This is a genomic window from Klebsiella sp. 10982, from assembly GCF_048589245.1.
GTDB lineage: Bacteria > Pseudomonadota > Gammaproteobacteria > Enterobacterales > Enterobacteriaceae > Klebsiella > Klebsiella quasivariicola.
The window spans coordinates 1-48,237 of the sequence record NZ_JBMAXV010000038.1 but is presented as its reverse complement, the minus strand read 5'-3'; the positions used below and the strand labels follow the sequence as shown (position 1 = coordinate 48,237).

43 protein-coding genes and 1 pseudogene are annotated in these 48,237 nt (G+C 55.9%); 21 read left to right on the top strand and 23 right to left on the bottom strand.

Annotation, left to right across the window (positions count from 1 at the left end; genetic code table 11):
• Window positions 1–128: 128 nt before the first annotated feature.
• The 4 genes from ACKLKD_RS22295 to ACKLKD_RS22280 all read right to left on the bottom strand — a co-directional run bounded on the left by ACKLKD_RS22295 (window position 129) and on the right by ACKLKD_RS22280 (window position 6,572).
• Window positions 129–1,508 (bottom strand): glycoside hydrolase, encoded by a 1,380-nt coding sequence (locus ACKLKD_RS22295; RefSeq protein WP_025713943.1) that lies wholly within the window; start codon window positions 1,506–1,508, stop codon window positions 129–131.
• 12 nt (window positions 1,509–1,520) lie between these two features.
• Complete coding sequence (locus ACKLKD_RS22290) at window positions 1,521–3,080, bottom strand: PTS transporter subunit EIIC (RefSeq protein WP_025713942.1); 1,560 nt, start codon at window positions 3,078–3,080, stop codon at window positions 1,521–1,523.
• A 252-nt stretch (window positions 3,081–3,332) separates the two neighbouring features.
• On the bottom strand, window positions 3,333–5,030 hold the full coding sequence (locus tag ACKLKD_RS22285; RefSeq protein ID WP_080897627.1) for an AsmA family protein: 1,698 nt from the start codon (window positions 5,028–5,030) through the stop codon (window positions 3,333–3,335).
• A 150-nt stretch (window positions 5,031–5,180) separates the two neighbouring features.
• Window positions 5,181–6,572: a nucleobase:cation symporter-2 family protein gene (locus ACKLKD_RS22280; protein WP_080897626.1), complete on the bottom strand. Its 1,392-nt coding sequence runs from the start codon at window positions 6,570–6,572 to the stop codon at window positions 5,181–5,183.
• Between the two features lie 284 nt (window positions 6,573–6,856).
• Here ACKLKD_RS22280 and gltS point away from each other — a divergent pair, with 284 nt between their 5' ends.
• Complete coding sequence (gene gltS, locus ACKLKD_RS22275) at window positions 6,857–8,059, top strand: sodium/glutamate symporter (protein ID WP_025713939.1); 1,203 nt, start codon at window positions 6,857–6,859, stop codon at window positions 8,057–8,059.
• A gap of 114 nt (window positions 8,060–8,173) precedes the next feature.
• Here gltS and glpK read toward each other — a convergent pair whose 3' ends face one another.
• Entirely contained in the window at window positions 8,174–9,685 is a 1,512-nt protein-coding gene (gene glpK / locus ACKLKD_RS22270) for a glycerol kinase GlpK (protein WP_087804731.1), read from the bottom strand.
• A gap of 21 nt (window positions 9,686–9,706) precedes the next feature.
• Window positions 9,707–10,558, bottom strand: coding sequence for an MIP/aquaporin family protein (locus ACKLKD_RS22265; protein ID WP_025713937.1), 852 nt, complete (start codon window positions 10,556–10,558; stop codon window positions 9,707–9,709).
• A 442-nt stretch (window positions 10,559–11,000) separates the two neighbouring features.
• Here ACKLKD_RS22265 and zapB point away from each other — a divergent pair, with 442 nt between their 5' ends.
• From zapB to ACKLKD_RS22245, 4 genes are all read left to right on the top strand, one after another.
• Window positions 11,001–11,246, top strand: a complete 246-nt coding sequence (gene zapB, locus ACKLKD_RS22260) for a septal ring assembly protein ZapB (protein ID WP_004150222.1) — start codon at window positions 11,001–11,003, stop codon at window positions 11,244–11,246.
• Window positions 11,247–11,397: 151 nt separating this feature from the next.
• Window positions 11,398–12,387: a sulfate ABC transporter substrate-binding protein gene (locus ACKLKD_RS22255; RefSeq protein WP_002922936.1), complete on the top strand. Its 990-nt coding sequence runs from the start codon at window positions 11,398–11,400 to the stop codon at window positions 12,385–12,387.
• Window positions 12,388–12,714: 327 nt separating this feature from the next.
• A complete protein-coding gene (locus tag ACKLKD_RS22250) occupies window positions 12,715–13,485 on the top strand; it encodes a CDP-diacylglycerol diphosphatase (protein ID WP_025713936.1) in 771 nt (256 codons plus the stop codon).
• A gap of 64 nt (window positions 13,486–13,549) precedes the next feature.
• Window positions 13,550–14,854, top strand: a complete 1,305-nt coding sequence (locus ACKLKD_RS22245) for an SLC13 family permease (RefSeq protein ID WP_025713935.1) — start codon at window positions 13,550–13,552, stop codon at window positions 14,852–14,854.
• 92 nt (window positions 14,855–14,946) lie between these two features.
• On the opposite strand, the gene tpiA is transcribed toward ACKLKD_RS22245, so the two are convergent.
• Together tpiA and ACKLKD_RS22235 are read right to left on the bottom strand one after the other, a co-directional pair.
• Entirely contained in the window at window positions 14,947–15,714 is a 768-nt protein-coding gene (gene tpiA / locus ACKLKD_RS22240; protein ID WP_002922909.1) for a triose-phosphate isomerase, read from the bottom strand.
• A gap of 109 nt (window positions 15,715–15,823) precedes the next feature.
• On the bottom strand, window positions 15,824–16,426 hold the full coding sequence (locus ACKLKD_RS22235) for a YiiQ family protein (protein ID WP_002922908.1): 603 nt from the start codon (window positions 16,424–16,426) through the stop codon (window positions 15,824–15,826).
• Window positions 16,427–16,538: 112 nt separating this feature from the next.
• Here ACKLKD_RS22235 and ACKLKD_RS22230 point away from each other — a divergent pair, with 112 nt between their 5' ends.
• Complete coding sequence (locus tag ACKLKD_RS22230; protein ID WP_002922907.1) at window positions 16,539–16,967, top strand: DUF805 domain-containing protein; 429 nt, start codon at window positions 16,539–16,541, stop codon at window positions 16,965–16,967.
• On the opposite strand, the gene fpr is transcribed toward ACKLKD_RS22230, so the two are convergent.
• From fpr to gmk, 7 genes are all read right to left on the bottom strand, one after another.
• Entirely contained in the window at window positions 16,968–17,714 is a 747-nt protein-coding gene (gene fpr, locus ACKLKD_RS22225; protein WP_004173895.1) for a ferredoxin--NADP(+) reductase, read from the bottom strand.
• A gap of 150 nt (window positions 17,715–17,864) precedes the next feature.
• Window positions 17,865–18,875: a class II fructose-bisphosphatase gene (glpX, locus tag ACKLKD_RS22220; protein ID WP_002922903.1), complete on the bottom strand. Its 1,011-nt coding sequence runs from the start codon at window positions 18,873–18,875 to the stop codon at window positions 17,865–17,867.
• Window positions 18,876–18,923: 48 nt separating this feature from the next.
• Window positions 18,924–21,005: an ATP-dependent DNA helicase RecG gene (gene recG / locus ACKLKD_RS22215; protein ID WP_025713933.1), complete on the bottom strand. Its 2,082-nt coding sequence runs from the start codon at window positions 21,003–21,005 to the stop codon at window positions 18,924–18,926.
• Between the two features lie 5 nt (window positions 21,006–21,010).
• Entirely contained in the window at window positions 21,011–21,700 is a 690-nt protein-coding gene (gene trmH / locus ACKLKD_RS22210) for a tRNA (guanosine(18)-2'-O)-methyltransferase TrmH (RefSeq protein WP_025713932.1), read from the bottom strand.
• Window positions 21,701–21,704: 4 nt separating this feature from the next.
• Window positions 21,705–23,825, bottom strand: coding sequence for a bifunctional GTP diphosphokinase/guanosine-3',5'-bis pyrophosphate 3'-pyrophosphohydrolase (gene spoT / locus ACKLKD_RS22205; RefSeq protein WP_025713931.1), 2,121 nt, complete (start codon window positions 23,823–23,825; stop codon window positions 21,705–21,707).
• Between the two features lie 18 nt (window positions 23,826–23,843).
• Complete coding sequence (gene rpoZ / locus ACKLKD_RS22200; protein ID WP_000135058.1) at window positions 23,844–24,119, bottom strand: DNA-directed RNA polymerase subunit omega; 276 nt, start codon at window positions 24,117–24,119, stop codon at window positions 23,844–23,846.
• A 54-nt stretch (window positions 24,120–24,173) separates the two neighbouring features.
• A complete protein-coding gene (gene gmk / locus ACKLKD_RS22195) occupies window positions 24,174–24,797 on the bottom strand; it encodes a guanylate kinase (protein ID WP_002922664.1) in 624 nt (207 codons plus the stop codon).
• 257 nt (window positions 24,798–25,054) lie between these two features.
• Between gmk and ligB the strand changes: the two genes are divergently transcribed.
• Window positions 25,055–26,734 carry an NAD-dependent DNA ligase LigB gene (ligB, locus tag ACKLKD_RS22190; RefSeq protein WP_025713930.1) on the top strand — a complete coding sequence of 560 codons (1,680 nt, stop codon included), beginning with the start codon at window positions 25,055–25,057 and terminating at the stop codon, window positions 26,732–26,734.
• A gap of 5 nt (window positions 26,735–26,739) precedes the next feature.
• Here ligB and ACKLKD_RS22185 read toward each other — a convergent pair whose 3' ends face one another.
• Window positions 26,740–27,357, bottom strand: a complete 618-nt coding sequence (locus tag ACKLKD_RS22185) for a trimeric intracellular cation channel family protein (protein WP_012540300.1) — start codon at window positions 27,355–27,357, stop codon at window positions 26,740–26,742.
• A gap of 275 nt (window positions 27,358–27,632) precedes the next feature.
• Between ACKLKD_RS22185 and ACKLKD_RS22180 the strand changes: the two genes are divergently transcribed.
• Window positions 27,633–28,907, top strand: coding sequence for a chloride channel protein (locus ACKLKD_RS22180; RefSeq protein ID WP_025713929.1), 1,275 nt, complete (start codon window positions 27,633–27,635; stop codon window positions 28,905–28,907).
• A gap of 33 nt (window positions 28,908–28,940) precedes the next feature.
• On the opposite strand, the gene ACKLKD_RS22175 is transcribed toward ACKLKD_RS22180, so the two are convergent.
• From ACKLKD_RS22175 to ACKLKD_RS22165, 3 genes are all read right to left on the bottom strand, one after another.
• Entirely contained in the window at window positions 28,941–29,999 is a 1,059-nt protein-coding gene (locus ACKLKD_RS22175; RefSeq protein ID WP_025713928.1) for a bifunctional transcriptional activator/DNA repair enzyme AdaA, read from the bottom strand.
• Complete coding sequence (locus ACKLKD_RS22170; RefSeq protein WP_025713927.1) at window positions 29,996–30,748, bottom strand: isocitrate lyase/PEP mutase family protein; 753 nt, start codon at window positions 30,746–30,748, stop codon at window positions 29,996–29,998. Before ACKLKD_RS22170 ends, ACKLKD_RS22175 begins: the two co-directional genes overlap by 4 nt.
• A gap of 182 nt (window positions 30,749–30,930) precedes the next feature.
• On the bottom strand, window positions 30,931–31,794 hold the full coding sequence (locus tag ACKLKD_RS22165) for a YicC/YloC family endoribonuclease (RefSeq protein ID WP_025713926.1): 864 nt from the start codon (window positions 31,792–31,794) through the stop codon (window positions 30,931–30,933).
• A gap of 617 nt (window positions 31,795–32,411) precedes the next feature.
• On the opposite strand from ACKLKD_RS22165, the gene ACKLKD_RS22160 reads away from it, so the two are divergent.
• The 6 genes from ACKLKD_RS22160 (at window position 32,412) to pyrE (ending at window position 38,766) form a co-directional block, all read left to right on the top strand.
• On the top strand, window positions 32,412–34,112 hold the full coding sequence (locus ACKLKD_RS22160; protein ID WP_025712208.1) for a lysophospholipid acyltransferase family protein: 1,701 nt from the start codon (window positions 32,412–32,414) through the stop codon (window positions 34,110–34,112).
• 87 nt (window positions 34,113–34,199) lie between these two features.
• Entirely contained in the window at window positions 34,200–35,165 is a 966-nt protein-coding gene (locus ACKLKD_RS22155) for an HlyD family secretion protein (protein ID WP_080897624.1), read from the top strand.
• The gene (locus ACKLKD_RS22150; protein WP_025712205.1) at window positions 35,158–36,075 is read left to right on the top strand and encodes an ABC transporter ATP-binding protein; all 918 of its coding nucleotides are present in this window, start codon (window positions 35,158–35,160) and stop codon (window positions 36,073–36,075) included. The genes ACKLKD_RS22155 and ACKLKD_RS22150 overlap by 8 nt, the downstream gene beginning before the upstream one ends.
• The gene (locus ACKLKD_RS22145; protein ID WP_042929284.1) at window positions 36,062–37,201 is read left to right on the top strand and encodes an ABC transporter permease; all 1,140 of its coding nucleotides are present in this window, start codon (window positions 36,062–36,064) and stop codon (window positions 37,199–37,201) included. Before ACKLKD_RS22150 ends, ACKLKD_RS22145 begins: the two co-directional genes overlap by 14 nt.
• A gap of 96 nt (window positions 37,202–37,297) precedes the next feature.
• A complete protein-coding gene (gene rph, locus ACKLKD_RS22140) occupies window positions 37,298–38,014 on the top strand; it encodes a ribonuclease PH (protein ID WP_002922602.1) in 717 nt (238 codons plus the stop codon).
• Between the two features lie 110 nt (window positions 38,015–38,124).
• Complete coding sequence (gene pyrE, locus ACKLKD_RS22135; RefSeq protein ID WP_025712203.1) at window positions 38,125–38,766, top strand: orotate phosphoribosyltransferase; 642 nt, start codon at window positions 38,125–38,127, stop codon at window positions 38,764–38,766.
• Between the two features lie 37 nt (window positions 38,767–38,803).
• On the opposite strand, the gene ACKLKD_RS22130 is transcribed toward pyrE, so the two are convergent.
• The 4 genes from ACKLKD_RS22130 to coaBC form a co-directional block, all read right to left on the bottom strand.
• Window positions 38,804–39,820 carry an SMP-30/gluconolactonase/LRE family protein gene (locus tag ACKLKD_RS22130; protein WP_025712202.1) on the bottom strand — a complete coding sequence of 339 codons (1,017 nt, stop codon included), beginning with the start codon at window positions 39,818–39,820 and terminating at the stop codon, window positions 38,804–38,806.
• A gap of 175 nt (window positions 39,821–39,995) precedes the next feature.
• Window positions 39,996–40,592: a nucleoid occlusion factor SlmA gene (gene slmA, locus ACKLKD_RS22125; RefSeq protein ID WP_015369151.1), complete on the bottom strand. Its 597-nt coding sequence runs from the start codon at window positions 40,590–40,592 to the stop codon at window positions 39,996–39,998.
• Between the two features lie 124 nt (window positions 40,593–40,716).
• Window positions 40,717–41,175, bottom strand: coding sequence for a dUTP diphosphatase (gene dut, locus ACKLKD_RS22120; RefSeq protein WP_017900056.1), 459 nt, complete (start codon window positions 41,173–41,175; stop codon window positions 40,717–40,719).
• A complete protein-coding gene (gene coaBC, locus ACKLKD_RS22115; RefSeq protein WP_025712199.1) occupies window positions 41,153–42,367 on the bottom strand; it encodes a bifunctional phosphopantothenoylcysteine decarboxylase/phosphopantothenate--cysteine ligase CoaBC in 1,215 nt (404 codons plus the stop codon). Before coaBC ends, dut begins: the two co-directional genes overlap by 23 nt.
• Window positions 42,368–42,539: 172 nt before the next feature.
• Here coaBC and radC point away from each other — a divergent pair, with 172 nt between their 5' ends.
• The 7 genes and pseudogenes from radC to ACKLKD_RS22080 form a co-directional block, all read left to right on the top strand.
• Complete coding sequence (radC, locus tag ACKLKD_RS22110) at window positions 42,540–43,205, top strand: RadC family protein (protein WP_025712198.1); 666 nt, start codon at window positions 42,540–42,542, stop codon at window positions 43,203–43,205.
• 216 nt (window positions 43,206–43,421) lie between these two features.
• The gene (rpmB, locus tag ACKLKD_RS22105) at window positions 43,422–43,658 is read left to right on the top strand and encodes a 50S ribosomal protein L28 (protein WP_002436699.1); all 237 of its coding nucleotides are present in this window, start codon (window positions 43,422–43,424) and stop codon (window positions 43,656–43,658) included.
• Window positions 43,659–43,678: 20 nt separating this feature from the next.
• Complete coding sequence (rpmG, locus tag ACKLKD_RS22100) at window positions 43,679–43,846, top strand: 50S ribosomal protein L33 (protein ID WP_002922510.1); 168 nt, start codon at window positions 43,679–43,681, stop codon at window positions 43,844–43,846.
• 206 nt (window positions 43,847–44,052) lie between these two features.
• The gene (locus tag ACKLKD_RS22095; RefSeq protein ID WP_025712196.1) at window positions 44,053–44,730 is read left to right on the top strand and encodes a vWA domain-containing protein; all 678 of its coding nucleotides are present in this window, start codon (window positions 44,053–44,055) and stop codon (window positions 44,728–44,730) included.
• Window positions 44,731–44,734: 4 nt separating this feature from the next.
• The gene (locus ACKLKD_RS22090) at window positions 44,735–45,460 is read left to right on the top strand and encodes a PP2C family serine/threonine-protein phosphatase (RefSeq protein WP_025712195.1); all 726 of its coding nucleotides are present in this window, start codon (window positions 44,735–44,737) and stop codon (window positions 45,458–45,460) included.
• Window positions 45,450–46,823 carry a DNA-binding protein gene (locus tag ACKLKD_RS22085; protein WP_025712194.1) on the top strand — a complete coding sequence of 458 codons (1,374 nt, stop codon included), beginning with the start codon at window positions 45,450–45,452 and terminating at the stop codon, window positions 46,821–46,823. The genes ACKLKD_RS22090 and ACKLKD_RS22085 overlap by 11 nt, the downstream gene beginning before the upstream one ends.
• Window positions 46,824–48,237: pseudogene (locus tag ACKLKD_RS22080) on the top strand (energy transducer TonB); the annotation flags it as partial.

The window sequence follows — 48,237 nt, the reverse complement described above, 5'->3', positions numbered from 1 at the left end:
ATAAAACAGTATCTACATAAAATACAAACCGCTCCGTTCGTAGCCCCGCTAAGCGTAGCGCGAGCGGGGGATAGTTCCCGGATAGCGGCTGGCGCTTTATCAGGGCTACTCAATCAAGCGTGGACTCGCTACCGCCAGGCGGCGAACTGTTCATCGTCGAGGTAGGCCTCGACCAGGGTTTTTGCCAGCGAATATGAACCGATCAGCGGGTGCGCCATCAGCGCCCGCACCGCCAGCGATTTATCCTGCTGCAGGATCGCCGCCACCGCCAGCCGCTCATATTCTTTCACACAGGAAATCATATTCTTCTGCGCCACCGGCACCTTGACTGGCGTTACCGGCTTGAGGCCGTCCCGGCTCAGGTCGCAGCTGATCTCGATCACGTCGTCCGGGCGTAAAAAATCGAGCGTGCCATTATTCTGGATCGATACCACGATCCGCTTGGTGGTGGTGCTGTTCACCGCTTCCAGAATATCCAGCGCCACCCCGGCATAGCCGCCGGTGTCCGGCTCTTCGATAAACTGGCGCAGCGTCAGCGGTTCGCGGGTGTGGAATTTCTCCTGCTGCGACTCGTTTTGCATATAGCTGTTTTCCCGGCGCAGGTAATGCTGCATCCAGATGGTGAAGGCGGCTTCCGGCTGCGTTCTGGCATCCACGGTGCGCAGCGCCTCGCGCATCTCATGATTGATGCGGGCGATCTGCTCTCCGCGCGTCTCGCCGGCCTCCTGAATCGCCTTCAGCGCTACCTCTCGGTAGTAGTAATAATAGAGATATTCATTGAGCAGTTGATTATCGCAAAGCCGTACCAGCTCGGGTGAGAAGTACTGCATCGCCGTCTTCTGATACAGTTCCGGGCTGGCAATCAGCCGTTCAGTCACCTCTTCTCCGCGTACGGTGAAATGGGTAAACCATGAGAAATGGTTCAGCCCATAGCATTCCACGCTGAGGTCGCGCTCCTCACAGCCAAGGATCGCGGGCAGTTCACGAATTAGCTCGGAGGGAGCGTCGCAGATCCCATAGACCCGGCGCTTAAAGCCGGACTTGACGATCGCTTCTGTCACCAGGCCGGACGGGTTGGTAAAGTTAAACAGAATGGCGTCTTCGGCGGCATGTTCTTCGATCAGCCGGCAATAGCGAAGGATCGCCGGGATCGAGCGCATGGCCATGGCGAAACCGCCGGCGCCGGTGGTCTCCTGGCCGAGAGTGTTATGGGCAAGCGCAATGCGCTCGTCGCGAATGCGGCTTTCGTCACCGCCAACCCGCAGAGTGGTAATGATATAATTGGCGTTCTGCAGCGCCGCGACCGGGTCGGTGGTGGTACTAAACTGAATATCCGGGCGAATGGTATTAAATACATAGCGGGCAATTTCGCCAAATACCGCCAGATTATCAGCAGAGTTATCGAGAAAAACCACTTCCGTTAAACCAATGCGGTGAGCGTTATAGGCCAGAGATTTCGCTAAAAATGCAGAGCGAACGCCGCCCCCGCCTAATACGGTTAATTTCATACAAACTCCTCATTAATTTTCTGCTAACCAGTTATCAACCCGGGAACGTACCTGTCCCACTTTGACGCCATAAATAACCTGAACTTCATTACGATTGCGTACCACGCCATTAGCGCCGGTCTTTTTTAATTGCGCGTCATCAACCCGCGCCATATCGTGCACAGCCACACGCAGACGAGTAAAACAATTATCAACGGAGACAATATTCTCCTTGCCCCCGAGACCGCGAATAATGTCATCAGTGACCGACTGCGGTTGTGCGACCTTCTGGCGGTACTCTGCTTTGCTGTAGAGCTTCACGTTTTCGTCATCTTCCCGACCCGGCGTTTTCAGGTTCAGCTTCACCACCAGGGTGCGGAAAATCACGTAGTAGACGGCAAACTGGCCGATACCGATCAGGACATATCCCGGCCAGCGGGTTAAAGAGACCGGCAGCGGCAGGTTATAGATCAGAAACTCAATCAGGCCCGATGCCCCCCAGGGACGCACGGTGAAGATGTCGCAAATCGCCTGCGAGGCGGCGGTTAACGTCGCGTGGATCACCCACAGCAGCGGCGAGACAAACAAGAAAGTAAACTCAATCGGTTCGGTGATGCCGGTCAGCATCGAGGTGATGATCGCCGGCAGAAGAATCGCCTTCGCCAGCGCTTTTTTCTCCGGCTTCGCGGTGTGGTAGAACGCCAGCGAGGCGCCGGCCAGGCCGAAAATAGTGGTCATCCCCTGCTGCGAGAAGCGTAAGGCTTCATTCATCACCGGGGTCAGATCTGGATGGCGCATATAGGCAAGGAAAATGGCCTGGGTGCCGGAGACGACCTGGCCGTCCACGTTCAGCGTGCCGCCAATCTGGGTGAGCTGGAACGGGGACCAGACGAAATGGTGCAGACCGGTCGGGATAAGAAATTTTTCAAAGAAACCATAGACGAAGACCCCGGCGACCCCGGCATTTTTCATAAAGCCGGTGAGGGCGGAGATGCCATGGGTCATAAAAGGCCAAATCCAGGTAAAGGCGATAGCATAGAAGATAACCACCGGCGTCATTGCCACCAGCGTCAGCTTGGCGCCACCGTACATCGACAGCGCGCCGGGCAGCTCAATGGCAGAGACTTTATTGTGCACCCACGCAATGGTGCAGCCGAGAATAATGCCAAGGAAAACACCCATATCCACCACCACAAAGCCCAATAGTTGGGTTTGTCCGGTGCCATAATATTCACCGTTAATTTTTTCGGCGAGTCCGTGAGTATGTTCCAGCCAGGAGTGGTTGGCGCCAAGAAACATAATAAAGCACATCACCGAAACCAGCGCGACTTCAGTTTTTTTATCTTTTGCCAGGCCATAGCTAATGCCAACGCAAAACAATAAACCAAGGTTGCCAAATAAGGGCCAAAAGGTGTCGCCGAGCATCTGCCCAAGCTGGTGTAAGAAACTGGTTTCTGCAATTAATGTCGGATTAGTTAATACTGAACTGAGGGCCAGAATTAAGCCAATGACCGGCAAGAACAATACGGCGCCGATCATGGCCCGGGAGAATTTTTGCATATTCTCCATAATACGCTGACGTATTTCAGGCATGATTGATCCTTTTATATTTGTAAGTACAGGGAGCAGCTTATTTTTATCGACTTCCAGTATTTTGGTTATAGCAACTCTGATATTTGAAAGGAACCTGTGGCGGTAAATAGGTACAAATAGCCGCGTATTGCACACAGGTTTCAGGATCTTCACCCTATCCCTTTCCCTGAAAGGGAGAGGGGTAGCCAGAGCGGAGTGTTGCAGGGAAGTGTTCCCTCTCCCCGCAAGGGAGAGGGCCAGGGTGAGGGGACTTTACTGCGGCGCGGCGGGGGCGGTGTTGACCTCGCCGTTGCGCATGGTTTGCGCGACCTGCTGTTTCTCCATATTCACGGCGCTGAGCTGTCCGTTAACCGTCGGCTTGAGCGGGGCATCGGCCTGCACGCTGCCGCTGGCGGTCAGCTGGAGATTACCATCTCCGCTAATGGGCAGAGCGGGCCAGCCCCAGGCCTGCAGAATACCCAGCGGCACGCCGCGGCCGTTCAGGCTGAGATTGACCTGGCGCTGGGGCAGCTGCGACACCGCTGCGGTGGCCTGCAGAATGCCGCGCTCGGTGAAGGCGCTGAGCTCGGTAATATTGACCGTCGACACCGTGGCGCTCAGCTTAAGTGACGGGCGGCGCACGTCAACTCGGTTAAAGGTCGCCGCCGCGGCGTTCAGCGTCGCGCTGCCGTTCCATACCCCCCAGTTGCCGTTTTTCACCAGCTGCAGCTCGCCGCCATAGCCGTCGAGAGCGGTTATTTGCCACGGGAAGGCAGGATCCACATCGATGATCAGGTTGCGGCTGGCGCTAAATTTTTTCAGCGTCAGGCTTTGCAGCCAGGCTGGCAGCGGTGCCATCCACAGCTGTTTCCAGTTCGCCGGCAGCGTGTACTCCAGCCCGGCAAAGGCGGTATCGTCGAGCACCAGGGCGTTCCCGGCGCGCAGCCAGTTGCCGGAGGTGCGCACCATGCCGCCCTCCCAGCGTGAGGTAAATTGGCGCAGCGCAATGCCCTGCGGAGAGAATTCGGCGTTGAGGATCGGGTCGAAGAAGTGCAGCGAGCCGTAGATAAATTCGCTGGCGTTCATCGACAGCGTGCCGTCCTCGCTCTGCCAGCCGCCGTGGCTAAGCGTCAGGTTGCGCAGGCTCAGGTCGAGGTCGGTTACCGCCCAGTCCGGCCCCTGCAGGCGGGCGTCGGTGATATCCAGGCGGCCAATCTGCAGAGAAGGGACGGTGGTCAGCGGGGCGAAAAAGTCGGCCAGCGAGGCGGCGCTTTGCAGTCGAATCTCGTTGAGCTGGAGGTTATCCACCCGCCAGCTGCCGTCGGCGCTGCGTTTCGCATTGCCGGTTAAGGTGCCGCGGGCGACATCGGCGCCGAGGGTGGAGAGGGTGACCTCGCCCTGATCAATCTTACCCTGAATCAGAACGTTGCTGGCTTCGACGCCATTGAGGGTCATCGAGCCCGCACTCATCTGGATCTGCGCCGTTTTCCCCAGCACATTGCCCGCTTCCGGCGTCCATGGGCTGACGCCGCCGGTGACGCGCTGCGCGCTGAGCGCCCAGCCGGTTTCCGGGCTGTTGAAAGCCATATTGCGCAACATCAACCGGTCGGCAGCGAACGGCAGGTCGGCAGAGTGGGGCGACAGATTCAGGGTGCCGCCGTTAAGCACAATCTCATCTGCATGCAGCGGATCGCTAAACTGGCGGGTGCTGAAGCCAATATCGACCGTTTTTGCCACCAGGGTTGCCGGCTTGCCTTCCCGGCCAAAGGTGACGTTTTGCAGCTGCACATGAAGAGGAGAGGAGAAATCGTGTTCCATCGCATCAAAGGAGACCTGCCAGCCGGTGCCATTGCTCAGCCAGGCGCTGGCCTGGCGGGCGCCCCAGTGGGTTTGCAGCAGGAACCACGCGCCAATAATGACGAGCAGCAGAGCGACTAGCAGCCAGAGAATCAGCTTTCCAAGAAATTTCATGGTCTTCCATTCTGTGAGATGCACATAACCGTGTTATGCCCGATTTAGGCGCACTTCTCAAGGCAGGCGTGGTTTATTTCGGTGATGGGGCGGTGGCCGAGGGCAACGCTGGCGCGTCCCGGCCGATGCTACGACCGGGAGCGCGTCAGATCAGGCTTTTTCTGGCGGGAAAATTAAATTCAGAACAATCGCCGTGATACCGCCGGCGGCGATGCCGGAGGAGAGCAGGTTCTTCAGCCAGTCCGGCGCGAACTGCAGGATCAGCGGCTGCTGCGATACGCCAAGACCCACCGCCAGCGACAGGGCGATAATCAGGATCGCCCGGCGGTTCAGCGGCTCGCGGGAAACGATGCGCACGCCGGATGCGGCAATGGTACCGAACATCACCAGCGTCGCGCCGCCAAGTACCGGCTCAGGAATATGCTGCACAAAGCCGCTTACCGCTGGGAACAGGCCGAGCACAATCAGCATCAGCGCCACCACAAAGCCCACATAGCGGCTGGCGACGCCGGTCAGCTGGATCACGCCGTTGTTCTGGCCGAAGCAGGAGTTCGGGAAGGTATTGAAAACGGCGGAAACAAAGGAGTTCAGGCCGTTAGCCAGCACGCCGCCTTTCAGGCGTTTCATATACAGCGGACCGGAGACCGGCTGTTCGGAGACGTCGGAGGTGGCGGTGATGTCGCCGATGGTTTCCAGGGAGGTGATCATAAATACCAGCATCAGGGGCAGCAGCAGGCTCCAGTCGATGCCGAGGCCATAGTAGAGCGGCGTCGGGACGGTGATGAGGCTGCTGTTGGTTGAGGCGGTGTTGGCCGGCAGCATATCGAGGAACCACGCCGCCAGATAGCCCGCCGCCATGGCGATCACCAGCGAAGCGATGCGCAGGTACGGGTTGCGCTGGCGGTTGAGGATAATAATCAGCGCCAGCACGATGCCCGCCAGCAGCAGGTTCTTCGGCGCGCCAAAGGTATGGTCGGCCATCGCCGCGTAGCCACCGCCGATGGAGGTCAGTCCGACCTGAATCAGCGACAGGCCGATAATCATCACCACCACGCCGGAGACCAACGGGGTAATGATGCGGCGCGCGAGGTGCAGGACGCGGGAGAGGACCATTTCCGTGCAACTGGCCAGCATCAGGGTGCCGAACAGGGCGGCCATCATGGTCGGAACGTCGGCGCCGCCGGTTTTCAGCGCGGTGCCGCCCATGATCAGCGGGGCGACAAAGTTGAAGCTGGTGCCCTGAATGGAGAGCAGCCCGGAGCCGACCGGGCCCCAGGCTTTGATCTGGATAATAGAGGCGACGCCGGAGGCGAACAGCGACATGCTGATGATGTGTTGGGTATCTTGCGCCGGGAGACCGAGAGCCTGACAGATTAACAGCGCCGGGGTGATCACCGCGACAAACATCGCCAGCAGGTGCTGGAAGGCGGCGAACAGGGTTTGCGGAAGCGGCGGGCGATCTTCGAGGCGGTAGATTAATTCGCTGGCTGGTTTGTGCGCAACCGGTTGCGCATTTTCTGACTCTGCGGTGTTAACGGACATCACAAGCAATCCCAAGGTGGCAAAGCGGGGATTTTATCGGACTGTAGACCAAAAGCAAACGTTTGCCAGCGTTTAGTCATTAAAATTTATGCCATGAATATGCGCAACGGGATTATTAACATTTTGTATGCTAAATCGCATCATTCAGGATACAAAATATCTTTTTCTGTCATTTTTTCCGCCGTTCTGCGTAAAATCCCCCTCTGACTCCTCATGATGAGAAGCTAAAGACACCAGGAATATCGTCGCGTGTGAATGGATCATGCGCCCATAAGGAGCTTTTTATGTTTCACCTCGATACCTTATCGACGCTCGTTGCCGCAACGCTTGTGCTGTTACTCGGCAGAAAACTCGTACAAACCGTTCCCTTCCTCAAGAAATATACCATTCCTGAACCCGTTGCCGGTGGTCTGCTGGTGGCGCTGGCGCTGCTGGTGCTGAAAAAAAGCATGGATATCGAAATTGATTTCGATATGAGCCTGAAAGATCCGCTGATGCTGGCGTTCTTCGCTACTATCGGCCTTAACGCCAACCTCGCCAGCCTGCGGGCGGGCGGCAAAGTGCTGGGCACATTTCTGATCGTGGTGGTCGGCCTGCTGCTCCTGCAGAATGCCCTCGGTATCGGCATGGCGAAGCTGCTGGGGCTGGATCCGCTAATGGGGCTGCTGGCCGGATCTATTACCCTTTCCGGCGGCCACGGCACCGGGGCGGCATGGAGTAAGCTGTTCGTCGAGCGCTACGGTTTTGCCAATGCCACCGAAGTGGCGATGGCCTGCGCGACCTTTGGCCTGGTGTTGGGTGGTCTGATCGGCGGCCCGGTGGCGCGTTATCTGGTGAAACACTCTTCCTCACCGGACGGGACCCCGGACGATCAGATGGCGCCGACCGCCTTTGAAAAGCCCGACGTAGGGCGGGTGATCACCTCGCTGGTGCTGATTGAAAGTATTGCCCTTATCGCTATCTGTCTGACGGTGGGTAAGGTTGTTGCGCAACTGCTGGCGGGAAGCGTCTTCGAGCTGCCCACCTTCGTCTGCGTATTGTTTATCGGCGTGATCCTCAGCAACAGCCTGGCGCTGGCGGGGCTGTATCGGGTGTTCGATCGCGCAGTATCGGTGCTGGGTAACGTCAGCCTGTCGCTGTTCCTCGCCATGGCGCTGATGAGCCTCAAGCTGTGGGAGCTGGCTTCCCTGGCGCTGCCGATGATTATTATCCTGGCGGTGCAATCAGTGGCGATGGCCCTGTATGCGGTGTTCGTCACCTACCGGATGATGGGCAAGAATTATGATGCCGCGGTGCTGGCGGCGGGCCATTGCGGCTTTGGTCTGGGCGCAACGCCGACGGCGATTGCCAATATGCAGGCGATTACCGACCGTTTTGGCCCGTCACATATGGCCTTCCTGGTGGTGCCGATGGTGGGGGCGTTCTTTATCGATATCGTCAACGCGCTGGTGATTAAGCTGTACCTGCTGCTGCCGATGTTTGGCTGATAAAAAACCCGGAGGCGGTGCTGCGCACCTGTCCGGGCTACAAGATCGTGCTGTTTGGGGTTTTGTAGCCCGGCTAAGGCGTTTACGCCGCAAGCCGGGAATACCTTCACAATCTTACGCTTCGTCGTGCTCTTCCCACGCTAACGCGCGTTTTACCGCTTTCTTCCAGCCGCTGTAACGATAGTTGCGCTCGGTGGTTTCAATCCCCGGGCGGAATTCGCGCTCAATCACCGCTTTTTCCTGCAGCTCGTCCAGATTCTGCCAGAAGCCTACCGCCAGGCCGGCCAGGTAGGCCGCGCCCAGCGCCGTCACTTCGCGCACTTCCGGCCGCTCGACGCGGGTGCCGAGGATATCGGACTGGAACTGCATCAGGAAGTTGTTGGCCACCGCGCCGCCGTCCACGCGCAGAGCGTGCAGGCGAATACCGGAGTCAGCCTGCATTGCTTCCAGCACGTCGCGAGTCTGATAGGCGATAGACTCCAGGGTGGCACGAATAATGTGGTTCGAGTTCACGCCACGGGTCAGGCCGAAGATCGCGCCGCGGGCGTACGGGTCCCAGTAGGGTGCGCCAAGGCCGGTAAAGGCCGGTACCACATACACGCCGTTGGTGTCCTTCACTTTGGTGGCGAAGTACTCGGAGTCGAACGCATCGCTGATGAGCTTCATCTCGTCGCGCAGCCACTGAATAGACGCGCCGGCCATAAACACCGCCCCTTCCAGGGCATAGTTCACCTCGCCGCGCGGGCCGCAGGCGATGGTAGTCAGCAGACCGTGAGTAGAGGTAACCGCTTTTTCACCGGTGTTCATCAGCATAAAGCAGCCGGTACCGTAAGTGTTTTTCGCCATCCCTTCTTTGACGCACAGCTGGCCGAACAGGGCCGCCTGCTGGTCACCGGCGATCCCGGCGATAGGAATACGGGTCCCGCCTTTACCACCGATGTTGGTCTGGCCGTACACTTTGGATGACTTACGTACTTCCGGCAGCATGGCACGCGGGATGTCCAGCGCGTCCAGCATCTTGTCGTCCCAGTCCAGGTCGTGGATGTTGAACAACATGGTACGTGAGGCGTTGGTGTAGTCGGTGACGTGCACGCGGCCCTGGGTCATCTTCCAGATAAGCCAGGTGTCAACGGTGCCGAACAGCAGCTCGCCGCGTTTCGCACGCTCACGGGAACCTTCGACATGGTCGAGGATCCATTTCACCTTGGTGCCGGAGAAGTAGGGGTCCACCACCAGGCCTGTGGCCTTGCGGATATACTCTTCCATTCCGTCACGTTTGAGCTGCTCGCAAATCTCCGCGGTACGGCGGCACTGCCAGACGATAGCGTTGTAAATCGGTTTGCCGGTCTCGCGTTCCCACACCACCACGGTCTCACGCTGGTTGGTGATACCGATGGCCGCGATCTGATCGGAGCTAATATCCGCTTTGGCCAGCGCTTCGACCAGCGTCGAGCTTTGGGAAGCCCAGATTTCCATCGGATCGTGTTCGACCCAGCCCGGCTTAGGATAAATTTGTTCAAATTCTCGCTGGGAGACGCTGACGATATTGGCATCATGATCCATCACAACGGCCCGGGAGCTGGTAGTGCCCTGGTCAAGCGCAACGATATATTTTTTGTCGGTCATAGTCGGTGTCCCGTAGTCAAATTACAGCGAAGCTTTATGTTGAGTGGGCGAAGAGGAGGGGCTCTGTTGCTCTTCTTCCACGCAGGTGTCGCAAGGCAGGTGGCGGCCAATCAGCTTACGATAGCTGAATGCGCCCAGCGCGGCGCCGACCACCGGTGCGCACAGCGGCACCAGGAAATAAGGAATATCTTTGCCGCCGGTGAAGGCGACGTCGCCCCAGCCGGCCAGCCAGGCGAAGGCTTTCGGGCCGATATCACGCGCCGGGTTCATGGCGAAGCCGGTCAGCGGTCCCATGGAGGCGCCAATCACCGCAATCAGCAGGCCGATCAGCAGCGGGGCAAGCGGGCCACGCGGCACGCCGTTGCCATCGTCGGTCAGCGCCAGGATGACGCCCATCAGGATAGCGGTAATCACCATCTCTACCGCGAAGGCCTGCACAAAATTGATATGCGGGTTCGGATAGGTGGAGAAGATGCCGGCCAGATCGAGGCTTTCCACGCTGCCGCGGACCATATGGTGGGTGGTTTCATAATCGAGGAAAAGATTGTAATAAAGCCCGTAAACTAATGCCGCAGCGCAAAAGGCGCCAGCGAATTGCGAAATGATAAAAGGGACCACTTTGCGGCCATCGAAGCAGGCGAACAGCCAGAGCGCGATAGTTACCGCAGGGTTAAGGTGTGCACCGGAAACCCCGGCGGTCAGGTAGATCGCCATGGCGACGCCCAGACCCCAGATGATGCTGATTTCCCATTGCCCGAAGCTGGCTCCCGCGACCTTGAGCGCAGCCACGCACCCAACGCCGAAAAAGATCAACAACCCGGTACCGAGGAACTCTGCGATGCACTGGCCTTTTAAGGTTGATGTTTGGCTCATAATCGAATCCTGAAGCGTGGTGATGATTATTGTATGTAGGGTGGTCACAGACGACCATATTGCCATGTAGGCATAGTGTTAATTTATCGTTAACGAGCAAAAACGAGAAATATCGAACTTCAAATGTGTGTACCGCGTCAAGAAAATGAGCGTTTTCGCGCCATTCGCGCGCATTGGGACTTCTGCCGGAGCGTTTCACCTCGCATTTTGTTAACCATAAAATTAACAATGACTCATGAAGTACGAGCGAACTGCGCTGAAAGCACCAGGTAAAGACTGAAAAGTGTTGCAAACCGCAATCTGCGCGGCTTGCCGCTGGACAGGGGCGGCGGGGATTCATACAATCGACGATAACACCGCTATGTGCGCTAATTTTCGTTAAGGCGGGACCGCGTATACGAAACACGAGTTTCTATCAACGCCTTGCAAGTTCAGGAGAGGTATGACGATGTCATTAGAAGTGTTTGAGAAATTAGAATCTAAGGTTCAGCAGGCGATTGATACCATCACTCTGTTGCAGATGGAAATCGAAGAGCTGAAAGAAAAGAACAACACCCTGGTGCAGGAAGTTCAGAGCGCGCAGCATGGTCGTGAAGAGCTGGAGCGCGAAAACAGCCAGTTGAAAGAGCAGCAGCAGGGCTGGCAGGAACGTCTGCAGGCGCTACTGGGCCGCATGGAAGAAGTCTAATCGTGTCGCGCCCTCTCCCGTCCGGGAGGGGGCAATCCTCCCTCACCGCTTTATATCCACAAGTTATAGCCAATCTTTTTTTATTCTTTAATCATTGATTCGCTTTCTGGCACGCTTAGTCCATCACAACACACATAAAGAGAGCGGTGCGATGAATAAGTGGGGCGTAGGGTTAACTCTGTTGCTGGCATCCGCCAGCGTTCTGGCAAAAGACATTCAGCTATTAAACGTATCTTATGATCCAACGCGCGAGCTGTACGAACAGTACAACAAAGCGTTCAGCGCGCACTGGAAGCAGGAGACCGGCGACAACGTGGTGATCCGCCAGTCGCACGGCGGCTCCGGCAAACAGGCGACCTCGGTAATTAACGGTATTGAAGCGGATGTGGTCACGCTGGCGCTGGCCTATGACGTAGACGCCATTGCTGAACGCGGCCGTATCGATAAAAACTGGCTGAAACGCCTGCCGGATAACTCCGCGCCGTATACCTCCACCATCGTGTTCCTTGTCCGCAAGGGCAACCCGAAACAGATCCATGACTGGAACGATCTGATCAAACCGGGCGTGTCGGTCATCACCCCGAACCCGAAAAGCTCCGGCGGCGCTCGCTGGAACTACCTGGCGGCCTGGGGCTATGCCCTGCATCAGAACCATGGCGACCAGGCGAAAGCTCAGGAATTCGTCAAGGCGCTGTATAAAAACGTAGAAGTGCTGGACTCCGGCGCGCGCGGTTCGACCAATACCTTCGTAGAACGCGGTATCGGCGATGTGCTGATCGCCTGGGAAAACGAAGCGCTGCTGGCCACCAACGAACTGGGTAAAGACAAGTTTGAAATCGTGACCCCGAGTGAGTCGATTCTCGCTGAGCCGACCGTTTCGGTGGTTGATAAAGTCGTGGATAAGAAAGGCACGCGCCAGGTGGCGGAAGCGTACCTGAAGTATCTCTACTCGCCGGAAGGCCAGGAGATTGCGGCGAAGAACTTCTACCGTCCGCGCGATCCGAATGTGGCGAAAAAATACGCCAATGAGTTCCCGAAACTGAAGCTGTTTACCATCGATCAGGAGTTCGGCGGCTGGACGAAAGCGCAGAAAGAGCACTTCTCCAACGGCGGCACCTTCGACCAGATTAGCCAGCGTTAATCCTCGTGTCCCTGCTTGCGCTATGCTTAGCAGGGCTACAGTTCTGCACCGTGCGGTAGCCCGGGTAAGGCGCCAGCCGCTACCCGGGGATCCCTGCTTGCGCTATGCTTAGCAGGGCTACAGTTCTGCACCGTGCGGTAGCCCGGGTAAGGCGCCAGCCGCTACCCGGGGATCCCTGCTTGCGCTACGCTTAGCAGGGCTACGGTTTTTCGCCGTCTGGTAGCCCGGGTAAGGCGTCAGCCGCTACCCGGGAAAACGCCTCACCCGCCATCTGTTTTCATTTAGTCATCAAATTACGTTACTCTTCCGCTTCAGGCTTAACAGGGAATGAAAATGAGAAGAGTAAGATACTTTTTGCTGGCACTGCTGGTGGCGATCCTCGCGGCGCTGGCGGGCGGCTACTACTGGCTGCACTCTGGCAACCCGGACGCGTTGCGCAAGATTGTTCTGCAGCAGTGCGTTCCCCATCAGCAACAGCAGCAAAACCCGTCGCCGTGCGCGGAAGTGAACCTCAAGGGCGGCTATGTGCTGTTTAAAGACCGTAACGGCCCGCTGCAGTATTTGCTGATGCCGACCTACCGCATCAACGGCACCGAAAGCCCGCTGCTGCTGGACCCGTTAACGCCGAACTTTTTCTGGCAGGCCTGGCAGGGACGTGAAATCATGAGTCAGCGCCACGGCGCGCCGGTTCCAGATAACGCGGTATCGCTGGCGATCAACTCGCGCAGCGGGCGCACGCAAAACCATTTCCATATTCATATCTCCTGCCTGCGCCCCGATGTACGCGCGCAGTTAGATAAGGAGGCGGCCGCGGTCAGCAGCCGCTGGCTGCCGCTGCCGGGCGGGCTCCAGGGCCATGAATACCTGGCGCGTCGGGTGACGGAGGCCGAACTGGCCCAGCGCAGCCCGTTCCTGATGCTGGCGGAAGAGGTGCCGGAGGCGCGTGAACATATGGGACGCTTCGCGCTGGCGATGGCGCAGCAGAGCGACGGCTCGCTGGTGCTGCTGGCGACGGAGCGTAATCTGCTGACCTTGAACCGGGCTTCAGCGGAAGAAATTCAGGATCATCGCTGCGCCATCCTTAATGCAAACCACTAGTTCTGGCGTTTACCTGTCTAACCTGTCGTCGTATTCTTGCTGAAAAAAACGACAGGAGACAGGCATGTCGCTCTGGCTTACCCACCCGCTATTCCTTCCTTCACTGATTGTCGGCGTCACCATTGTCCTCTGGGCGACGTCGCTGCTGCCGGAATTTATCACCGCCCTGCTGTTCTTCGCGGCGGCGATGATGGCGAAAATCGCCCCCCCGGAGGTGATCTTCGGCGGCTTTGCCTCTTCGGCGTTCTGGCTGGTGTTCAGCGGCTTTGTGCTCGGCATCGCCATCCGTAAAACCGGGCTGGCGGACCGGGCGGCGCAGGCGCTGTCTGCGCGGCTCACTGACTCCTGGCCGCGGATGGTCGCCAGCGTGGTATTGCTGAGCTACGCCCTGGCGTTCGTGATGCCTTCCAACATGGGGCGTATCGCGCTGTTGATGCCGATCGTGGCGGCGATGGCCCGCCGCGCGGGCATTGCCGACGGTAGCCGCGGCTGGTTCGGCCTGGCGCTGGCGGTGGGGTTCGGCACTTTTCAGCTGTCGGCGACGATTTTGCCCGCCAACGTGCCGAATCTGGTGATGAGCGGCGCGGCGGAAGGTTCTTACGGTATCCATCTGAATTATGTTCCCTATTTACTGCTGCACACGCCGGTGCTTGGCTGGCTGAAAGGGATAGTGCTGGTGGCGCTGATTTGCTGGCTGTTTCCCGGCAAGCCGCATCCGCCGCGCGACCTGGCGCCGCTGCCGGCGATGAGCGGCGACGAGAAGCGTCTGGCGTGGCTGCTGGCGGTGGTCCTCACGCTATGGGTGACGGAGAGCTGGCACGGCGTCGGCCCGGCGTGGGCCGGCCTGGCGGCGGCCGTGGTCACACTGTTGCCGCGGGTGGGCTTTATCAGCGGCGAGGAGTTCGCCAGCGGGGTGAATATGCGCACCTGCATTTATGTTGCCGGCATTTTGGGACTGGCGATTACCGTGACCCAAACCGGGATTGGCGGCGCGGTGGGCAATGCGCTGCTGCAGGTAATGCCGCTGGATAAAGATAATCCGTTCACCAGCTTCCTGGCGCTGACCGGAATTACCAGCGCGCTGAACTTTATTATGACCGCCAACGGCGTCCCGGCACTGTATACCACTTTTGCGCAGAGCTTTGCCGATGCGACCGGTTTCCCGCTGCTCAGCGTGATTATGATTCAGGTGCTGGGCTATTCCACGCCGCTGCTGCCGTACCAGGCGTCGCCGATCGTAGTGGCGATGGGGTTAGGCAAGGTCCCGGCGAGGGCGGGAATGCAACTGTGTCTGGCGCTGGCAGTGGTGAGCTATCTGATTTTGCTGCCGCTGGATTACGCGTGGTATCAGCTGTTGGGGAAACTGTAACGGCAAAAGAAAGCCCGGCTTGCGCTGTGCTAAGCCGGGCTCCCGAGTGTTATCAGTCATCCCGGTCGCGTTTCGCCACCGGGAAAAGCGGATTACGCTTTTTTCGCTGCTTCTGCTGCTTTAACGATCACCGCGAAAGCGTCAGCTTTCAGGGAAGCGCCGCCAACCAGCGCGCCGTCGATGTCCGGCTGGGTGAACAGCTCTGCGGCGTTGCCAGCGTTAACGGAACCGCCGTACTGGATGATCACTTGCTCAGCGATTTTGGCGTCAGCTTTAGCAATGTGGTCACGGATGAATTTGTGCACCGCCTGCGCCTGAGCCGGGGTCGCTGATTTGCCAGTACCGATAGCCCATACTGGTTCGTAAGCGATAACCACGCCTTCGAAAGCGGCAGCGCCCTGGGTTTTCAGCACGGCGTCGATCTGACGTGCGCAAACTTCTTCCGTTTTGCCCGCTTCGTTTTCCGCTTCGGTTTCACCGATGCACAGAACCGGGGTCAGACCCTGCTCTTTCAGCACGGCGAATTTCTTCGCGATCAGCTCGTCGGATTCTTTGTGGTAGGTACGACGCTCGGAGTGGCCGATGATGATGTACTGCGCGCCGATATCTTTCAGCATTTCGGCGGAGGTTTCACCGGTGAATGCGCCGGACAGGTTCACGTCAACGTTCTGCGCGCCCAGGTGAATGTGGCTGCCTTCTGCCGCGCGCTTAGCCAGGTCCAGATACATTTCCGGCGGGGCGATGGCAACTGCACAGCCGCTTACGCCAGCCAGCTCGGTACGCAGGTTCGCAACCAGTTCGTTTACCATGTGGCGGCTGCCGTTCAGTTTCCAGTTACCCATCACTAAAGGATGTCGCATTTTAATTCTCCACGCTACTTAAGCGAATTAAGGAATATAGCCGCCCCAGAGGGCAGCATGGTCTGTGAAACAGTATAGAGACTCGTCACTGGAAAGGCTTTGCTTTTTGTCATTTATTGTTACCTTCCAGCGTTTCAGATAGCGCCAGCTTAATCGGTTCAATGGCGAAGGTCAGGCCCTTTTCCCCATGATCTGCCACCACATAGCGCACGGCGCCTTCGGTATCGGCGAAGTAGCGCTTGCCCTTGCCGGCGGCCAGCAGTTTCTGCAGTTTTTGCTGGCTTTGCGCCTGGCTAAAAGTCGGCACGAAGGCGCGGATCATGGCGCTCATATACTCCAGCGCTTTGGTCCTGGCCGCCTTTTGCTCCGGCCCCTGGATCGGCAGCCAGGTGATCTGCATGGATTTGATCTTCAGCGTGCCGCGCTCCAGCGCGGTGGAGGCATAGAGATTTTCGTTAATTTTGCTGGCGGCGCGGGTCAGGTTAGCCCGATCGCGACTGGTGGCGATGGAACGGAATTCGTTCAGAGGCAGCTTTGGGTTATCGGCGTTGAATTTCTCGCGGAACTGACTGATCGACTGGTCAAAGCTCGGCGCGCCGGCGAGCAGGTAGGGCGCTGCCGCGGTCGTCGATTCGCTCTCTGCGGACAACGCGTGCGGGCCGACGGCAAGGCCCATCAGCCCACTTAACCACAAAATTGTCCACTTCTTCATGCCCGTCGTTCCTTTTTTTGCCTGCTGACGATTAAATCGGGAAGCGCGGCGCTTGTCAAAAAGTCACGACGCCAGGGTAAACTACGCAGACGATGATGATAAGGAAAAACGCATGACCCTACAGCAGTGGTTATTCTCAATTAAAGGGCGCATTGGCCGCCGCGATTTCTGGATCTGGATTGCCATCTGGCTGGTGACCATGAGCGCCTTGTTTACCCTGGCAGGCAGCAATCTGCTCAACCTGCAGACGGCGGCGTTTATTATCGTCTGCCTGCTGTGGCCGACGGCGGCGGTGGTGGTCAAGCGGCTGCACGATCGCGGCAAATCCGGGCTGTGGGCGCTGCTGATGGTTCTGGCGTGGATGCTGCTGGCGGGGAACTGGGCGATGTTGCCGCAGGTCTGGCAGTGGGGCGTCGGGCGCTTTGTGCCGACGCTGATTATCGTCATGATGCTGATCGACCTGGGGGCGTTTGTCGGCACCCAGGGCGAGAATAAGTTCGGCAAGGAGACCCAGGACGTGCGCTGGAAAGCGGACGCCTGATTACCAGTAGTGCTCCGCCGTCATATGGCCCGGCCGGCGACGCAGATGTTTGGTCATCTGCCGGGTCTCTTTTAACAGCTGTTGGGTATCGCGCACCATTTGCGGGTTGCCGCACAGCATCACATGGCTGGTGTCGGTGGTCATCGGCAGGCCGACGGCCTCTTCCAGCGCGCCGGTTTCAATCAGAAACGGCACCCGGCCGGTCAGCGAGCCTTCCACGGTTTCGCGGCTGACCACCGTCTGAATACGGAGTTTGCCGGCATAGCGCTGCTCCAGTTCGCGCATTAGCGGCAGATAGCTCAGGTCCGCGGCGTAGCGGACGGCGTGGACCAGCACCAGGTTGTTAAAGCGCTCAAGGTCCTTGCCTTCCTGCAAAATTGACAGGTACGGCCCCAGCGCAGTGCCGGTCGCCAGCATCCACAGGGTATCGCAATCCGGTACTTCCTCGAGGACGAAGAAACCTGCCGCTTCACTCACCACCAGGACTTCATCGCCCGGCTTCAGCGCCGCCAGACGCGGGCTCAGCTTGCCTTCCGGGACGGTGACCAAATAGAACTCGAGGTCGGGATTGCCGGGGGCGTTGACGTAGGAGTAGGCGCGCTGCACGCGTTCGCCGTCGATTTCCAGCCCGAGCTTGGTAAATTGCCCGGCGGTAAACGGATGAACAGGCGCCCGCACGTATAAACTGAACAAGGCGTCCGTCCAGTACTCCACTTTTGTCACTTTGCCGCTAACCCAGTCCGCCATCGTCTTCTCCTGTTGCCAAGCGATGCCTTATCTTCGGTCCAGACGAGCCAGATTTCCACCCCGAAGGCGCAAGAAAGCTCTATTGATCAAATATAAACGAAGAACAGGGCAACCGCCTGCGGACGGTTGCCTGGGAGAGAAAAAGCGGTATTACAGGATGTGTTGCTGAATGTCCGGATCTTTACGGTCGAGGTAATGAATCGACTGGATACGACGGATAGTGCGCGACTTGCCGCGGATCAGCAGCGTCTCGGTGGTGGCCATGTTGCCCTTGCGGGTGATGCCGTCCAGCAGATCGCCTTTGGTGATCCCGGTGGCGGAGAAGACGACGTTATCGCTGCGCGCCATTTCATCCAGACGCAGCACTTTGCCCGCTTCAATGCCCATGGTTTTGCAGCGCGCCAGCTCATTTTCACCGATGCGGCGGTTCTCTTCGTTATCGCCCTTCACGTGGTGGCGAGCCAGCAGGCGCCCCTGCATATCCCCGTCGAGGGCGCGGATCACCGCGGCGGAAACCACCCCTTCCGGCGCGCCGCCGATGCCGTACAGTACGTCGACTTCGCTATCCGGCATGCAGGTGAGAATAGAGGCCGCGACGTCGCCATCGGGAATAGCGAACACGCGCACGCCCAGCTGCTGCAGCTGGGCAATGACCGCGTCGTGGCGCGGTTTCGCCAGCACGGTGACGGTCAGCTCGCCCAGCGGCTTGTTCAGGGCGCGGGCGATATTGTGCAGGTTCTCTTCCAGCGGCAGATTAAGGTCGATAGCGCCTTTAGCGCCCGGGCCGACGATCAGCTTTTCCATATACATATCCGGCGCGTTGAGGAAGCAGCCCTTATCGCCGACCGCCATCACCGCCAGGGCGTTGGCCTGGCCCATCGCCGTCATGCGGGTGCCTTCGATGGGATCGACGGCGATATCTACCGCATCGCCCTTGCCGGTACCCACTTTTTCGCCGATATAGAGCATCGGCGCTTCATCGATTTCGCCCTCGCCGATGACGATGGTGCCGTCGATATTGACGAGGTTAAGCATAATGCGCATGGCGTTAACCGCTGCGCCGTCGGCGGTATTCTTATCGCCGCGGCCCAGCCATTTATAGCCCGCCAGCGCGGCGGCTTCGGTGACACGCGAAAATTCGATGGCCAGTTCTCGTTTCATAATCCACTCGTTGTGTAGAAAAGTTGCCCGCAGCGCGGCAAAAGCGCGCTACGCGTTGGAATAGCGTTCGGTTTCCGGCATCCAGCGCTCGATAAGCGCCTGGGCCTGCAGCGGATAGCGTTCATGAATGTGGCGAGCAATGCGCTGGACATCGGGGATCATCGCCTGATCGCGCAGTAAGTCCGCCACTTTAAATTCGGCGTTGCCGGTCTGGCGGGTGCCGAGCAGCTCGCCGGGACCGCGAATTTCGAGGTCTTTCTGGGCAATGACGAAACCATCGTTGCTGTCGCGCAGGACCTGCAGACGTTTCTGCGCCGTTTTGGAGAGCGGCGATTTATAGAGTAGCACGCAGTGGGAAGCGACCGCGCCGCGACCAACGCGCCCTCTGAGCTGGTGCAGCTGCGCCAGACCCAGACGTTCCGGGTTTTCGATAATCATCAGGCTTGAGTTAGGCACGTCGACACCGACTTCAATCACCGTGGTGGCTACCAGCAGATGCATCTCGCCCTGCTTGAAGGCCTGCATCACCGCCTGCTTCTCCGCCGGTTTCATCCGCCCGTGGACGAGGCCGATATTGAGCTCCGGCAGCGCCAGTTTGAGCTCTTCCCAGGTGGCTTCCGCCGCCTGGGCTTCCAGCAGATCGGACTCTTCAATCAGCGTACAGACCCAATAGGCCTGGCGACCTTCATGGGTACAGGCGTTGCGCACGCGGTCGATAATATCGCTGCGCCGGGTGTCGGGGATGGCGACGGTGGTCACCGGAGTTCGGCCTGGCGGCAGCTCGTCGATAATCGAGGTGTCCAGATCGGCGTAGGCGGTCATCGCCAGGGTGCGGGGGATCGGCGTGGCGGTCATGATCAGCTGATGCGGGTGGAATCCCTGCTGCTGACCTTTCTCCCACAGCGCCAGCCGCTGATGCACACCGAAGCGGTGCTGTTCGTCGATAATCACCAGCGCCAGGCCGTTAAACTGCACCTGCTCCTGGAAGATGGCGTGAGTGCCGACAATCATCTGCACCTCGCCGCTGGCGATGGCTTCCTGTTGCGCCTGGCGGGCTTTGCCTTTCTGTTTGCCAGCCAGCCAGCCAACTTCAATGCCCAGCGGTTCGAACCAGCTGCGAAAGTTATTGGCGTGCTGCTCGGCCAGCAGTTCGGTGGGCGCCATCAGCGCCACCTGTTTGCCGTGAGCGATAGCGCGCAGGGCGGCCAGGGCGGCAACCAGCGTTTTACCGGAGCCAACGTCGCCCTGCACCAGGCGCATCATCGGCACGTCCAGCGCCATATCGCGCTCGATCTCGGCGGTGACCCGCGCCTGCGCGCCGGTGGGCTTAAAGGGCAGGGAGGCCAGCAGCTGGTTTTTCAGGGTATCGTTGGCGCCGAGCGGCAGGGCGTGATAGCGCTGGGCGCCTGCCCGCAGCGCCAGCATGCTGAGGTTATGCGCCAGCAGCTCTTCCAGAATCAGACGTTGCTGCGCCGGGTGCTTGCCGCTTTCCAGCTCGCTAAGCTGTAAGGAGGGCGGCGGACGGTGCAGCGTACGCAGCGCCTCCGGCAGGCTCATCATCCCCTGCGCCAGCTCCGGCGGCAGGAGCTCGCTAATCGCGCAGGTTTCCAGCAGCTCAAGCGCCTGATCGGTCAGCTTGCGCAGGGTCGCCTGCTTAATACCTTCGGTGGTCGGATAGACCGGGGTTAACGTTTCCTGCAGCTCCGGAGTGCTCATATCGCCCTGGACGCGGTATTCCGGGTGGATCATCTCGGCGCCGTACTTCCCGCGTTTGGCTTCACCGTAGGCCAGCACCCGGCGACCGGTCGCAAGGCTGTTTTTCATCGCCGCGTTGAAGTTGAAAAAGCGCATGGTGAGGATGCCGGTGCCGTCGCTGATCTGGCAGGTCATCATCCGCCGGCCGCCGAAGGTGATATTGCTGTTGAGCACTTCACCCTCCACGGTGGCATAAACCCCGGGAAGCAATTCGGCTATCGGATAAAGGTGGGTGCGATCTTCGTAGCGTAAGGGCAGGTGCAGTAGCAGATCCTGGACCGTATGCAGGCCGATCTTCGCCAGTTTGCTGCTCTGCGCAGCGCCCACACCGGTGAGTGAACTAAGCGGAACGGCATCGAGCAGGCGGCCTGACATCGGGTTTACCTCGCAGCCTGCATGGTTGCCCACCACGTGGCATCGGCTTCCACTTCGCCCTGCTCGTTGACGTGGGGATAAGGCAGCCCTTTTTGTCGGGCGACGCGGGCCAGCACCGGATAGCCGCCTTCAAACAGCAGGCGCTGCTGCTCTTCCGGTGGCAGCATGCTGTTGGCGCGTTGGTACATCCCGGCGTTTTGCCGCTGGCGCTGGGCTTCATACAGGATCAGCGCCGAGGCGACGGAGACGTTCAGCGACTGCACCATGCCGATCATCGGGATAATGATGTCCCGGTCAGCCAGGGCCAGCGCTTCCTGAGTGATGCCGGTTTTCTCCTGACCCATCAGGATGCAGGTAGGGCGCGTATAGTCGATTTCACGAAAATCGATAGCTTTGTCGGAAAGGTGAGTGGCGAGAATTTGCATGCCCTGGCCTTTCAGGTGGCCGACGGCATCTGCGATAGTGCGGTGGGTTTTAACCTGCACCCAGCTGTTGCTGCCCGCGGCGGCGGAGGCCATGGTACGCATCCGGCTGCTCGGCCAGACGGCATGCACTTCGTGTACGCCAACGGCATCTGCGGTCCGGATGACCGCAGAGACGTTATGAGGCTTATGGACCTGCTCCATGCAGACCGTCAGGTCAGGCTGACGCCTGGCGAGCATCTCGCAGATACGCTCGTAGCGCTTTGAGTTCATAAAGCTAGTTTCGGTTACGGGTGACTTTAATCACGTCCGGCATGACGCGGATTTTGCGCATGATATTCGCCAGATGCACGCGGTCGCGGGCGGTCAGGCGGATAAAGGCGCTGTATACGCGGCCATCTTTCTCTTCCGTATTCAGGCTCTGGATATTGGAAGACGCGGTGTTGATCGCCGCCGTCAGGTTAGCCAGCGCGCCCTGGTGGTTAAACATGTCCACCTTGATTTCGGTGATGAACTCCTGAGCGGTCTCTTTATCCCACTCAACCGCCATAAACTTCTCCGGCTCTTTCTGGTAGCCGCGAATGTTACGACAGGATTCATGGTGGATAACCAGCCCTTTACCCGGACTAACGTGGGCGATAATCGGGTCACCTGGAATTGGACGACAGCATTTGGCGAAGGTGATCAACACGCCATCGGCGCCTTTGATTGGCAGATGGCCGTGATTTGAGGTATTGGCCGGCACCGGTGCCGCAGCGGCTTCGCCCTGCTGCAGGTTTTTTGCCACCACGACGCTCATGGCGTTACCCAGACCGATTTCCGCCAGCAGATCGTCGAGCGAGGCCAGCTTCATGCGATCGAGTTCGCGCTGGATATTCTCCGGCGGGATCTCGGCGAGTTTGCGGCTTCCGCCCAGCGCGTGATTGAGCAGACGACGGCCAAGGCTAACCGAATCGTCGCGCTTAAGGTTTTTCAGCAGCTGACGGATCTTGGCGCGCGCTTTCGAACTGACGACAAAGTTCAGCCAGGCGGCGTTCGGGCGAGCGCCCGGCGCGGTGATAATTTCGACAGTCTGACCGCTGGAGAGCGGCTGCGACAGCGGATAGGGCTGACGGTCGACGCGCGCGCCGACGCAGGCATGGCCGATATCGGTATGCACCGCGTAGGCGAAGTCCACGGGCGTGGCGCCAGCGGGCAGCTCGACAATGCGCCCTTCCGGGGTGAAAACGTAAATCTCATCCGGGAACAGATCGGATTTCACGCTCTCGATAAATTCAAACGAGCTGCCGGCGCTTTGCTGCAGCTCCAGCAGGCTTTGCATCCAGCGCTGAGCGCGGATCTGCGCAGTGGTGCTGCTTTCGCCGCCGTGCTCTTTATAAGCCCAGTGCGCCGCGACCCCCATTTCCGCCATCTGATCCATGTCTTCGGTACGAATTTGTACCTCGACCGGAACGCCGTGGGGACCGATCATCGAGGTGTGCAAAGACTGATAGCCGTTCGCTTTCGGAATGGCAATGTAATCTTTGAAACGGCCTGGACGCGGTTTATAGAGGCTGTGCATCTGACCGAGCACGCGGTAGCAGACATCGGCATCATGGACGATGACGCGGAAGGCGTAGATATCCATGATCGAGTGAAAACGCTGCTCTTTGAGCACCATTTTGCAGTAGATGGAGTACAGATGCTTTTCGCGACCGCTGACGCGGCAGGGGATCCCCGCTTCCTGCAAACGCCCTTCGATTTCAGAGAGGATCTTTTGGATCATCTCTTTACGGTTGCCGCGCGCCGCTTTGACCACCTCTTTAATGACGCGGTAGCGGTTAGGGTACAGCGCTTCGAAGCCCAGCTCTTCGAGCTCGGTTTTGATGTGATGGATACCTAAACGGTGCGCCAGCGGGCTGTAAATTTCCAGCGTTTCGCGGGCGATGCGGCGGCGTTTATCCGGGCGTAATGAGCCCAGGGTGCGCATGTTGTGGGTGCGGTCGGCAAGCTTGATGAGGATGACGCGGATGTCCTGCACCATCGCCATGATCATTTTGCGAAAGTTTTCGGCCTGCGCCTCTTTCTTATCGCGGAACTTGAGCTTATCAAGTTTCGATACCCCCTCCACCAGTTCGGCGACGCTTTTACCAAAAAGCTGTTCCATGTCCTGGTAGGTGGCGGGGGTATCTTCAATCACATCATGCAGCAGCGCGGCCATCAGCGTTTCATAGTCGAGCTTCATCTCGGCCAGAATGCAGGCTACCGCGACCGGGTGCGTGATATAGGGTTCACCGCTTGAACGTGTCTGACCCTCGTGAGCGTCACGTGCAACGAGATACGCCTGCCGCAGACGCTTAATCTGGTCTTCCGGCAGGTAGTTTTGAATCAGCTGATTCAGGCTTTCAAACAGATACAAGGGCGACCCGCTGTGTGATTAACGACGACCTTCAGCAATCGCGGTAACGGCTTGTAATTCAGCGGCTTCCTGCTCTTGCTGTTCCTGGCGCTCACGTACGTCGAGGATCTGGTTGTTGATCAGACCTTCTTCGATTTCGCGCAGTGCGATAACGGTGGTTTTATCGTTTTCTTCCGGTACCAGCGGATCCTTTCCGCCTACCTGCATCTGACGAGCGCGACGCGCGGCGACCAGTACCAGGTCAAAACGGTTACCAATTTTCTCTACAGCGTCCTGAACAGTTACGCGTGCCATACTTAAAATGCTCCACAGGTGAAGAAATGACTGGGCATGATACTGAATGTGGGTTCAGTCTGCCAATAGTTTGGTGATTAAAGCGCCATGTCGCTGCTTTTGGCGGCTCATGCGCAGACGTTCAGCGCGGATGATATTTTTCAGGTCGCTCAGAGCGGTGTCAAAATCATCGTTCACAATCAGGTAATCATATTCGGCGTAATGGCTCATTTCCGCAACGGCCTGAGCCATTCGTTTCGCGATCACCTCTTCGCTGTCCTGGCCGCGGCCGCGCAGGCGTCGGTCCAGTTCATCTTTTGACGGCGGCAGAATAAAAATGCTGCGTGCGCCGGGCATGCTTTTACGGATCTGCTGTGCACCCTGCCAGTCGATATCGAGGAAGACATCAACCCCGGTCGCCAGCACCTGCTCTATCGCTTTACGCGACGTGCCGTAATAGTTGCCAAAGACCTCTGCATGTTCCAGAAACGCGTTTTCGCCAATCATCGAGCGGAATTCGTCGTGATTCACGAAGAAATAATGTTCGCCGTGCACTTCACCCGGACGCGGTGCTCGCGTGGTATGGGAAACCGATACCTGGGTGTCATACAACGGTTGGGTTTTTAATAAAGCCTGAATCAGGCTGGATTTACCCGCGCCGCTAGGGGCGGAAACAATATAAAGCGTGCCTTGAGCCATGAGTGTCTTTTGTATGTGGTTATCGAAAGAGGTCCTACATACGAGCCTATTATACACGTCGCCGCGGTGTGACGCAGTCCTTGTCACACTTTTTGCCGCTGTTTCTTTCATTTTGCCTGCCGTTTTCCTGAATTCGTTAGCCGTTGCTGCAATGAGGTATAAATCCTGGAAGGCGCTTCGCAAGGCGAAAAAGTACCCGTCGCGGTTCGCGGTGTTCTACAGCAGACTCTCCGTCAGGTGATGAAGGAGGAGCTGCAATGCGTAAAGGAGGGTGGTGGCTGGTGCTAGGGATGTTCTCTGCCAGCGCGCTGGCGACGTGTCCGGAGTGGCCGCCGGCCAGAGGAAGGCAGGAGATTTCACGCCTTCATCAGCAAATTGTCGCCTGGAAAGAGGACTACTGGCGACAAGGCGCCAGCGAAGTGAGCGATGAGGTTTACGACCAGCTCACCCTGCGCCTGGCGCAGTGGCGACAATGCTTTCCGGGCGCGACGCCTGAAGATGACGATCTGCCTCCGCCGACCGGCGATACGCGTCATCCGGTGGCCCATACCGGCGTGCGCAAGCTGGCGGATGAGGCCAGCGTGGCCCACTGGATGAAAAATAAAGCCGACCTGTGGGTACAGCCTAAAGTGGACGGCGTGGCGGTCACCCTGGTCTATCGCCAGGGGCATCTGGTTCAGGCTATCAGCCGCGGGGATGGCCTGCGCGGTGAGTTGTGGACCGCCCGAGCGCGGCAGATCCCGGCGCTGGCGAAGCTGACGACCGGCGAACTGGCCAACAGCGTGCTGCAGGGGGAGCTATTTCTGCGTCGGGAGGGGCATATTCAGCAGCAGGCTGGCGGAATGAACGCGCGGGCGAAAGTCGCCGGGTTGATGATGCGAGCCGACGCGGCGGCGGCGCCGCTCAGCCAGCTGGACGTTTTTATCTGGGCTTGGCCAGACGGTCCCTCGGATATGCGCCGTCGACAGCAGCTGCTGGCGCAGGCGGGGTTTGGCTACAGCGGACAATACACCCATTCGGTAACGCGCGTTGAGCAGGTGGCGGAGTGGCGCCAGCGCTGGTATCGCTCGCCGCTCCCCTTCGTCAGCGATGGCGTGATTGTGCGCGAAGGGCGCGAACCGCCGGGACGTGTCTGGTCGCCCGGAAAGGGAGAGTGGCTGGCGGCCTGGAAGTATCCTCCGGCCTCGCAGGTGATGGAGGTACGGGCGATCCATTTCAGCACTGGCCGCAGCGGCAGGCTCAACGTCGTGGCCCAGCTTGAGCCCCAGCGGCTGGATGATAAACGCGTGCAGCGGGTTAATGTTGGCTCTGTGGCCCGCTGGCAGGCGCTGGATATTGGGGTTGGCGATCAGCTGCAGATCAGTCTGGCAGGGCAGGGTATTCCTCGGATCGACGCCGTCGTCTGGCGGACGGCCGAGCGCCATAAACCGACGCCGCCGGCGGCGAAATTCAATGCGCTAACCTGCTATTTCGCCACCCCTGAGTGCAGCGAACAGTTTCTTTCCCGGCTGATCTGGCTGTCATCAAAGTCCGCGCTGGATGTCGATGGCGTGGGGGAAAATTTATGGCGCGCCATTCAGCAGCAAAACCCGATGACGCATATTTTTTCCTGGCTGGCGCTTACGGTGGAGCAGCTGCAGGCGGTGCCAGGGATCTCCGCCGCCCGCGGGCAGCACCTCTGGCATCAATTTGATCTCGTTCGCAAACGGCCTTTTATCCGCTGGGTGCTGGCGATGGGGCTCCCGGTGCCTCAGGGGGCGCTGGCGCAGCTCGAAAGCGAGAACTGGCATCTGCTGGCGGCAAAAAGTGAAGCGCAATGGCGCGCGCTGCCGGGCGTGGGGGAGATCAGAGCCCGCCAGCTGGTGGCCTTCCTGCACCATCCGGATGTGGTGGCGCTGGCGCAATGGCTCAGTGGGCAGCGCATCCCCGGATTTTGAGGCGGTTAGTGGCTATCATGGGTGTAGTGGAAGACCGGTAGCCCCAGTTTCCAGCGCAGTGCCAGCATGCGGGCGGTAAAGCCGAACAGCAGCGTAGCCAGCACCACCACATCGTGGCTGCTGACGTAATGTTGCAGGGCAATATAGAGTACGGCTGCGGCAAACGAGATCCCGGCATAGAGCTCTTTCTGGAAGACCAGCGGAATGCGTTTGCAGAACATATCGCGCAGTACGCCGCCAAAAACGCCGGTGATGACCGCGGCGATAGAGGCGATGATCGGACCTTCGCCCATATCCAGGGCGATCTGCGCGCCGATGATGGAAAACACGATCAGCCCCAGCGCGTCCAGCACCAGAAACAGCCGGCGAAGGTGAGGCATCACTGGAGCGGCAATGGTGGTGAGGACGGCGGCGACAGCGACAATAATGACATATTCCGGATGTTTCACCCAGCCGAGAGGATAATGTCCCAGCAGGATATCGCGAACGGAACCCCCGCCCAGCGCGGTCGCGGTGGCGATAATGATGACGCCAAACGTGTCCATCCGCCGGCGCCCGGCAGCCAGCGCGCCGGTCATGGCTTCCGCGGTGATACCGATTAAATACAGAACATGAAGCAGCATAGATCCCCCCAGACAGTGGCGGGCAGGTTAACGATTTGTGCGCAGGATCACGATTGAGATTTTCTAAAGCGAATCATTTACGCCAGGAAAAATTAATGAAGACAGCGACGGTGATGGCTTTGTCTAAAGGTTTATTGCTTTCTAATTAATTTTTATCGATTAGAAAAAGTAATGCTAAATGAAGCGATCAGCATCACTACCGAAAACACGATGAATACTCAATGTTTAAGTATCGTCCTTTATGCTTTTATTTTTCTTTTTCAAGGCCTGAGAAAATGAGCGTCGCCGCCGGGAATAAAAATCATCTGACCCGCCTGATAGCCGTGATATTAACCGGGATTCTGGCCGGTGTATCCGGTATGGTGCTGGCGCTGATTTTACACGCGATACAGCACCTGGCTTTTGGCTACAGTGCCGGGCAGATCGTCGGTTCGGTGTCATTTTTACAGGGCGTCACGGAGTCGTCCTGGCCACGCCGCATCGCGGCAATCGTGGCCGGCGGCGTCGTCGCCGGATTTGGCTGGTGGCTGCTTGGTCGCTATGGGCAGAAGCGGGTTTCCATTGCGGCGGCGGTGGCCAACCCTTCCGTACCCATGCCAGCAGGCACCACGACGATCCACGCCCTGCTGCAGATCGTCACCGTAGCGCTGGGTTCCCCGCTTGGCCGCGAAGTGGCGCCCCGGGAAATGGGCGCGCTGGGGGCGGGGATGGTGGCGCGTAAGCTGGGCCTGCTGGAAGATGAAACCAGCACCCTGATCGCCTGTGGGGCGGGCGCCGGTCTGGCGGCGGTCTATAACGTCCCGCTGGCAGGGGCGTTGTTCAGCCTTGAGGTCATGCTGCTGTCGTTTAGCTGGGAAAAAACGCTGGCGGCGATAATGACCTCGGCGATTGCCGCGTGGACGGCTACCCTGGGGTTAGGGGATGAATCGCAATACCATTTTGTTTCCAGCGCACTCCCGTACACCTTTCTCTGGTGGGCGATTCTGGCGGGCCCGATTCTTGGTGCCGGCGCCTGGCTTTTTCGCAAAGCGACCAGCGCGGCGCGTTCACGCGTGCGAAGTAACTGGCAGATGCCGGTGTTCTGTCTGCTGGGTTTTTCCCTTCTTGCCATCCTGAGCCTTTATTTCCCCGAGCTTCCGGGCAACGGCAAGGGGCCGATGCAGCTGGCGCTCAGCGACGGGCTGCCTCTCTCCATGGTCGCTGTCCTGTTAGTGTTGAAGATGGTGGTGATTCTGGCGGTGCTGCGCGGCGGCGCGGAGGGCGGGTTGTTAACCCCGGGGCTGGCGGTGGGCGGGCTGGCCAGTCTGCTGCTCTGCGCGCTCTGGCAATCAGGGTTCCCTGGCGGAGATGAAAGTAGTTTCGCTCTGGTGGGGGCAGCCGCGTTTCTCGCCGCTTCTATGCAGATGCCGCTGACCGCGGTGGTGCTGGTGATGGAGTTCACTCACATGGATCACAGCTATCTGGCACCCACGCTGCTGTGCGCGGCAGGGGCGTTTTTGACCTGCCGGGTACTGGATAAGAAAGCGGTTAATGAGCCGCAACGAAAGTGAACCGGGAAGGGGGGCTTCATCCTGGAAGTAAACTCAGTCGCCTTTTTCCATGATGGTTGCCTCATGGTTGATAAGCCATTTTTTACGCACAATGCCGCCGCCGTAACCGGTCATCGCACCATCTTTGCCGATAATTCGATGGCAGGGGATGATAATCGCGACGCGATTAGCGCCGTTTGCAGCAGCGACCGCGCGCGTGGCCGTTGGTTTACCTATATCCATCGCAATCGATTGATAATGTGTCGTCTCGCCGAAGCTAACGCGCTGTAAACGGTGCCAGACCGCTCGCTGGAATTCGCTGCCTGGGGTATCAAGCGCCACCCCGAACGATTGACGATGCCCGGCAAAATACTCGGTTATTTCCTGTTGCGCCTGCCGGGTGTGGGCATTTTCACCTGCGATGATGCTGGCGTTGAACCGCCGCTGCAGGTCGCTGAATTCTGACTCCAGCGCGCGTCGGTCGACAAACTCCAGCAGACAAACTCCCCGTTGCGTTGCACAAACAAACATTGGCCCTAACGGGGTGGTAAAGCGATGAATTAAAACAACCTGGCGTTGTGCGCTGGGTGCGAAACCGGTCAATTTTTTGCAGGTATAGCCGAAGCCGCTTAAGGACTCGTAACCGCTATCGAAAGCGACATCGGTAGTTGAGCGGCCTGCTTTTAATTCCTGAAGCGCCATATTCAAACGCTGCATCCGTTGAAAAGCCTGAAAGGTGATCCCGTGGTTTTGCAGGAACCAGCGGCGAACGCGTTCCGGGCTAATATCGTGCTGACGTAGCTCGCTATCGCTGAGGCGGACCTTTGGAGCTTCTCGCAGCAGGCGGAGCGCTTGTTCAACAAAGGCGGGGGCCGTCCGGGCATTCTCCGTCGGGCGACAGACTTTGCATGGCCGGAAGCCGGCATCCAGCGCGGATTTAAAGTCATTATAAAATTCGACGTTTTCCCGCCGGGGTTTTCGCGCCCGACAGACCGAGATACAAAATACGCCGGTGGTTTTCACGCCGACGAAAAAAACGCCGGTGAATTCCACCGCGCGTTCAAGCAGCGCCTGATACCAGATATCGCACTGCATGCTGTCGGTAATTTTCATGGTAAAAAAATACCCGAGAAAGAGTGATGGGTTTGCACCTGACATAATAGGTCTTTCAGTCTGGCCTGCGTGGCGGCATGAATAAAATTGCCCATCGAAATACGTTTTACGCCCAGGGCAGATAAGCTGCTGAAGTCTGCCAGTTCTGGCATACACATCACGTTTAAGGGTAAAGCCACATGGCGGACAATGGCGGTAATATCTTTCGCATAGGTGACGCCAGGCACAAAAAAACCACATGCACCGTGGTCCGCATAAAGTTGACCGCGATAGAGCGTCTGAACCAGCGCATCTTGTACGTTGAGAAGAAAGGTATCGGTGCGGACATTAACAAACATGCCGGGACAGGCGCGGGTAATTTCCCTCAGTTTGACAGCAAAGCTCTGCGCATCGTCAAGACGGCGCGTATTATTCGCCACATGACTATCCTCAAGGTTTATTCCACTCACGCCGAGACGCGCCAGGCGCTGAATGTTGTCAATTATCTGGCTCGTTGTGGTACTGTAGCCCGCTTCTAAATCGACGCTTAACGGCCGTTCGCTAACGGCTTTGATACGTGAGACAACATATAACAGCTCGTCAACATGCATCTCTTCGCCATCTTTATACCCCAGCATCGCGGCGATAGCGGCGCTGGAGGTTCCCAGAGCCCGATAGCCAGCCTGCTGAGCGGCCTGGGCGCTGCTGGCATCCCAGACGTTGGCAAGCAACAAAGGTTGGTTTTGCTGATGAAGCGCATTGAAGTCCATTCTTTTCTCTCGCGGTGGTGTTTTCCCTGACTGTGCCGCGTTGTGCCTGTTTGCCACAACCGAAAAATGGACGACTATTTTTATACGTAAATTCTTATCATCAGCCAGTGAGAGAGAGAAATAAAAAGGCCATGATTTATCATGGCCCTGGATACCGAAATACGCTAACAGATGAGAAAGCGTTACTCGATATTCTGGATCTGCTCGCGCATTTGCTCGATCAACACTTTCAACTCAATGGCAGAGTTGGTGACCTCGGCATTAATCGATTTTGACGCCAGGGTGTTCGACTCGCGGTTGAACTCCTGCATCATAAAGTCGAGACGGCGACCCACAGCCTCTTTCTTCTTCAGGATGTTATAGGTCTCTTTAACGTGCGCTTCGAGGCGATCCAGCTCTTCAGCAACGTCAATACGCTGCGCCATTAGCACCAGTTCTTGCTCAAGACGGTTATTTTCCAGCTGCACTTCCGCGTCTTCCAGTTTGGCAACCAGACGCTCGCGCTGCCACTGAAGGATTTCCGGCATATGGGCGCGAACTTTCGCCACTTCCCCGCTGACGCCTTCAAGACGCTGCTCGATAAGCGCTTTCAGGGCCTGGCCTTCCGTTTCGCGGGCGACGATGAAGTCGTCCAGCGCGCCGTCCAGGGCTGACAGAATGTCGGCAGCGATGGCGTCGAGATCCTGCTCTTTGGCAGCCATCACACCCGGCCAGCGCAGGATATCAACAGGATTGATTTCCCCTTCATCGCTCTGCATTTTCACCCAGTTGGCAGCGTTAACCAGCTGCTTAGCCAGGTTTTCGTTGAGGATGAGTTCGCCCTGAGCACTGGGGTCTTGTTCAAAACGCAGGGTACATTCGATTTTGCCGCGAGTCAGGCGGGCGCGAATGCGCTCGCGTACCACGGGCTCCAGACTACGGAACTGCTCCGGCAGGCGGAAGTACGTTTCCAGATAGCGCTGGTTTACCGAGCGCAGCTCCCATGCGGCGCTACCCCAGTCACCCTTGATTTCACGGCGGGCATAGGCGGTCATACTGCGGATCATAGACGTTCCTGTTTTCGTAATAATGATTGCAAGGATTATAGCTTTGCAGGAGAGGAGTTAACAGGAATAGTGACGAAATACTTGGAAACGGATTGTTTAAAGGACATGGTTGTAAAGTATTTAACGCATTAGCGGTATCGAACCGCCGGTGGTGGGTAAAAAATAAAAGTGTGGTGTATTAATAATTTTCCGCGGTTAGCTTTTTAACGTATTGCATTTGTTAAATCGGTTTAGTTGTGATCATCGGCAGGATGAAAGTCTTCATTGCCGTTGTTTTTTTTAATATTTTTTTTGATTGCTTATGCTGTATATGTCATTTGGCTATGCCAGGCAAATCATTTTACTGTCGGAAAGATAAGTCTGAGGGTAATCTGATTGGAAGTATAATTTCGAAAAATACGAAGGTGTTTTACCTTTAAGCATTATGTATGTTTTTTTTGAATTCATTATGACTAATGCATTAAAATCGCTATTAGTTGTATTATTGATATGAATAATATCATTTTAATTATGTCTAATTATTTTGTATTAACGTTTTTTAATTTTAGGCGGTATTGCTCGAGGGAAAGAACACTAGTATAGTCTTTTAGGATGAGTTCTATAAAAAGGATTTTAATATGGACGCTATCTTTGACAGAGTTATTAAGGAGTTTTTTCCTAATAAAAATATCCCATGTTGGAAGAAATGGGTTTTCGAGACCGCGTTTGGCAATAGGATATTTTCTCGCTTAGTAAATAATGATAAAGTCTTCAATAAGCATGGGATTGATTGGGTCAATTCTGTTGTTGAGCTTCTTGAAGTACAATGTGAAACGAAAGACGAAGATTTTAATAATATACCTCGGCATGGTGCTACGGTTGTTATCTCAAATCATCCGACAGTTATCGATGGCCTTACCTTAATACATACGGTCTCTCGGGTCAGAAAAGATATAAAGATTATTGCTAACCATATTTTGCCAATTATATTTCCAGAGGTATCTGGACTAACCATTGGTATTGAAAATATGGCTGGTAAAATGAGTCACAAAAAATTTAGAGAGATGAATGACCATCTGAAAAATGGTGGGGTACTGATTATTTGTCCTGCGGGTAAACTGGCAAACTGGTCTCTTTCTGGTTTACAGGAACATAAATGGAATCCTGGTTTTTTACAGCTGGCTATCAGAAATAATGCGGCGTTGATACCTGTGCATATTACAGGAAGAAATAGTAAAAGATATTATTTAACTGCAACGGTGTGGCGGCAATTATCAAATATTATGGTTATTCGTGAAGCTTTACGCCATCGTGGAAAAGTGATGAATATCAAAATAGGGGAGCAAATATCTTCAACTTCCTTTAAGCACGATAATAAAGATCTTTCTCTGGCAGCAAGTACATGCAGGATGCATCTCCAGAGTATAGGAAAAAATGGGCCGACACTGGTAGATACAATTTCTGCGCAGGAATCTCTGGCAAGCAGGAAAGCACTAATCAGTGAAATTGATGCGTGTGAAGTATTAAAGCAGTTTAATGACGGTAAAAAACTATTGATATATCGCTATAACACTAGCGGAATCTCACCCATAATTGATGAATTAGGGCGTTTGCGCGAGCGTTGTTATCGTGATATTGGTGCAGGATCGGGCACAGATAAAGACAACGATATTTTTGATGAGACTTATTACCATATCATTTTATGGGATCCTTCGGAGGAAGAAATTCTCGGGGCCTATCGTCTCATTCCTGTCGGTGAGCAAATGGCCCGCTATGGAATAACGGGATTATACAGTAGTAGCTTATTTAAATATCATGAGGGCGCGTATTCCTGCTTAGAGAAATGTGTGGAAATAGGCCGCGGCTTTATCCAAAAGCCCTATCAAAAAAGCAATGCGCTTGATTATTTATGGCGAGGAATATTCGATTTTATAAAAAGATATCCAGACTATAAGTATTTATTAGGTGTATTGACTATTCCCGGTTCTTTTCCTGAGGATGTGCAAAAACTCATCGTGGCCTTTTATAATATGTACTTTGCCACCTCAATCGATTTCTGTACGCCTATAGAATTATTCAGTGCAGAAGATAAACAGAACGATAGTCCTTTTTGCGGAAAAGACTTTAGACATGACTGGGGGGTGCTTAATCATTTTTTGAGAAAAAAAGGTTATGAACTCCCCTGGCCTTTTAAGCAGAGCGCCAAATGGTTTTCTCCGGGTGGTTCGACGATTATGTCATTCACAAAAGATAACTCTTTTAATTCGATAGCAGGGTTAAACCTGAGTGCTATTGATAAACTGAATGAAATATACTTTAAGCATTATTTAAAAGATTAAACTGACAGTGAACCTCTGGGCTGAATCGAGAATGCTTTACTCCAGTCGTCAGTAATGAAAAAATTATATACGTACGGATGCGTTTTAATGCAAAAGCCAGTGAGTATCTTTTCCGTTTTGATAGCAATACTGCTCCTGTCGGGGTGTGATAACAAACCAGATAACATTTTATCTGGTTATTCACATGGTGATTTTATTTATCTTTCATATTCAGGTAGCGAAAAAATAGAACGACTACTGATTAATAAGGGAGATAATGTCACAACAGGGCAGGAGTTAGTTAAGATTGATTCCTTCGATGCGCAGAACATTCTCCTGCGGGCTGAAGAAAAGCTTTCAGCAGAGAGTGCATTATTACGGAATTTAGAGTCGGGAGAACGGCCTGAAGAGCTGGATGTGATACGTTCGCAGATTAAAAAAGCACAATCGGCAGAATCCCAGGTCAAGCGCCAGCTTGGGCGATATCGTAAACTGTATGCCACTCATGCCATATCGCTAGCGGAATGGGAGGATATCAGGGATGAGTTAACGCAAAAAGGTGCACAGGTTGAAGAGCTGATTAATCAACTCAAGGCACGGCAGCTGCCTGCCCGTCAGGATGAGATTAGCCAACAGCTCTCACTGGTGGCTGCGGCAAAACTCGAACGTGATAAGGCGCTTTGGGATGTTCAGCAAACGACAATTGTTTCGCCGGTAAATGCCCAAGTCTTTGATATTATTTATCGTCCCGGGGAGCGGACCTCTGCCGGTAAACCAATCATCAGTCTGTTGCCACCTGAAAATATAAAAGTACGCTTTTTTATACCCGAAGCGATGCTCGGTAAATTTAAAGTCGGAGCAAAGGTAAGACTTTTATGCGATGGATGCGCGGAGTCCATCCCTGGCGTTATTAACTATATCAGTCCTGAAGCAGAATTTACCCCTCCGGTTATCTATAGTACGAAACGGCGTGAGAAGCTCATTTTTATGGCTGAGGCTGTCCCCGTCCCGCAACAGGCTGAGCGGATGAAAATCGGCCAACCGTTCGATGTGGAGATTATTGTGAATGAATAATCTTTGTATTGATGTGAAAAATCTCAATAAGCATTTTGGCGAGCATCATGTCGTTAAGGATTTCTCTTTACAGGTAGAAAAAGGAGAAATTTATGGTTTCCTCGGCCCGAACGGTAGCGGAAAAACGACATCTATTCGGATGATGTGTGGTTTGATCACGCCAGATTCAGGAGAAGGCACCTGTCTGGGTATGGATATTTTTACTCAGCGGGAAAAAATAAAAAAAAATATAGGCTACATGACTCAGTATTTCTCGATGTGGGGAAATTTAACCATCCGGGAAAACTTACTCTTTATCTCCCGCTTGTATAGCCTCGACCAGCGTAAAGTCCGGGTTGAACGTGCGCTCTCAGAATTAGGTCTCACCTCCCGACAGCACCAGCTGGCTAAGGAGCTTTCTGGCGGCTGGAAGCAAAGAATGGCCCTTGCGGCTTGCATGTTGCATGAACCCGTTTTGTTGTTCCTTGATGAACCAACCGCTGGCGTGGATCCAAAGGCGCGACGGGAGTTTTGGCAAATGTTGCATCAGCTCTCTGACAGGGGGATCTCAATCCTGGTGAGCACGCATTATATGGATGAAGCTGAGCGTTGCCATAAGGTTGCCTATCTGTCTTATGGCCGACTGCTGGCGAATGGCACTATTGCGTCTATTATCGCGTCCCAGAATCTGATCACCATGCGAACCAGCGGTGCCGATCTGACGGTGCTTGAAAGCCAGCTACAGCGCTTGCCGGATATTGAGCAAACGGTGATTTTTGGCAACCAGCTTTATATTACCTCCAGAGATGAAGAGAAGTTAAAATCCACGCTTTTTGCATTTACGCAACAGGGTTATGAGTTCTGCAAGGTTGATACCAATCTGGAAGATGCATTTACCTACTTAATGAAAAATGATTGTGAAAAAATTTAATTTAAGTTTCTCCTTTACGCGCTGGATTGGCGTGGTTATTAAGGAAATCCACGAATTACGTCGTGATAAAGTTAGCATCAGTATGGTGCTTCTAACCCCTATTTTTCAGCTAATCATACTTGGCTATGCCATAAATATGGATCCGCATAATCTGCCGACCGCATTATTAAATTATGATACTGAAAGGATGAGTCAAATTTTTGTGACGGAAGCGCAAAATACAGGGTATTTTTCAATGATTCCTGTCGATTCAGAAGAGGCCGCTCAGAAGGCGTTTGTGCGGGGAGATGTCACCTTTATTGTGACGATCCCTGAGGGATTTACGCGCAAGATGCTGCGTGGAGAAAAACCTCAACTGTTAATTCAGGGTGATGCCATCGATCCGATCACTACGGGGAATGCCCTCAGCGCACTTGTGCAGGTGGCGAAATCGATGTTTCAACACGATTTACCGGGCGACATGCGTGTCGCGCAAAAGGAGGATGACTTTGAGCTTATTATCCATCGAATGTTCAACCCTGAGGGTATAACCCAGTTTAATACTATTCCCGGTATTATGGGGTCAATACTCAGTACGACGTTGATTCTAATGACCGCCTTGTCTATTACCCGTGAGCGAGAAAATGGTGCATTAGAGAATTTACTGGTCTCTCCGTTATCCGGTCTTGAGGTCATTATTGGTAAGATAACCCCTTTTGTTATCATTGGTCTTTTTCAGGCGACATTAATTCTGATTGCCGCCGTTTTGTTGTTCGATATACCTCTTCACGGAAGCGTTTTCCTGTTGTTTTTTGTTTTATTAATTTATGTTTTTCTTTGCCTGTCAATCGGCATTGGTATATCTGGCATGGCACAAAACCAGCTCCAGGCACTGCAAATGTCGTCATTTTATTTTATCCCTTCAATTATGCTGTCTGGTTTTATTAGCCCTTTTATTAGTATGCCCGACTGGGCAAAAGCCATTGGTTCCTGTTTGCCGCTGACCTACTTCATCCGCCTGGTTAAGGGCATTATGCTCAAAGGGTATTCTGCAACGGCATTATTACCCGATCTATTGCCGCTGATAGGCCTGGCGGTGATCGTCATCGGCGTGGGGTTGAAATCTTATCGTAAAACGCTGGACTGACATTATCTGCGCGTCCGGCAGGGGTGGGCATAGGCTTTTTGCCATGAAATTCGTATAATGCGCCCTCACATTCGTTTCAAGCCGGAGATTTCTATCATGCGTCCAGCAGGCCGTAGCGCTAATCAGGTGCGTCCCGTCACCCTGACCCGTAATTACACAAAACACGCTGAAGGCTCCGTGCTGGTCGAATTCGGTGATACCAAAGTGCTCTGCACCGCCTCCATTGACGAAGGCGTTCCTCGCTTCCTTAAAGGCCAGGGCCAGGGCTGGATCACCGCCGAATATGGCATGCTGCCTCGTTCAACGCATACGCGTAACGCGCGTGAAGCCGCAAAAGGTAAGCAGGGCGGCCGGACGATGGAAATTCAGCGCCTGATCGCCCGCGCGCTGCGTGCGGCGGTTGATCTGAAAGCGCTGGGCGAATTCACCATCACTCTTGATTGCGATGTGCTGCAGGCCGATGGCGGTACCCGTACTGCGTCTATTACTGGTGCCTGCGTGGCGCTGGCCGACGCGTTGAATAAGCTGGTGGCCGCCGGCAAGCTGAAAACCAACCCGATGAAAGGGATGGTGGCTGCGGTCTCTGTTGGTATCGTGAATGGCGAAGCCATCTGCGATCTGGAGTACATCGAAGACTCCGCCGCGGAAACCGACATGAACGTGGTGATGACCGAAGATGGCCGCATTATTGAGGTACAGGGTACGGCAGAAGGCGAGCCGTTCACCCATGAAGAGCTCCTCACTCTCCTGGCGTTAGCCCGAGGGGGGATCGAGTCCATTATCACGACGCAGAAGGCGGCGTTAGAAAATTAATGATTAAGGCGACTGAGAAGTCGCCTTTTTTTTGCGCGCTATCCTTCATCACACCTGCGAAGGGGAAGCGCGAAGTCTGACAATGATGAAAGTACGAAAGGAGCGAATCCATGAAGCCGTATCAGCGCCAGTTTATTGAGTTTGCGCTTAGCAAGCAGGTTCTTAAGTTTGGCGAGTTCACGCTGAAATCCGGGCGCAAGAGCCCCTATTTCTTCAACGCCGGCCTGTTTAACACCGGGCGCGATCTGGCTCTGCTGGGCCGTTTTTATGCCGAGGCGCTGGTGGATTCCGGGATTGAGTTCGACCTGCTGTTTGGCCCGGCCTATAAAGGTATTCCGATCGCCACCACCACCGCGGTAGCATTAGCCGAGCACCATGACCGCGATCTGCCTTACTGCTTTAACCGCAAAGAGGCAAAAACCCACGGCGAAGGCGGTAATCTGGTCGGTAGCCCGCTACAGGGTCGGGTGATGCTGGTGGATGATGTCATCACCGCCGGCACGGCGATCCGTGAATCAATGGAGATCATCCAGGCCCAGGGCGCGCAGCTGGCGGGTGTACTGATCTCTCTGGATCGTCAGGAACGCGGCCGCGGCGACATCTCTGCTATTCAGGAAGTGGAACAGGATTACGGCTGCCAGGTTATCTCGATTGTTACTCTGAAAGAGCTGATCGCTTACCTGGAAGAAAAACCGGAAATGGCGGAACACCTGGCGGCAGTTCGCGCCTATCGCGAAGCCTACGGCGTCTGATGATGCATCCGGCAGCCTCGGCTGCCGGATATTTCCGTTATACCAGCTTAGCGCCCTGCGCATTGACGTACAGCGAATAGATTGACGTACTGGACGCCATAAACAGCCGATTGCGCTGTTCGCCGCCAAAGCACAAGTTCGCGCAGCGCTCCGGCAGTTGAATGGTGCCGATATGCTTACCCTGAGGGTTAAAGATCCGCACGCCGTCGAGTTCTTCGTTTCCGCTTCCCCATCCGCACCACAGATTGCCGTCTGCGTCGCAGGCGATCCCATCGGCGGTACCGTTGCCACAGTCGAGATACACCCGTTTATTTTTCAGCGTATTGCCTTCCACGTCCCACGCCAGAATTAAGCGGTTCGGTGTCGCCCGGCTTTCCACCACGTACAGGGTCTTTTCGTCCGGCGAGAAACACAAACCATTTGGCCCTTTTACGTCGCCCAGGACCACGCTTAGTTTGCGGCTTTCCGGCTCCAGGCAATAGACGTTTTGCGGCAATTCTGGGGTTGCTTTGTGGCCTTCGTAAAAGCCGCTGATGCCAAATGGCGGGTCGGTAAACCAGATGGTACCGTCTGACTTCACAACGATATCGTTTGGGGAATTGAGGCGCTTACCCTGGTAGCTATCGGCCAGTACGGTGACAGATCCGTCGTATTCGGTACGCGTAATGCGGCGGGTGTCGTGCTCGCAACTGATTAAGCGCCCCTGTCTGTCGCGGGCATGGCCATTGCTATAGTTGGCCGGGTAGCGAAAGACGCTGGTTTCTCCACTGATTTCATCCCAGCGCATGATGGCGTTATTCGGAATGTCGCTCCACAGCAGCATTCGCATGTCGCCGAACCAGACCGGGCCTTCCGCCCAACGGAAGCCGCTGGCGATGCGTTCAACCTTTGCGCTGGCAAGCATATAGCGACGAAAGCTGTCATCGACGGCCACGATGCGTGGGTCAGGATAGCGTTCAGAAGGGGCCCATGCTGCGAAGCTTTTTTGACTGACTAGTAGCGATGCGGTTGCCAACCCGCCTATCTTCAATAAATCCCGCCGTGACGTCGCCATCAAATCTCTCCTTGTCGGGTGGTGTTGGGGGAGGGTGAAACGATCAGCAAGCTGGATAGTAGGAAAGGAAAGCGGAAACGCGCATTGGGCAATTCAACCAATGGCCCTGGGATTTGCGACAAACTTACGCAGATTGCGAGGAGAATCATGCAGCCTGGCGGCTGCATGTGAGGATTTACTGAAGCTGTGCGGCGACCAGCGGCCAGCGGGCGTCGAAATCATCCGTCGGACGATATTTGAACTCGCTGCGCACAAAGCGCGACAGCATGCCCTCGCAGAAGGCCAGCAGCTGGCTGGCCAGCAGGGTTTCGTCGAGGGTGTAGCCTTCGCCTTCGCGCATTTTTTTCTCGCGCATCACCTGGCGTAGCTGCACTTCGATGCGTTCAAAAAGCTGGTTGATGCGGCCCTGAAGCCGGTCCTGTTCGAACATCAGCGCGTGCCCGGTAAGGATACGCGTCAGCCCAGGATTACGCTCGCCAAACCCAAGAATCAGCAGGACGATCAGGCGCAGGCGCGCGGTGGTGTCCTTTTCATCTTTCAAAATCAAATTGATGCGCGTAATCAGACTGTCTTCAATGAACTCGATCAGGCTGTCAAACATGCGGGTTTTGCTGGGAAAATGGCGATACAGCGCGGCTTCGGAGACGCCGACGGAAGCCGCCAGTTTCGCGGTGGTAATACGTTGGCTACCATCGCTGGATTCCAGCATTAGCGCCAGAGATTGAAGTATTTCTTCGCGACGATTCCGTTTCGCAGTTTGCTTTTCTGCCATGTTTTAAAATACCCCTGAAAATAAGCACTTGTCAGGCAGACATCCACAACGCGACCGCAAACCAGGGTTTGCGGTGATGTTATTGCATTATGCGCGTTGGGATGCAGATTCCGTGTTGCTGGGCTTATTTACGCCCTGAGTGACCGAAGCCGCCTTCGCCGCGGTCGGTGGCATCGAAGGATTCCACCAGGTTAAATTCTGCCTGAACGACCGGCACAAAGACCATCTGTGCGATACGTTCGCCCGGCTCGATAACAAAACTCTGCTGACCGCGGTTCCAGACGGACACCATCAGTTGTCCCTGATAATCGGAGTCGATGAGGCCCACCAGGTTACCCAGTACCACCCCATGCTTATGACCGAGGCCGGAACGTGGCAGGATCACCGCCGCCAGAGAGGGATCGGCGATATGAATTGCCAGGCCGGTCGGCAACAACGTGGTTGCACCCGGCGCCAGCTCTACGGCGTCGTCAAGACAGGCTCGCAGGTCAAGTCCGGCGGAGCCGGAGGTGGCATAGGTCGGCAGCGGAAATTGCTGGCCGACACGCGGGTCCAGAATCTTAACGTCGATTTTTTTCATCATAACGGGTCACGATCTCGTCGAGTAATAATTGGCCCAGGAGTTCCTTGCGCTCAAGTGGTAAGCGCTTTTCTCCATCCTGCCAGAAAAGGTGTAATGCGTTGCTATCGCTATTAAATCCCTGATTAGGCTGGGAAACATCGTTGGCACAAATCAGGTCGAGGTTTTTGCGGGCACGTTTTTGCCGCGCATATTCTTCCACATTATTCGTTTCGGCGGCAAACCCAACGACATAGGGGCGATGCGATTTTAGCGCCGCGACCCCGGCCACGATATCCGGGTTTTTAACCATTTTTATTGTTAATTCATCACCTTGTTTTTTTATTTTATCTTCGGCGATGACAGCCGCGCGGTAATCCGCCACCGCGGCGCAGCCAATAAAAATGTGCTGCTGCTGAGCGCCAGCCTGGACGGCCGCTTCCATCTCCAGCGCGGTAGTGACATCAATGCGCTGCACAAACGGCGGTGTTGGTAGCGATACCGGGCCGCTGATCAGGGTCACGTTCGCGCCGCGCTGGGCGGCGGCCGCGGCAATCGCGAAGCCCATCTTGCCAGAGCTGTGGTTGGTGATATAGCGCACCGGATCCAACGGCTCACGGGTCGGGCCCGCGGTAATCATGAGGTTGAGATGTTGCAAATCTTTGACAGGGGAGGCGAAATGTTGCGCGGCCATGTCTACGATAGTTAACGGATCGAGCATTCTCCCCGGGCCGACGTCACCGCAGGCCTGACTACCGCTGTCCGGTCCCCACAGCAGCAGCCCGCGGGAAGCGAGCGTCTGCAGATTATGCTGGGTGGCCTGCGCGCGATACATCTGCTGGTTCATGGCGGGCACCACGGCAACCGGAGAAGGCGTGGCGAGACAGATCGTCGACACCAGATCGTTGGCCATGCCAGCCGCCACGCGAGCGATTAAATCGGCGGTCGCCGGAGCAAGGATCACCAGGTCGGCCCATTTCCCGAGCTCAATATGCCCCATTGCCGCTTCCGCCGCTGGATCGAGCAGGCTGTCGGAAACCGGATAGCCGGATACCGCCTGCAGGCTGAGTGGGGTAATGAACGCTTTTGCCGCCTCTGTCATCGCGACACGCACCTCCGCGCCGCGTTCACGCAGTCGGCGCACCAGTTCCGGGGTTTTATACGCCGCGATGCCGCCGCTGACGCCCAGGACGATTTTTTTACCCGCCAGAGTCATCATGATGTCTTCCTGTTGCCGTAGACCAGAATCCGCGCATCTTATCACAATCCTGTCGCCGTCGTGCCTCTGGTGGGCATTCACTTTGCGAGCGGCTACGCAGGGTGAAAAGCAGCGGGTCGGCAGTGCCGCCAGGCTGTGCCAGGATAGGCTGATTGACGCAGGAGGGCGTATGGACGGAATGGAAAATCTGATGCCACGGGAGAAGATGTTGCAGTACGGCATCGAAACGCTAACGGATGTTGAGCTGCTGGCGCTGTTTCTGCGCATCGGCACACGTCATCAGGATGTACTGAGTTATGCCCAGGCGTTACTGCAGCGTTTTGGTTCGCTTTACGCCCTGCTTTCCGCTGATAAAGCGCAACTGGTTGCTGTAGACGGACTAGGGCTGGCGAAATATGCGCAACTGAAGGGGATTGCCGAACTGGCGCGACGCTATTTTAGCTCGCAACTGGTCGAGGAAGCTGCGCTTATTTCTCCCTCAATGACGCGAGAGTTTTTGCAAAGCCAGCTGACGGAAGAGGAGCGGGAGATCTTTATGGTGATCTTTTTAGATAATCAGAACCGGGTGTTGAAACATAGTCGACTTTTTTCTGGTACTCTTAGCCACGTTGAGGTGCATCCGCGAGAAATTGTACGCGAAGCCATCAAAGTGAACGCCGCCGCCGTGATCCTTGCGCATAATCACCCCTCCGGTAGTCCGGAGCCGAGCCAGGCTGACAGGCTAATTACCGAAAGAGTGGTAAAATCCTGTCGATTCATGGAGATACGTGTGCTTGACCATCTGGTTATCGGCCGCGGTGCGTATGTATCTTTTGCCGAACGCGGCTGGATTTAGCGCCGAACTGGCGATCCTTCGGGATCTTTGTCTGTTCGGGACTTGAGCACATCGCCGAGTCAGCGTATACTACGCCACCTTTGAGAATCTCGGGTTTGGCATTTGGGCCTGGCAGTCGAGAGTTCACATTGAACTGCGATGACCAGGCTGTAAAGCCTGACGAGGCGCCAATACCCCATACGAAGCTCGAGCTAATTTGATTTTTGGAGAATAGACATGTCCCGAGTCTGCCAAGTTACTGGCAAGCGTCCGGTGACCGGTAACAACCGTTCCCACGCACTGAACGCGACTAAACGCCGTTTCCTGCCGAACCTGCACTCTCACCGTTTCTGGGTTGAGAGCGAGAAGCGTTTTGTCACCCTGCGCGTATCTGCTAAAGGTATGCGTGTAATCGATAAGAAAGGCATCGATACAGTTCTGTCTGAACTGCGTGCCCGTGGCGAAAAGTACTAAGTACTTAGAGGAAATAAATCATGGCTAAAGGTATTCGTGAGAAAATCAAGCTGGTTTCTTCCGCTGGTACTGGTCACTTCTACACCACCACGAAGAACAAGCGTACCAAACCGGAAAAAATGGAACTGAAAAAGTACGATCCGGTTGTACGTCAGCACGTTATCTACAAAGAAGCTAAAATTAAATAATTTTCGCCTCCTTGTAATGAAAACCCCGCCCCGGCGGGGTTTTTTATTGCCATTATTCAGGCAAAACACCTTCAAAACTTATCATATATCCCTCTTTTAATTATTAACCAGAAATCAATTAACATAATGAATGTAAAGGTTTTTCTTGTCTTGCTTGTATAGTCTGTCTATTCTTCCGGTACAGAAAACCAGCGACAGGGATTGTTATGGCCTCTTTTATTCCAGATGTTTCATTTATTGATAATAGCGAACAGCGCACACCGTTAATTTTAGTCCTCGATTGCTCAGGCAGCATGCAGGGCCAGCCAATGGCCCAGCTGAATCAGGGGCTAAAGCTGCTGGAAGAGGAACTTAAGCAGGATGTGATCGCCGCGAAGCGCGTTCGGCTGCTGGTGGTCAAATATGGCGGCTATGATGAATGCGAGCTGTACGGCGACTGGTGTGATGCGATGGACTTCACCGCTCCGGTGCTTGAGGCCAATGGCCTGACACCCACCGGGCAGGCTGTTAGCCTGGCGCTGGACGAAATTGAAGCTGAAAAGCAGCGCCTGAAAGCGGCTGGCGTCCCCTATACCCGGCCGTGGCTGTTTTTAATGTCGGATGGCGAACCTACGGACAACTGGCAGGCGGCTGCACAGGCGTGCCGTGATGCGCAGGCGGCGAACAAAGTCGCTGTGTTTCCGATTAGCGTAGGACTCGAAGCAACAGAGTCGATGGGGCAGTTCAGCCGTAGCGGTATTAACGGTGTGAAGCAGTTGAAGGGATTACAGTTCCGCGAGCTATTCCTCTGGCTCAGCGCCAGTATGCAGGTGGTGTCGCAGTCGACACCGGGCGGTAAAGCGCAGCTGCCGCCGACGGATAGCTGGTCAGAAATTTCGGTCTGACGCCATGAACTGGCGCGTATACGCAGCGTCGGTCATGGGGAGCAGCCACCGACAAAATCAACTTCCCTGCCAGGATGCCTTTTGCTACCGCAATTTGGGCGATCGGCTTGTCGCCGTTGTCTGTGATGGGGCGGGCTCTGCCGCGTATAGCGAGCAGGGCGCAGCCATGGTCGCGCATGATCTGGCTAATCGACTGGCGACGTTCACCACTGCACCGGATGAAAAGCAGCTGGTGGCGCTGGTCGGGAGCGTGCGTGAGACTGTTCTGTTACAGGCGCAGGCACAGGATATTTCCCCGGGCGATTTTGCCTGTACTGTTCTGGCCGCGTGGCTGGGCGAGACTGCCTCTGTGATAGTGCATATTGGCGATGGCGCTGCGGCGTTAAGCCTGGGTGCCGAACAGCACTTATCCCTGCCCGAAAACGGCGAATACGCTAACCAGACCTGGTTCCTGACCAGCGACGACTGGCAGGAGCATTTACATATCAGCCCGTTTTCTGGCAGAGCCACGCGGCTGGTGATGATGACTGACGGCGTGCAGCCGTTTGCGCTCAACCGGCGTGGGGATGCGCTGTTCTCCCCGTTTATCGATCCGGTTTTGCGTTATATACAACAGTCTTCAGAGGCAGAGGGAAGCGAAGCGCTGTGCGCCACGCTGGATGACCCGCGCACCTGGGCGATAACCGGTGATGACAAGACACTTTTGGTAGCCCTGCGTCATGAAGCATAAAAAACTGCCGGTCTGCTATACGGAACAGCGTCGCACGGTACGTCTGGGGAAACTGATCAAGAGCGGTGGCGCAGGGAGTGTCTATTTCCTGGCGGATGATCCTTCCCGCGTTGCCAAACTTTACCATCCGCACACCGATACCGCTTACTACCAGCGTAAGCTCAGCGCCATGCTGGCGCAGCGGCCCGCGATCCCCGCTCCCGCGGAAGATGCGTCGATTGTCCAGCTGGCGTGGCCCGACTATTTGCTCTACGACGAGCGCAAGCGCGTTGTGGGTTTTGTCATGCCGGTTCTGGACACCCAGCGCACCATTGAGCTGGAGTATATTTTACAGGCACGGCAGGCGAAGGCGCACCATCTGCCGGAAGGCATCGGCGCGAAAGTGAGCCTGGCTTGCAACCTTGCTACCCTGGTCTCTACGCTGCATGCGCGACAGCACCGGGTTATCGACATGAAACCGGTCAACCTGCGGTTCTATCGCGACAGCCTTTATATCGCGCTGCTGGACTGTGATGGCTTTAGCATTCAGGGTGAGGGAGAGCGTTTCCCTGCAGGGCAGTTCACGCCGGATTATCTGGCGCCGGAGTTTCAGCGTATTGGGCAGGTACCCGGTGAGCAGGAAGAAGCGCAGGATCGTTTCTCGCTGGCGGTGATTATTTTCCAACTCCTCAACCATGGTATTCATCCCTACAGTGGTCGCTCGATAGCGGCGAAGGTACCCGATGATTTACCGGGTCGTATCGCTGCCGGCTGTTATGCCTACGGGATAAACGCAGCGACGACTATCTCGCCGGTGCCGGCCAGTACACACCATTTGTTGCCGGTTGAGCTGCGTAAGCTGTTCGATCGCGCATTTAGCGGTTCGCCCGCCCGACGTCCTTCCGCCGATGAATGGGCGCAGGAGCTGCGTCCTTATGCGCTACGCAGCACGCAAAAAATTATTCTTTGTCATCAAAAACACCAGCATTTCGCCGGGATGCCGTGTCTGGTCTGCGCGCGAAAAAAACAGGTTGTTGCGGGAATAAAACAGGCAAAACAGCGTAAACAAGCGGAAACCGATCGCCTGCGGGTCGCGCCTGTAGTGCGGCAGCCTCGCAGGGCGCCAGCCGCTGCCGTACCTCGTCAGCCTACCGGGCCGGGGCCGTTAACCCTGCTGTGGCGCAGTATTCGCAGCAGCGTTCCTTCGTTTGCCTGGCATGGCGCGCTGGCGCTGATGAGTACGCTGATTATGGGGGGGCTGGCGCGCAGTTTTGCCCGGCTCAACGACGCTGGTCCAGCATGGTTTGATATTGCGGCGTTACTGATTATTTTTATCTGGGTGGCAGCGCTGATATTCCGGTCCATTATTCGGAGCAAGCCATAAATGACGCTGAAATTAAGATATCTCATTCTCTTTTTCGCGTTGCTGATGGCTTTTGTGGCGCCGGATCTCGTCTCCTTGCTGTGGTCCGCGCCATTTCGCTTAATGGATAAGCTGCCGCTGTTACCTGCTGCGCTTAATGATCCTCAGCGTTTATATCTCTATGGCCTGTGGCTGGGGGGAACGATCTATTTTTCCGCCCTGATGTGGGTGGCGGTTACCCGACGCAATAAAGGCTATCTGATTGTTGCAGTGGCGCAGCTGGTTTTTGTCATGGGCATTACGTTATTCAAGGTGCCGATTGGCGAGCAAAATCAGCGGCGCTGGCAGAGTATGAATCAGCTGGAAACACCCGCCTGGAGCGATTTTCTTTATAAACGCCATGCCCGTTTTATTCAGATAGCGCTACAGGGGGGGCCGTTGGATCAGCACAAGATCACCGAGCAATTTCTCGCGCAGAAAAAACCGCTGGCGGCGCTGCCGCTTGGCTGGAATGAAGAAGATGCTGAAGCTGCGGATACGCTCTGGCAGCAGGCGTTGGGCTATCGTGAACGGGAAGCGAAAGCATTACCCAAAATGATGGACTATCTGGCCTGGATGCCGGACCGTGGCGATCTGACGCTGGCAACGGCCGTCCTGACGCTGACGAGCGAGGCGGATAAAGCGCAGGCGGAAACGGCGTTTCGCCGGGCCATTGCCATTGCGCCGGAAAACCCGGATGCCTGGCTGGGTTGGGCAGTCGCGCTGATCCAGGCCCGCGATATTGCGCGAGTGCGAAATACGCAGTTTCAGGCGCTCACGCAAAGCATTACAACCGGATTGTTGATGGCGGAGGGTCTGAAGGATAGACCGCGGCAGCCTGCGCTACAGCAGCGGCTGGCAGCATACATCGCGCAAATGCCGGTGGACGATCGGCAAATCCTGCACATTTTGCAGGCGCGCATGCAGACGCGCTCCTGCGATTTGCCACTGGATAAGTATGCAACGGAGCAGGGCGAAGCGAGCAAGGTGCTGCCTTTGGCAAAATCAATCGTGTTTAAAACTGCTCCCGTGCGTAGCGTCAGCCCGATTAACGAACGCTTTCCCGGCCACGTCAGCATTGATACGGAGCACTATGGCATCAGGAAAGAGAGTTTGCAGGCGATGCCGTATCCGGCGATACATAAATACATCAAGTCAGCGACAACCATCCTCTCGCTGGATACTGACGCCAGCGGCGAGCTGTTAAACGTGGTCGTTGAGTGCAGCAGCGGCATTCCCGAGTTCGACCAGGCGGCGCTGTACTATGCGCAGCAGTGGCGTTTGGGTTCTCACCGGCAGGGAAAACGTGTGTTGCTGCCGGTGAGCTTTATCAGCGATCGTGTACCGCCGGAGGAGTACTATGAGGAGATGGAGGCGCGGGGGGCGGGCCCCGCCC

Excerpts from the sequence above, each read along its gene's own strand:
- ACKLKD_RS22295 (WP_025713943.1), bottom strand. The coding sequence starts at position 1,508 with ATGAAATTAACCGTATTAGGCGGGGGCGGCGTTCGCTCTGCATTTTTA.
- ACKLKD_RS22290 (WP_025713942.1), bottom strand. The coding sequence starts at position 3,080 with ATGCCTGAAATACGTCAGCGTATTATGGAGAATATGCAAAAATTCTCC.
- ACKLKD_RS22285 (WP_080897627.1), bottom strand. The coding sequence starts at position 5,030 with ATGAAATTTCTTGGAAAGCTGATTCTCTGGCTGCTAGTCGCTCTGCTG.
- ACKLKD_RS22280 (WP_080897626.1), bottom strand. The coding sequence starts at position 6,572 with ATGTCCGTTAACACCGCAGAGTCAGAAAATGCGCAACCGGTTGCGCAC.
- gltS (WP_025713939.1), top strand. The coding sequence starts at position 6,857 with ATGTTTCACCTCGATACCTTATCGACGCTCGTTGCCGCAACGCTTGTG.
- glpK (WP_087804731.1), bottom strand. The coding sequence starts at position 9,685 with ATGACCGACAAAAAATATATCGTTGCGCTTGACCAGGGCACTACCAGC.
- ACKLKD_RS22265 (WP_025713937.1), bottom strand. The coding sequence starts at position 10,558 with ATGAGCCAAACATCAACCTTAAAAGGCCAGTGCATCGCAGAGTTCCTC.
- zapB (WP_004150222.1), top strand. The coding sequence starts at position 11,001 with ATGACGATGTCATTAGAAGTGTTTGAGAAATTAGAATCTAAGGTTCAG.
- ACKLKD_RS22255 (WP_002922936.1), top strand. The coding sequence starts at position 11,398 with ATGAATAAGTGGGGCGTAGGGTTAACTCTGTTGCTGGCATCCGCCAGC.
- ACKLKD_RS22250 (WP_025713936.1), top strand. The coding sequence starts at position 12,715 with ATGAAAATGAGAAGAGTAAGATACTTTTTGCTGGCACTGCTGGTGGCG.
- ACKLKD_RS22245 (WP_025713935.1), top strand. The coding sequence starts at position 13,550 with ATGTCGCTCTGGCTTACCCACCCGCTATTCCTTCCTTCACTGATTGTC.
- tpiA (WP_002922909.1), bottom strand. The coding sequence starts at position 15,714 with ATGCGACATCCTTTAGTGATGGGTAACTGGAAACTGAACGGCAGCCGC.
- ACKLKD_RS22235 (WP_002922908.1), bottom strand. The coding sequence starts at position 16,426 with ATGAAGAAGTGGACAATTTTGTGGTTAAGTGGGCTGATGGGCCTTGCC.
- ACKLKD_RS22230 (WP_002922907.1), top strand. The coding sequence starts at position 16,539 with ATGACCCTACAGCAGTGGTTATTCTCAATTAAAGGGCGCATTGGCCGC.
- fpr (WP_004173895.1), bottom strand. The coding sequence starts at position 17,714 with ATGGCGGACTGGGTTAGCGGCAAAGTGACAAAAGTGGAGTACTGGACG.
- glpX (WP_002922903.1), bottom strand. The coding sequence starts at position 18,875 with ATGAAACGAGAACTGGCCATCGAATTTTCGCGTGTCACCGAAGCCGCC.
- recG (WP_025713933.1), bottom strand. The coding sequence starts at position 21,005 with ATGTCAGGCCGCCTGCTCGATGCCGTTCCGCTTAGTTCACTCACCGGT.
- trmH (WP_025713932.1), bottom strand. The coding sequence starts at position 21,700 with ATGAACTCAAAGCGCTACGAGCGTATCTGCGAGATGCTCGCCAGGCGT.
- rpoZ (WP_000135058.1), bottom strand. The coding sequence starts at position 24,119 with ATGGCACGCGTAACTGTTCAGGACGCTGTAGAGAAAATTGGTAACCGT.
- gmk (WP_002922664.1), bottom strand. The coding sequence starts at position 24,797 with ATGGCTCAAGGCACGCTTTATATTGTTTCCGCCCCTAGCGGCGCGGGT.
- ligB (WP_025713930.1), top strand. The coding sequence starts at position 25,055 with ATGCGTAAAGGAGGGTGGTGGCTGGTGCTAGGGATGTTCTCTGCCAGC.
- ACKLKD_RS22185 (WP_012540300.1), bottom strand. The coding sequence starts at position 27,357 with ATGCTGCTTCATGTTCTGTATTTAATCGGTATCACCGCGGAAGCCATG.
- ACKLKD_RS22180 (WP_025713929.1), top strand. The coding sequence starts at position 27,633 with ATGAGCGTCGCCGCCGGGAATAAAAATCATCTGACCCGCCTGATAGCC.
- ACKLKD_RS22175 (WP_025713928.1), bottom strand. The coding sequence starts at position 29,999 with ATGAAAATTACCGACAGCATGCAGTGCGATATCTGGTATCAGGCGCTG.
- ACKLKD_RS22170 (WP_025713927.1), bottom strand. The coding sequence starts at position 30,748 with ATGGACTTCAATGCGCTTCATCAGCAAAACCAACCTTTGTTGCTTGCC.
- ACKLKD_RS22165 (WP_025713926.1), bottom strand. The coding sequence starts at position 31,794 with ATGATCCGCAGTATGACCGCCTATGCCCGCCGTGAAATCAAGGGTGAC.
- ACKLKD_RS22160 (WP_025712208.1), top strand. The coding sequence starts at position 32,412 with ATGGACGCTATCTTTGACAGAGTTATTAAGGAGTTTTTTCCTAATAAA.
- ACKLKD_RS22155 (WP_080897624.1), top strand. The coding sequence starts at position 34,200 with ATGCAAAAGCCAGTGAGTATCTTTTCCGTTTTGATAGCAATACTGCTC.
- ACKLKD_RS22150 (WP_025712205.1), top strand. The coding sequence starts at position 35,158 with ATGAATAATCTTTGTATTGATGTGAAAAATCTCAATAAGCATTTTGGC.
- rph (WP_002922602.1), top strand. The coding sequence starts at position 37,298 with ATGCGTCCAGCAGGCCGTAGCGCTAATCAGGTGCGTCCCGTCACCCTG.
- pyrE (WP_025712203.1), top strand. The coding sequence starts at position 38,125 with ATGAAGCCGTATCAGCGCCAGTTTATTGAGTTTGCGCTTAGCAAGCAG.
- ACKLKD_RS22130 (WP_025712202.1), bottom strand. The coding sequence starts at position 39,820 with ATGGCGACGTCACGGCGGGATTTATTGAAGATAGGCGGGTTGGCAACC.
- slmA (WP_015369151.1), bottom strand. The coding sequence starts at position 40,592 with ATGGCAGAAAAGCAAACTGCGAAACGGAATCGTCGCGAAGAAATACTT.
- dut (WP_017900056.1), bottom strand. The coding sequence starts at position 41,175 with ATGATGAAAAAAATCGACGTTAAGATTCTGGACCCGCGTGTCGGCCAG.
- coaBC (WP_025712199.1), bottom strand. The coding sequence starts at position 42,367 with ATGACTCTGGCGGGTAAAAAAATCGTCCTGGGCGTCAGCGGCGGCATC.
- radC (WP_025712198.1), top strand. The coding sequence starts at position 42,540 with ATGGACGGAATGGAAAATCTGATGCCACGGGAGAAGATGTTGCAGTAC.
- rpmB (WP_002436699.1), top strand. The coding sequence starts at position 43,422 with ATGTCCCGAGTCTGCCAAGTTACTGGCAAGCGTCCGGTGACCGGTAAC.
- rpmG (WP_002922510.1), top strand. The coding sequence starts at position 43,679 with ATGGCTAAAGGTATTCGTGAGAAAATCAAGCTGGTTTCTTCCGCTGGT.
- ACKLKD_RS22095 (WP_025712196.1), top strand. The coding sequence starts at position 44,053 with ATGGCCTCTTTTATTCCAGATGTTTCATTTATTGATAATAGCGAACAG.
- ACKLKD_RS22090 (WP_025712195.1), top strand. The coding sequence starts at position 44,735 with ATGAACTGGCGCGTATACGCAGCGTCGGTCATGGGGAGCAGCCACCGA.
- ACKLKD_RS22085 (WP_025712194.1), top strand. The coding sequence starts at position 45,450 with ATGAAGCATAAAAAACTGCCGGTCTGCTATACGGAACAGCGTCGCACG.